We start from the raw sequence: 57,671 nt of genomic DNA on the forward strand, positions 1-57,671 counted from the left end.
GCCGCGCCACGCGGACCTTTATACCGCGCCACTCAGGATTTCTTCGTGGGTAGGAAGGTCGCCAGCATTTCCTTGGCGGAGCCACGGATCACGTCAAGCAGTTCGGGCTCGGTGGGCAGGGAAGTGAGGAAGGCCTTGGCTTGTTGCAGGGTGATATGCGGAGGGAGCGGGGGGACATCCGGATCGGTGCGGGCTTCGAGAATGACCGGGCGATCCGCGCTCAGCGCCTCGTCCCAAGCACCGGCGATCTGATCGGGGTGATCCACAAGAATGCCCTTGAGCTCCAGAAGCTCGGCATATTTGTGATAGGGGAAATCCGGAATGGACTGGGTGGCCGTCGTCTTGCCCTCACCGAGCTGGACGCGTTCCTCCCACGTGACCTGATTGAGGTCCCGGTTATTGAGCACCAGAACGATCAGGCGCGGGTTTTCCCACTGCTTCCAGTATTTGGAAATCGTGATCATCACGTTCAGGCCGTTCATCTGCATCGCCCCATCGCCCATACAGGCGATGACGGTGCGTTCCGGAAAGGCCATCTTGGCGGCAACGGCATAGGGCGTGCCTGCCCCAAGCGAGGCCAGACCGCCGGAAAGAGATGCTTTCATGCCGCGACGGATTTTCAGGTCACGGGCAAACCAGTTGGCAACCGAGCCGGAATCGGCGGTGATGATGGCGTTTTCGGGCAGACGCGGTGACATTTCCCAGAAGACACGCTGCGGATTGATCGGATTGGCATCGGTCATGGCGCGTGCTTCGAGCACCTTCCACCACGTGGCGACTTCCTTCTCGATCTTCTCGCGCCAGCTACGTTCGGTCTTGCGCTGGAGAAGCGGGATCAGCGCACGCAACGTGGCAACGCTATCGCCCTGCAGGCAGACTTCCATAGGGTAGCGCAGAGACAGATTCGATGGGTTGATATCGATCTGCACGCCACGTGCCTGGCCCGGATCGGGCAGGAATTCGCTATAGGGATAGGCCGATCCGACCATCAGGAAGGTGTCGCATTCCTTCATCAGATCCCAGGACGGTTTGGTGCCAAGAAGCCCGAGCGACCCCGTGACATAGGGGAGTTCGTCCGGGACGGCGGCCTTGCCGAGCAGCGCCTTGGCGATGCCCGCACCAAGCAGCTCCGCAATCTCGATCAGTTCGTCCGTGGCTTCGAGCGCACCGGCCCCAGCGAGAATGGCGACTTTCTTGCCTGAGTTGAGGAGAGCGGCAGCGTCCTGCAGCCCCCGCATGTCGGGCACCTTGGACGTAACGGTCTCGCCAATGCCGGTATGGGTATAGCCGTGGGCGACAGGGCCGTCCTTGTAGGGGAGTTCCTGCAGGTCATTGGGCACGATCACGATAGTGGGTGCCCGTTTGTCACGGGCGATGCGCACGGCGCGATCGATCGCATGGCGCATCTGCGACGGTTCGGTGACGGTCACGATATATTCCGAGCCGACATCCTTGCAGAGCGACTGGAGATCGACTTCCTGCTGGTAATTCGACCCCATGCAGGTGCGGGCCTGCTGGCCCATGATCGCGACTACGCCCACGTGATCGAGCTTGGCGTCATAGAGCCCGTTCAGCAGATGGATAGCGCCGGGGCCGGAGGTGGCGAAACACAACCCGACCTGACCCGTGAATTTCGCATGGGCTGAGGCCATGAAGGCGGCCATTTCCTCGTGGCGTACCTGAACATATTCCACACGCCCCGCGTCGATCTCGCGCTGCAGCGCTACATCGATGCCACCAGCGCCGTCACCAGGATATCCATAGGCGCGCTTGAGGCCCCATTCCTGGAGGCGTTTCCACATGAATTCACTGACATTCATGGACATGGCATCGATGCTCCGGCGTTTGGCTGTGTGGCGGAGCAACGTCGCGTCAAGTGCGAATGTTCATCTACACAGTTTGTAAAATTATTTTATATTCATGAACCGAAACGACCATTGCGAGGTTTTTCCGCGTGTTAGGCGGCGGGAAAGCGATATCCGGTGAGGATCGATCATCCTCACATTAACGTGACGTCAGATCCAGCTGCCGAACGGGCAACGCTTGCCGTTTTGACTGAACGAGAACGGGCCAGCCCCGGCACCCCATGCGACCAGAGCGGAGTTTGACCATGTCCATGACGGCGAAAAGACGCCTCCACGATATCTATCAGCTCACCGATTTCGAGAAGGCGGTGAAGCGTTATCTGCCCAAGGCCGTCTATGAATATGTCCGCAACGGGGCGGGCTCCGAACTCAGCCTGAGACGCAACAGGGCCATTTTCCAACGTTATCTGTGGCGGCCCTATCGCCTGCGCGATGTCTCCTCGCTCAGTACGAAAATTACGCTATTCGGTGAGGAATACGACCAGCCCTTCGGCTTCGCGCCCACGGGTGGCGCCGCCATGACACGCTATGATGCCGATCGCATCGAAGCGGCGGCGGCACGGCGACACAACCTGTTCTACGCGCTCTCGGCCAACTCGCTTACCCCGCTGGAAGAGATTATCCGCATCAACCCGCGCGCGTGGTTTGCGGCCTATCTGCCGAGCGATCTCGAGATCATCGATGGCATGATCGACCGTGTGCAGAACGCAGGTTATCCCGTCCTGCTCATTACCTGCGACGTGCCCGTCCCGGCGCAACGCATTGCCGAGACACGCGCCGGGTACTCCATGCCCATTCGGCCCAATCTGCGCGCCACTCTGGGGGGCATGACCCATCCGGGCTGGACCTTCGGCACGTTGGGACGAACCATCCTGCGCGACAAAAATCCGAAGATCGTCAATATCCGTCCCCAGGGCGGGCCGGGGCTCTTCTCGAACGAGATCGCCGCTGTGGGCGGGTCGCCCCATTTTACCTGGGATCATATCCGCCATATCCGCGCGCGCTGGAAAGGCAAGCTCATCCTCAAGGGCATCCTGCGTCCTGAAGATGCAGAAGAAGCGGCGCGTATCGGTGCGGATGGGATCGGTATTTCGGATCACGGTGCGCGTCTTCTGGACTCCACGGTTGCGCCTCTCGAGGTGCTTGAAGAAATCAAGAAGGCTGCGGGGTCGATGAGTGTTGTGATCGATAGCGGATTCCGCTGCGGGGGCGATGTGCTGAAGGCCATGGCGCTCGGCGCGGATGCGGTCATGCTGGGCCGTCCGTTCCTCCAGGCCTGTGCGCTGGCCGGCGGGGCAGGGCTGGACAAGGCCGTGTCCATTCTCAAGACAGAACTCTCTCGCGACCTCGCGCTTTTAGGGGTCACGGATCTCGGCGCGCTCGATATCGCGATGCTGAAGGATCTGGGCGACATGGCATTTGTCGAGCGCGCACCCGAACGGACCTGAGAAAACGCGCAGAAACTTCGTTCAGGGACCGGGGTTGAGAGGGCTGTCAAATCCCTCCCTCTCCGTCGGACGCGCCCTTATGAAGCCTCCTTTGCAATACTCTGAGTCGCTCGAGACACCGCGCCCGGAAGAACGAAATGTGCAAAGAGCACTGCTCAGGGTTTTCGCGCGGATCGTCAGGGCGACGCATCGCGATCTGGGACATGCGTCGCGTGGTGTTCACGCGAAGAGCCATGCGCTGCTCGCGGGCACGCTGACCATCCCCGCCAATCTGCCACCCGAGCTGGCGCAGGGGCTTTTTGCGCAGGGCGCACGCTACCGCGTGACGGCGCGACTCTCGGCCATTCCGGGCGATCCGTTGCGTGATGCAGTATCCGGCCCGCGCGGTTTCGCACTCAAGATCCACGATGTGCCGGGCACGCTCCTCCCTGATAATCAGGGGGTCGCGGTTCAGGACTTCCTGTTTGCCAATGGTACGGTTTTCGGTGCGCCCGACGCCGGAGGCTTCCTGAAAAACCTGCGCGTTCTGGCGCTGACCACGGACAGGGCAGAGGGGGCAAAGGCGGCCTTGTCACGTGTGCTGCGTGCCATACAGAAAATGCTTGTTCGCCTCGGCAGAAGGAGCGCCGCGCTCGATGCGCTTGGCGGGTTCATTCCGACCCATCCTTTGGGGGACAGGTTCCACTCCCAGGTGCCGCTCCGTTACGGCGACCATGTCGCGAAGCTCGATCTGGTGCCGGAATCAGAGAGTTTCAGACGGCTCACGGGCATCGTCATCGCGATCGATCATGAGCCGACGGCCATCAGGCGCGCCGTCGCGGTGGATATGGCTCGAGAAGGCGGGCGTATGAGCCTGCGCGCTCAGCTCTGCCGCGATCTGCACGACCATCCGATCGAGACTGCGGCAACGGAGTGGAGTGAGGCGACGAGCCCGTTTCACGTCGTGGCGAGCCTCGAATTTCCGCCCCAGGCGAGCTGGAGCGAGGAGAACTCGCGCCAGATCGACGACAGGCTCAGTTTTTCGCCCTGGCATGGTCTGGCGGCCCACAGGCCCCTGGGGAACATCATGCGCGCGCGCCGCGTGGCCTATCCGTTTTCGGCAGGGTTGCGGAGCAAGCTGAATGGCTGCCCGATGCGCTTCCTCCCTCTCTCGGAAGAAAAACCCGGAGCAGAGGGCGCAGCTTCTTCCTGAAGGCAGCGAGCCGACTGGCCTGTTCTCGCCAGAGGCTCCGTACTCTCGCCGGACGGAAGGTTCCGGGAAAACCGGTTTGAGACAGTCTGGATGCTTGCGGATCACAACTCTCGGGAGGGCGGGTCGCTCTTTGTCATAAAACAGGCGGCCCAATGGGGTAGAGGCTCGGTTATAGCAGCGCGCACCACAGCTTGTTTCAGAGTCCTGTCGATTTATGCGTGCGCGTTCTCTCGTTCTTTCGCTGCTGCTTGGCAGCACGGCTTTTCCTGTTTCTGCCATGGCGGCGGGCCAGTCAGATGATATTGCGGCACTGAGACGCGAAATGCTCGAGATGCGCGCGCAGATGCAGGGTCAGATCAGCGATCTGAGGCGCGAGCTCGTCAAGGAGCGCGCCATGAGGCGCAAGTTCGAGCTGGCTCAAGCCAAACCGGTCCAGTCCATATCAGCGCGGGCCAAATCCGCCCGATCCGGCATTGCCCAGGGCGAAAACGCCGCGCCGGGTGGGAAAGTCCTGCGAGCGCTGCCCGCGTCGGGGGCTTCTGCGGCCACGGCGCTGGCAAGCAACAGCGCAATGCAGCAATCCTCGGCTTCGCCTTCCGGCACGGTCCCGCCCGGCGCGCGCCCCGTTCCTGCCTCCGCAGAAACGTCCATGGTGCAGGGCAAGGCGGCTGTCGGGGATGCCCCGGTGCAGCTTGCGTCGTCTCCGATCATACGGCGCGCGGGGCGGCCTTCCAATCCTCAGGTCGCTTACGACACGCACCTCATTCCGCCGCCCGATCATGGTCTGAATATGTCATTTGCCGATTTCCGTCGCGCGACCCGCTCGGCGGAAACCGTCGATATCGGGGGCATACGGATCGGCTTTCCGGCAGGTCGACCGACCATCGCATCGAGTGACGGGCTTTATGCCTTCTCGGTCGGGCTCGTCATGCATTTCGATATCGGGGGTTTTCCCTCATCGGGCGGTGCGGCGCAGGGTCAGACGGGCCGCTTCCCGAAAATGAACGAGAATGCGCGACGCCTGCGTCTGCCCCTGACATGGCGCTATGGCAATCTGCTCGCCAATCTCACGCCCGAATGGGGGCGCACGGTCGACGGCACAGCAGGGCTCTATGAAGCCAATATCGTCTATAGCGGCGTTCACAACTCCCAATTCACCTTTGGGTATTATCAGCCGCGTGTGACCATGCAGGACTCTGAATCCTCGAACGGGTTCATTCTCATGGAGCGCGCCTCGATTTCTGAAGTGGTGCGCCAGATTGCGGCAGGTGATGCCCGCATGAGTCTGGGTGGACGCACCCATCAGAACCGCTGGTATCTGGGCGCCTATCTGACCGGCCAGACTTATGGTGACCGGACGACCGACCCGACGATTTCCGACAGCCATATCGGTGGTCTGTTGCGTGTGGCCGGGCGTCCGATTGCTACAAAGCTGGTGGATCTGCATCTCGGGGTGTCCAGCACCGCCTCATTCAAGCGTAATCAGACCTCCCAAGGGCGTGTTCTGGCCCTGACGGACCGACCGGAAACACGCCTGACCAATGAGCGTCTCGTCTCGACCGGGACGATTACGGACATCGGGAAGGTCTGGGCTGCGGGGCCGGAAATCGCGTTGCGCTACGACAAGGCACTCATCCAGGCGGAATATTACCATATCGGCGTCACACGCGACGACGATGCACGACGCAAGGGCCCCGCGCCCAATCTGGGGTTCGACGGCTATTACGTTGCGGGCAGCTATACGCTTTTCGGTCAGACGCGACGCTACAGCCCCAAGGATGCGGCGTTTTCCGCGCCTGCGCCCAAGGAGGATTTCGATCTCTGGAACAACCAGTGGGGTGCGCTTGAGCTGGTCGGCCGCTGGAGCGTGATGGACTTCAACAGCAATATTCTCAAGGATCAGCCCGCATCGGTTACCGGGGGTGTGCGCGGTGGGGTGCAGACTGTCTGGTCGGGCGGGCTCAACTGGTATCTCAACCGTCATTACCGCATTCAGCTTCAATACAGCCATATCGACGCCACGCGCGCGCAGACGGTCGGCACCGTCAACAACAAGGGCCGGTCGATCAATTCCATCGGGAGTCGCATTCAGGCGGCGTTCTGAGGAAGCTCTCTCCCGGAAAGAGAGAGAAGTCCAGGACCTGCCGAGTCGGCTCCTGGTCTCGGGGCGGAGGGGGCGTTCTCCAACCCGGGAGTTCCACCGGGATACAGAGCAGATCTTGTGCCCCGCCTGATCGCCCTCCCGTCATTCGGGAGAGGAGGCGGGGGGTATCTGCTCGCAGCGTTGCCCGATCCCAGGGCCATGCGCCAGCCCGTCGGCTTGTCCCGTCGGTTCAGCCCGCCGATTCAGCGGCGATACGATCTGCCAGCTTCTCGAAAAGCTGACGCAGCAGGGCGGCCTTCTCCTGATCGGTTGCAACGCTGCCCTGTACGCTTTCCATGCTGCGTCCCTGACGGACAGGACGCGTTTCGTCGCGGGGCAGGCGTGTCCAGCTTGCCAGAACCACAGCCTTGCCATCGCTCGTCATATCCAGACGCTCCATGGTAATGCTGAGCCGTGAGTCGGGCGTCTCAACCGGCGCATAGGCGGTCACCATTGCCTGCGGCCAGTCCTGGGACAGACGTGCGACAATCAGATTGGTCGCCGACTGGGAGAGGCGGCTGGCCCAGCGACCATTGCTGCTGCGCAGAAGACGACTATCGTCGCGTACGAGAATATCCTGGGTGTCGAGATAATCCGGCATGACCACGCGCGGAACATAGACCACAGCTGCATTGCGCGGTGGTGTCGCGACTGGCCCCGCGACGGGCGCGAGCGTGTAGAACTGGACCGGTGCGGAAGCACAGGCAGAAAGCAGCCCCAGAGCGACCGCAGGAAAAAGATGGTGCAGTCTCATTGGCGGCGTCCTGTCAGGAGAAGTTGCGGGTTGCGCTCGACGTCATTGGCGAAGCCGCGCAAGGCGGCAGCTGCCGAGGCGATGTCACGCAGGGCGGAATCCAGATTGGCGCGATCTATCGAGCGCGGCGAGGTCATGCTTTGCAGATTGGCCAGCGTCTTGTTGGCCGTCTCCATGGTGCTGCGGCTGTTCTGAAGCAGCAGATGCAGTTCCTGCCCGCGGGCGGAGAGCTGTTCGGTCCCGGTGCTGGCAAGGCGGTCGACGCTTTGCAGCGTATGGAGCAGTTGCGGCTGGAGCGTGGTGATCATCTGGTGCGCCGCATCCACTGTTTCACGGCTGTGGTCAGATGTGGCCTGAACGCTATCAGCCAGGGCCGGCAGGCGCTGATCAAGCGTCTCGGCCAGATGATGGACGATCGCGAGCGTGGCCGAGGCATCGTCGCTGAGTTTGCGCAGGGGGAGATGGGTCAGAGTATTCGTAATGGCCTGTATGGAGGATTGGCGCGTCGGAATCTCGGTCACATCCGTCAGTTCGGGATGGAGCACGGCCGGGGTGCCGGGGGAGATATCGAGATCGATCTGCGAGGTGCCGGTCACGAAGCTCTTGAGATTCATCTCGCCCCGAAGGCCATGATCGACCAGATCATGCAGGCTGGGCAGATGACCGTGTTTCTCACCAGCTACGAGGATATCGTCGCGTCTGAGTGTCACGTAGACCGGGATATAGGCTTCGCGTGTTTTGGGATCATACTCGATCGCGATTCGATCGACCGCGCCCACCTGAACACCCCGGAAATTGACCGGCGCCCCCACGGATAGCCCGTTGGTTGACCCCCGGAAAATCAGGACAGCCCGATCCATATGGGTGAAAGGGTGAAAATTACCGAAAAAGACGAAGGCGCTGATCATGAGCGCCAGGCCTCCGAGAACGAACGCACCGACGAGGGCCTGTCTGTTCATGATGCGCTTCCTTCTTCATTGCGTTGCCTGTTCATGAAGGCATGAACCTGCGGGTCTGTACTATTGTCGCGCAGATGACGCGGTGATCCGTGGGCGATAGGACGCTTCGTCAGCGCGTCGAGAAAGATTCCGTCATCGGCAATCGTGAACAGGCTCGGCAGTTCGTGGCTCACGATCACGATGGTGGCGCCAAGCCCGTCGCGCAAATTCAGGATCAGATCATCCAGCCGCGCAGAGGTGATGGGGTCGAGTCCGGCAGAGGGTTCATCGAAGAACAGGATATCGGGGTCGAGTGCGAGCGCGCGTGCCAGTCCGGCGCGTTTGCGCATGCCGCCGCTGATTTCGGCCGGGGTCAGGTCGATGGCCTCCTGAAGGCCGACGAGCGCCAGCTTGAGTTCGACCAGACGTCTGATGGCCCGTGCGTCGAGCCTTGTGAACATCTGTAGTGGGAGGGCAACGTTCTCGCCCACCGTCATGGAGCTCCACAGCGCGCCGCTCTGGAACAGGACGCCGAAGCGATGATTGATCTCTGTGCGCTGGGCATCGGAGCCTGCCCAGTAATCCTGCGTGCCGACGCGGAAGCTGCCGGATTTTGGGCGAAGCAGGCCGATCATGCTCTTGAGCAGCGTCGATTTTCCGCAGCCGGAGCCACCCATCACGGCATAGATGCTGCCCCGTCGTACTGAGAGATCGATATCGGACTGGATGATTTTCGGACCGAAGCCGAGCGTCACCCCCTGCATGGTCATGATTGGATCGTCACTCATGGATCAGATCCCCACGCTATTGGCGATAACGGCGAAGATGGCATCGAGCGCGATTACGCCGACAATGCCGATCACCACGGCATGGGTGGCCGCAATACCGACATCGGCTGCGGAGCGCCCGGCCTTGAGGCCGATACGGCAGCTCGTGAGCCCGATGAACGCGCCGAAAACGATGCTCTTGATGAAGCCGAAAAAGAACTGGCTGATGCCGAATGCGATCACGGTCTGATGGAAATAACCGAGGCTCGTTATGTCGAGCATCGAAATGGCAACGACATAACCGCCCAGCATGCCGATCAGACAGCCGTAAAGATACAGAAACGGCATGGTGACGACGAGCGAAAGCACGGCAGGGAGGATGAGGTAAGAAGACACAGATATGCCGAAAACCTTCAGCGCATCGATTTCCTCATTGCCCTGCATGGTCGAGATGCGCGCGGCATACGCGCCACCGGTGCGTCCGGCCATGATGATGGCGGTCATGACGGCCGCCATCTCACGCACCGTCGCAATCCCCACGAGGCTCGCCACATAGATGCCTGCGGCGAATTTCTGGAGCTGAACCGCGCCGACGAAGGCGAGAATGGCCCCGACAAGAAAATTGACCACGCCTACGATCAGAAGGGCGGAAGGGCCCGCATTGAACAGATCGCTCAGGAGGTCGCTGCTGCGTAGCCCCCCCTTGCGAAACAAGGAGCGATATCCGGCAAGGGTCGTCCGTCCTGCTAGACCGGCGACAATCCCGATCTCGGCCAGAACCGCTTCGGCCCGGATCCCGATCTTCTCCAGAAACGGCGTTCGGGTTTTGCGTGCAGGGACGACCGGTGCGGTCTGCTCAGGCAGCAGATCGAGCAATTGCTGCATGGGATGCGGAAGCGTCGCCATGTCGAAGCGTACTCCCGCCGCATCGCAGCCTCGACGGACATCCCAGAGAAAGGCGACGAGCCCGGTATCCCAATCGGTGATGCCCGATGTGTCGCAGCTTATCGTGGTCGCCCCCGCTGCCGTAAGCGCTTCGTCCGAGAAGGTCGGGAGAGCAGCATCGTGACTGCGCCATGAGCCGGTCAGCACGAGGCAGAGGGTCTTTTCCTGCAACACGGTCTGATACTGCGCTGCCCCGTTCAGGGCCTTGCCGCTCGACGATGTCCTGCCAGCGGGGGAAGGAGCCTCCGTCAGGACCATGGAAAACTCGCGGGATTCAGTGCCATCATGCTGCAGCATTCTGATGGCTCGAGCCGCTGCTTGCAAGAACGCGGCACCCTTCGGGATCGGGTGCGGGGCAAGTTGTGATCATATCATGCCAAGATGTGATCGACGCGATAATCGGTGCCTTCGTGATCTCCTGGTGGAAAGCTGCGGGCAGGAGGCGAGGGATTCCGGGAGACGCTCACGCCCTCAGTATGTCCGTTCCCGGCGCCGCCGTGCTCGGTGTCTTCATGTTCGAGGCCTGGATGCCTAGCGCCGCAGCGTCGTCTGGAGGCTGCGCTCCTAACGTTCCTCCATATAGAACTCGACCGGCACGGTCAGGGTGAGCGTAGCGCCGGTGATCGTATCGGGCGGGCTGGGCAGTGGCTCGGCGCGGCGCACAAGCGCCAGGGTTTCCTCATCCAGAAGCGCATAGCCGGTCGGGCGGACGAGCACCGCTGAGAGCACATGGCCTTTGCGATCCATGGTGAAGCGCAGCATCACGGTGCCTTCCTGATGCTCCGCCTGCGCCTTGGCCGGATAGCGTTTGAAACGCTCCAGCCGTGCCAGCAGGGTGCCTTGCCAGCTCGCTTTCGCTGCCGAAGCCTCGCGTGTCGACGGTTCGCCCTTCGCGTTTGTGGCCGAAACGGTCGAAGGTGGAGCATCCGAAGGGGGCGGTGCCGTATTCGCCGTGGACTGGGTCGGTACGGGCGGCGGAAGATGCTTGGGCACAGGTGGCGAGGGCGTGACCTTGCGGCGCACAGGCTCAACCTTGATCTTTTTCGGAACCGGCACGGGGGGCAGTGGCGCGGGCGAGGGCGGGGCCATCACCTCGGGCGGCTTTTCGGGCGCAGGAGGCTCCGGCGTGGCGATCTGGGGCGGTCCGGGCGGCTTTTGCTCCGGCGGGCTTGGTACACTGGCGGGTTCAGGGGCGAGATCGATCGCTATGGCCGCGGGAGGCGGCGCGTAGGGCGGGGGCGTGGCGGGGCGTAGTTGCGCCACCGCCCAGAGCGCGAGCCCGGTTGCCACGACGATCGCCGCTGCGGAGCATCCGCCAAGACGGCGCTGGCGCTGGGCCTCGATCTGCTGGTGACGCTGGTAGACCGCTCGGAAGGAGAGGGACCCTTCCGACAGGGAAGGGCCGGGTGGCGCGGCGGGCAGGGGCGTGCGGAAATCCCTTGCGGTCACGGCGCGTCGCCCTCCTCCTGCCCCTGCAGGTTGACGAGTGCCACCTTGAGGAACCCCGCCTTGCGCAGGAGATCCATCGATTTCATCAGCGTCTCGTAATCCACTGTCTTGTCAGCGCGCAGAAAGATACGCTCGTCCTTATGCCCGTTGGTGAGCGTCATCAGCTTCGCGGGCAGCGCATCATTGCTGATGTCTTCCTCGCCAAGAGCAAGGCTGTGATCAGCCTTGACGGTCACGAAGATCGGATTGGCCGGGCGTGGCGCTGGTTTCTCGGTCGATGAGGGCAAATCGACAGGAACGTTTACCGTGCTCAGCGGCGCCGTGACCATGAAGATCACGAGCAGCACCAGCATGACGTCGATGAGCGGCGTTACATTCAGCTCATGGGCATCGAGTGCCGTATCATCGGCATGGCGCATGCGCAGCGCCATGGTCAGCGTCCCGCCTGCTCGGCGCGTGGTGTGGCGAAGCGGAGTACCTGTCCGCCCCTACCCTGAACATGCAGTCGGCTGAGATCGCGGGAGACGAGGCGCAGGATGAGTGCCGTCAGGTCCCCGACCTGCGCCTTACAGCCAAGGCACTGACGCGACAGGAAATTATAGATCACTACGGCGGGAATAGCGGCCACGAGCCCGAGCGCCGTGGCAAGCAGGGCTTCGGCAATGCCGGGGGCCACGACGGCCAGGCTGGTCGCCTTGGTTGCGGCAATGCCGGTAAAGGAGGTCATGATCCCCCAGACCGTCCCGAACAGTCCGATAAAAGGTGCGGTTGCACCGATCGTGGCCAGAATGCCCGTCCCCCTCATGAGGCGGCGGCCTTCGGCAGCTTCGAGGCGCTCGAGATGGAGCATGATGCGCTCCTTGAGCCCCTCTCGGTCTTCCAGCACGTCGGCCGAGCGCGTCCATTCATTTGAGGCGGCCAGAAGCAATGCCCTCACGATGCCGATATCGGGGCAGAGATCATGCGAGGCGGATAGGGTCGGCGCCTCTTCCAGCGTCAGTTCGGCCCGCGCGAGAGCGCGCCGGACACGCATCACCTCGACCACCTTGGCGACGAAAACCGCCCAGCTGATGACGCAGGCGATGATGAGGAGCATCATGACGCAGCGCACGACAGGGCCTGCCCCCAGGAACATTTCCCACGGGGTGAAGGGAAGGGAGGCGAGATCGCCAGTGGGCGCAGCCATGGGGCTCTCCTGATTTCGTGAGGGCTTCCGCCCCTGGGGCGTGACCTGTTCTTGTTACGGGGTGTAACCGTGGGCTTGAGATGTGTTAATCAGATTCATTCTCAATTACAAGAACTCGATTGCACAGGAGAGCGCGCATGCTGGTTCACATTCCCAATGTCCTGACGCCGGAAGAGCTGCGTCACTGCCGTGAAACCTTGGAACGCGCGGCGTGGCTAGACGGCAAGGTGACCGCCGGGCAGCAATCGGCGAAGGCCAAGCATAATCTGCAGGTCCCACAGGATTCGGAAACCTCGCGCGCGCTTGGCGAGATCGTGCTGAGGGCACTGGGGCGCAATCCCGTTTTCAATAGTGCCGCTTTGCCGTTGCGTGTGTTTCCGCCGCTCTTCAACCGCTATGATGTCGGGATGAAATTCGGCGCGCATGTGGATAATGCCATACGGCCTATCCCCGATAGCGGCTTTCGTATCCGGACCGATGTATCTTCCACCCTCTTCATCACCGGGCCGGAGGAGTATGATGGGGGCGAGTTGGTCATCCAGGATACCTATGGCGAGCAGCGCGTGAAGCTGCCTGCCGGTGATATGGTGGTCTATCCTTCGACCAGTCTGCACAGCGTGAGCGAAGTGACGCGCGGTTCGCGCTGGGCGTCGTTTTTCTGGAGTCAGTCCATGGTGCGCGATGATACCAGACGCGCCCTGCTTTACGATTTCGACAAATCGATCATCGAAACCCGCAAATCCCTGCCCGATGATCATCCTGGCGTGCTCGGGTTGACCTCCACCTATCACAATCTGCTGCGGCAATGGGCCGAACTCTGAGCCGTATGCTGACCGAGGCGCCGAAGCCGGTTCTGTGCACCCTGCCGCCAGGCGCGTAAGGAACGCCGGGCCGGTTCTGCCAGCAGGTATGGAGGATGCCACCTGGAATGGTCGCTGGCCTATCCTCCCGAGCCGCGGTTAGAACCTTCTGATGGTCACTGGATCACGGAAGGACTGGTCAGATCGCCCGTATTGCGTATTGTAACTCTGTTTTCTTCTGTCTTATCATTACGAAAACGAATCGTATTGGTCGGAGGGAAGCGGTATGAGGCGTATCGGGCCCATCACGGCATATGGACCTCTGATCATCGCAGCCCTCGTCATGAAAGGGGGTAGTGCGCTTGCTACTGTGCCCCCCGGTGTTTCTGGAGGGAGGTCTGACACTCAGGGCCCATCGCATTCCGCGCGAGCGTCGTCCTCCACGGCGCATCCTGTGCGGGTGACTCCCCCCGGGCCGCGCCCCGCAAGCGATCGGAAAGCGGCCTCGGCAGTTCGTCAGCCGGGTCTGGAACAGATCACCGTCACCTCCGAGCATCGACGGGAAAACCCGCAGAAGATTGCCACGTCGCTGAGTGTGATCAGCGGTAGGGAGCTGGCTGCGCGCAACGTGAATTCGGTGTTCGATCTGCAATATCTGACGCCCTCCTTGCAGGTGACGCCGCAATTCGGCTCCGGCCAGCCCGATTTCGAGATACGCGGCGTGGGTCACCAGGATTACGGTTCATCGAATGTGTCGCCGGTGGGCGTGACGATGGATGGGGTCGCGATACCCGTGCCCTGGGCCAGTAACGGCCTGATGTTCGATGTTGCCCGTGTCGAGGTGCTGCGCGGCCCTCAGGGTACGCTCTATGGACGCAACACTACGGGCGGTGCGATCAATTACGTGTTCAATCAGCCGACCGATCATCTCGCCGCCGGGGCCGACGTGCAGATCGGCTCCTTCAGTGCTCAGAAATACGATTTCTTCCTTTCGGGGCCGGTCGCCGCTCATGTGCGTATGCGCCTCGCGGGTGAGAGCCAGCAGGGCGGCGCCTGGCAATATGACGGGGCAGGCGCCCATCTGGGCGCCACTGATCGCACGGCTCTGCGCTGGCTGACCGACATGCAGGTGACCGACAGGCTCAAGGCGACGCTCGATATGCATGGCAGCATCGACCGGTCCGATGGGGCGGGGCTGCATCTCTTTGCGCCGCAGACAACCCAGGCGGTCTATCGTCCGGGGGCACCGGTTTTCCCGCAGGATCATGAGCGCGATATCACGCGTTGGGGAACATCGACGAGCTTCGCGCGCCTGATAGGTGTTTCACCCGGCGACAAGCCCTATCATCATATCGATACGGGCGGGGCAAGCTTCAAACTCGATCAGAGCCTGTCCTTCGCGACGCTCAGTAACCTCGCGAGTTATGACGTGTCCTCGCGCCGGGAATATGACAATTTCGACGCCTCTGCTCTTGCTCTGGCCGATGTCGCGTTCAACAGCCGCGCCAATGTGTTTCAGGACGAGCTGCGTCTGGTCTCTACCCCCGGCAAACGCCTCGACTGGGTCGCTGGTCTTTATTACGGCAATGAGTATCTGGCCGATCAGTATTACTCCGGTTTTACCGATGCCACGGGCCTTGATCGTGGCGTCTTTTACAGCACCAAGGTCAACACGATCAGCGGGTTCGGTCAGGGCACCCTCAAGCTATTGCCCCGATTGCGTCTGGTGGGCGGCGTGCGTGTCGAGCATGAATCACGCGATCTGCATGATTATCGGGCGTTCACCTATGATCTTGCTGGCAATGTGCTCAATCCCGGTAATCGGGTGGCGCGGCGCACGCTGGATTACACCCTTCCGTCATGGAAAGTGGCGCTTCATTATGATCTGGCGCCTCATGACCTGCTGTATGTTTCCGTCTCGCGTGGGATCAACTCGGGTGGCTACACGACCTATAATACGACCAATGCCCAAGCTTCCTCGAATCCTTATCAGCCCGAGAAGCTTCTGGCCTATGAGATCGGCAACAAGCTCGATATTCCTGCCGCCCATCTGCGCCTGAATGTCTCGGCCTTCTATTACGACTATCACGACCAGCAGGTGCTCTCTGCGGCGGTCAATAGTCAGACCGGTCTGATCGGGGCTATCGCCAATGCGCCGCGCTCCCATCTGGCGGGTGGTGAACTCGAGGCTGATTGGTCCCCGCTCAAGGGGCTCATGCTCACCCAGTCTGGTGGGTGGGCCGTCGGCCAGTTCGACAGGTTTGACGCCGTCTATGCCGCAACGCGTGTCAATGGCGTGTTCGTGCCGGTCACGCAGAACAAGAAAGGCGTCTCGCTCCCCGCCCCGAAGCTCACCTTCAATGGCTCGGCGGTCTATCGCTGGCGCATGGGAGGCTATGAGGCGAGTCTGGGGCTCAATTACAGTCTGCGTTCGACCTATCGCTCTCTTTTCGGGTCCCTCTACGATGTGGCAGGCTACACGCTCTGGGGGGCAACGGCGTCTTTTTCACCGCATGAAGGATGGTGGAGCCTGAGCGCGTTCGGCAATAATATCCTCGACAAGAAATATGACGTGACGCGCAATTTCTTCCTGACAGGAGATAACATCGCCCTGTCTGGCATGCCCGGTGTCTATGGTTTGCGTTTCGGAGCGCATTACTGATGCATGATCTCTCCATAGGCGCGCTGCGCGCAGGGTTCTCCGCGGGTAGTTTCACGCCGCGCGATGCGATCGAGGCCGTTCTGACCCGTATCGCGGCGTGGCAGGCGGCGACTCCCCCTTTGGGCGGGCTTTGGCATCTTGAGCCCGAGATGGCGAGGCAGGAGGCCGATCTCGCCACTAAGCGCTGGCGTGACAACAGGCCTATTGGCGCGCTCGAAGGGATTCCCGCGACGGTCAAGGAACTGATCGCGACCCAGGGCGTGGCTGTGCCTCAGGGCTCAGCGGCCACGACGCTCGTCCCGGCGAGAGCCGACTCACCGGTCGCGGCACGCCTGCGCGAGGCAGGCGCGCTGATTTTCGCGCGTACCACAGTGCCGGATATCGGGATGTTGTCGTCGGGCGTATCCAGTTTTCATGAGCTGACACGCAATCCGTGGAATCTGGCAGCCAATCCCGGCGGATCGAGCGCGGGCGCTGCTGCGGCAGCCGCTGCCGGATATGGGCCCGTCCATATCGGCACGGATATTGGTGGGTCGGTGCGTTTGCCCGCCGCCTGGACCGGGCTCGTCGGGTTCAAGCCAAGCCAGGGGCGTATTCCCATCGATCCCTATTATCTCGGGCGGTGCGCAGGGCCGATGGCGCGTTGTGTAGAGGATGCGGCCGAGATCATGGCGGTGATCACCCGGCCCGACCGGCGCGATGCGACAAGCCTGCCCTATCAGGCGATCGACTGGGCGCAGCCGATCACGAGCGTGGCCGGATTACGGATCGGCGTGATGATGGAGGCTGGATGCGGCATGGCGTTGGAAGCTCCGGTGGCGGAGGCCGTGGAACGGGCTGCAAGGCTTTTTGAAGCGCATGGGGCGCGTCTTGTGCCGGTGGGGCCCATTCTCGACCGTTCGCTGCTCCACGGATGCGATGTGTTCTGGCGTGCGCGCGCCTGGGGGGAGTTGAGCCGTCTTTCGCCCGAAGCGCGGGCGCGGGTTCTTCCCGCCATCCTCGCCTGGGCACGAACCGGGGCGGACGTCAGTGGTGTGGAAGCCGTGCGGGGCATGAGCGGCAGTTTCACCTTGCGACAGAGAGGGGCAGCCCTGTTCGACGGGCTCGACGCAGTGATTTCGCCCGTGACGCCCAATGTCTCCTTTCCGGCGGAATGGTCTTCGCCGCTTGATGATCCGGCAAACAGGCCTTTCGAGCATATTGCCTATACCCTGCCCTGGAATTTCACCGAACAACCCGCCATCTGCCTGAATGCCGGGTTCGGCCCGGGCTTCGACGGCCGGACCATGCCGATAGGGGTTCAGATCGTGACTGATCGCTTCGAGGATCTGAAGGCGATGCAGCTTGCACGCTGGTTCGAGCGTCATGGGGATGCTGCGGTCACCTCCTGGCCGGAACCGGGCATGTGAGAGGGAGGATCAAGCGCCGCAATATGCCCCTGATCATAGGACTGCTCCTGCCTTTCCTGCTCGTGCTCGGGCCTGTTCCCTTTCTCTATGGGGCTTCCTGGCGGCTGGAGGGCATCCCAATGGCGGTGATCTGGCTCTTCGCCTGCATCCCCCTTATTGCGTTCTGCCTCCTGATCGCGTCGCGTCTGACGGATGAGGACGCATGATTGCACTCGGTTTCGGACTCGTCCTGCTCGCGGCACTCTGTCTCGCCCTGTTTTCGCGTCGGGGGCATCATGAGGCCGATCCGCGCGCCTTCTTTGCTGCCCATGGGCAGTTTGGCGTTGTGCTGTTCTTTCTGCTCTCGGTGGGGGAGACCTATTCGATCGGCTCGCTGCTCGGTTTCCCCGGGGGCATTGCTGCAGCGGGGTCGATCGATATCGTGCTGTGGTTCGTGGGGTATATCCTGCTTGCCTTCCCGGTCGGGTTTTTTCTCTATCCGGCGCTTTGGCGGGCAGGACGACGCAGCGGTGCCATCACCCTCCCCGATCTGGTCGGGGCCCATTACCGGAGCCGCATCGCGGAGTGGCTGACCGGCCTTGTTCTGGTCATGCTGATGCTGCCCATGGGTACAATGCAGTTCGTTGGGCTCGCTGGCGTGCTGTCGCGTCTGGGGCTCGGCTTTTCGCCACTGGTCCTTGCGGGCTCTGCGGCGTTCATGGCGTTCCTGTTTGTCGCTATTGCGGGATTACGGGCAGCGGCGCTGATTTCCGTACTCAAGGACACGCTTGTGCTTCTGGCCATTCTTCTGGTGGCAGGGCTCACGCTCTGGCATTTTTCCGCCGAGCAGAGTCGAGGACTCGCCGAGAGTCTGTCGTCCGGTGGGGAATCAGCCAGTTCGGCCTGCGCCATGATCATGAGCACGATCATCGTGCAGGCCGTAGGGTTCTGCGTCGCCCCACAGGCTGTGGCCGCCATTTTCTCGGCGCGTAGCCCTGCCGTGATCCGTCGGGCGCAGGTCTGGATGCCGCTTTACATGGCGCTGTTTCCATTGCTTTTCGTGGTGGCGGCCTACGGGATGACCCATGCCGGGTTGGGCGGTACGCCGGATCAGATCTTCCTGGCCGTGACCAGCCGCAGCCTGCCTGGTTGGGTGGCGGGCATTGTCTATGGTGCGGTGGCGCTCACGGCTCTGGTCTGGCTTGGGTCCGTCTGTCTCAGCCTTGCGGCCATCGTCACACGCAATATCGTGCCCCATGTACCGCCGGCACAGCAGAAACGGGTGGGATTGCTGGTTATTGCCAGCTATCTGGTCTTCGCTGTTGCGACGGCCGCCATGCATCCGGTGCTGCTCGTCTCCCTCAACAAGCTCTTTTATGTCGGGCTGGTCCAGATGCTGCCCGGCGTGCTGGCCTGCGTGGCAGGCTGGCGCGTTGCGCCGCTTTTCTATCTTGGGGGGCTGGGGGCGGGGCTGGCCACGGGCTTCGGCCTCGCAGCCAGTCAGGCGAGTCTCGGCGGCCTCAATCCGAGTGTGCCGGCCCTGGCTGTCAATGCTGTTGTCATGGCCCTGGGCTGGGGTTTCAGTCGCAGGATGCTGCGCTGAAATCGGATCTTGCCCCCTGATGAGGTCTTCCAGAGGGCGCTCGCAGCTGTGTTAAATCATGTCTGTGCTTCATGTGACGTGCACCATAACATTGTGACATGAAACTGAGCAGTCTCCTAAGCGTCCCGGCAAGATAGCGCAGAGAGGGATGGCTATCGGCAACACATTGCAAATGCGAGATATTTTACGCGATGGAAGGAAGCCGGGAAGCCGATTGACCATTTGGGAGCATTTCGATCCTACATATTAGGTAACGAATATCACTCTCGTTAGTGTGATTTCGTTCAGAATGGCTGTTACGGTTATGGTTCTTGGGCACACAGGGTGTTTTCCCGGCACGCAGTATGGGGCCCATTATGGATCATTCAATCGTTCACGCAGCGCATACCGGTCATGGTGATGGCGCTTCGTCCCAGTCTCCCGCAGCACGGCCCAAGCTGGACCGCATCTTCAACGATCCCGATGGCGTGGTCGAAGACGGTGTGCGCGGCGCGCTTCTCGCTCATCCGGATATCATCGTCGAGACGGCCAACCCGCGTGTCGTCAAGCGCGCCAAGACCACGGGCCGCCGCAAGGTCGGCGTGATCACGGGTGGCGGTTCGGGTCACGAGCCTGCCTTCCTCGGCTATGTCGGCACGGGCCTTCTGGACTCGGTCGCGATTGGCGAGATCTTCTCCTCCCCGACGGCTGTGAGCTTCCTCGACGCCATGAAGGAAGCCGATACCGGCGCCGGCGTGGCCTGCCTGTTCGGCAATTATGCCGGTGACACGATGAATGTCCGCATGGCAGCGCGCGATGCGCAGCAGGCTGGCATCAAGGTCGAGACGGTTGTGGCTACCGATGATGTCGCTTCGGCTCCGGCCAGCGAAGCAGAGCGTCGTCGTGGCGTGGCCGGTGAAATCCTGATGTGGAAGGCCGCAGGCGCCCGTGCCGAAGAAGGCGCTTCGCTGGATGAGGTGATCGCCGTGGCCCGCAAGGCCATTGCCAATACCCGCTCCATCGGTGTCGGCCTCACGCCCTGCACCATCGTGGCCAACGGCCACCCGAATTTCTCGATCGAACTCGGCACCATGGAAGTCGGTATCGGCCATCATGGCGAGCCCGGCGTGTCCGTTCAGGAACTCGGCCGCTCGCGCGATATCGCCAAGCTGATGCTCGAGCACATCCTGCCCGATCTGCCCTTCACGAAGGGTGACCGCGTGACAGTGCTGCTTTCGGGCCTGGGTGCCACGCCGATTATCGAACTTTATGTGCTCTATGCCGATGTGGCCGATCTCCTGAAGGAGAAGGGCATCGAGGTGGCGCATCGCTTCGTCGGCAATCTCTTCACCTCGCTTGAGATGAAGGGCGCCACCCTGACGATCATGAAGACCGATGAAGAGCTGGACCGCCTGATGGCTGCGCCCGCCGAGTCCATCGGTCTGGTGCGTGTCGGTGCCGGTGCGGCACAGGTTCAGGCCGCTGAAGCTACCACGGCCACAGCCGAACCGGTCGAGGCGCTGGTCAAGACCGCGACGGGGGAGAAATACGTGCCCAAGAGCGGTATTCCCGTTGCCGAAACCACGAAGGTCATCCCGGCCCTGGTCGATGCCATTGTCAAGGCACGCGACTGGCTGAGCGAGATCGACGGCAAGATCGGCGATGGCGATCACGGCATCAACATGGCCAAGGGCTTTGCCCGCTGCGGTGACGCCCTGGGTGCCAACCCGCCGGTCATGGAAAAGGGCCTCGATGCCCTGTCCGACTCCCTGATGGCCGGTATCGGCGGCTCGATGGGCCCGCTCTACGGTCGTTTCTTCGAAGGCATGGCGATCCCGCTGCGCAATGTCGAGTTCCTCGACGGCAAGCTTTTCGCCCAGATGCTCGACGGGGCGCTGGCCGGGATCAACAGCCTTGGCAATGCCCGCGTGGGTGACAAGACCCTTGTCGATACGCTGCAGCCTTCGGTTGAAGCCTTCCACAAGGCGCTGGATGACGGCAAGTCGTTCGAGCAGGCCCTGATCGCGATGTCGGAAGCGGCAGAACGCGGTCGTGACTCCACGGTCGATCTGGTGGCCCGTATCGGCCGCGCCAGCCGACTGGGCGAGCGGTCACGCGGCGTGCTCGATGCCGGTGCGACCTCCTGCTGCCTGATCCTGCAGACCATTGCAAAAGAACTTGAGGCCCCGGCGCGCAACCACAACGCCTGATCTGCCTCAATCCAGAAAGACAAGACCATGAACAAGATCGTCACACCTGATCTGGGCGCCCTGCAGAAAGAAGCAGCCAGCGTCGCTCTGCCGGAAAAAATGATGGCCGTCGTCGCCTACGAGCCCGGCGATTATCGCTGGGAAGAGGTGGATGTGCCCCGCGCCGGTCCCGATGACATCATCATCGAAGTCGAGACCGTCGGTATCTGCGCCGGTGACATCAAGTGCTTCCTCGGCGCGCCTTCCTTCTGGGGCGACAAGGAACAGCCCCGCTACGTCAAGCCGCCGATGATCCCGGGTCACGAGTTCATCGGGCGCGCTGTCGAGATCGGCGAGAACCTGCGCGGCCAGTACAAGATCGGTGACCGCCTGATCAGCGAGCAGATCGTCCCCTGCGACGATTGCCGTTACTGCAAGGGCGGGCAGTACTGGATGTGCGAACGTCACGACCTGTACGGCTTCCAGAACAACACGAACGGCGCCATGGCGAAGTATATGCGCTTCCCCAAGACGTCGCGCACCCATCGCGTTCCGGAAGACATGCCCGCCGAGGCGGCTGCCCTGATCGAGCCCTATGCCTGCTCCGTTCACGCCGTGAACCGTGCGAACATCCAGCTCGATGACGTGGTGGTTCTGGCCGGTGCCGGTACGCTGGGTCTGGGCATGGTAGGCGCTGCCCGCCTGAAGAACCCGAGCAAGCTGATCGTGCTCGACACGAAGCAGGACCGTCTGGATCTGGCCAAGAAGTTCGGCGCGGATATCGTGATGAACCCGCTGGAAGAAGACGTGGTGGCCAAGGTCAAGGAACTGACCGGTGGCTATGGCTGCGATGTGTATATCGAAGCAACCGGCCATCCCTCCAGCGTTCGTCAGGGTCTGCACATGATCCGCAAGCTCGGCCGCTTCGTCGAGTTCAGCGTGTTCGGCGATGAAGTGACCTGCGACTGGTCGATCATCTCCGATCGTAAGGAGCTGGACGTGCTCGGTGCCCATCTGGGTCCGTATTGCTACCCCTTCACCATCGCCGCCATTGCCGATGGGCGTCTGCCGGTCGAAGGCGTGGTGACCCATTCCCTGCCGCTGGATCAGTGGAAGGAAGGCTTCGACCTGATGAAGAAGGGCGACAAGTCCATCAAGACGGTCCTTGTTCCGTAAGGTCGGTTATCTCCGAGACGACCCTGTCTCTGCTTCGGAAGGTGGCTCCCCATGGGGCCGCCTTTCGTCCTTTCAGAGGGTGAGCGTTCCCGCGATACGGGGCGTGACGGTGCCACCCACCCAGATCGTATCGTCTTCTTTCCGGATAGAGACGCGCCCGCTGCGCCCCAACGCCGTGCCCTGGCTCGCCAGATAGGTTTCGGGGGCCATAGCCTTGCCAATCATCCATTGCGCCATGGCGGCATTGAGACTGCCGGTCACAGGGTCCTCGAAACCCTGGTTCTGACCCACGAAGGCCCTGATTTCGAAAGCGGCGCCTGTTTCATCGCGTTCATTCTGCCACGGCGCGACGATGCCGTAGAGATTATCGCCCATTTTCGACCAGTTCGGCGTGACGGCCAGGACATCGCGTCGCTCACGCAGGGCGAGGAGCTGCCAGGGTGGCCCGTTATCCCCCCAGGCGGCGTCGAGGATATCGTCCGGGGTCAGGCCAAGTGCGTCACAGGCGGTCTGGCGCTCCTCGGGCGTAAGAGCGCCGCTGCGCCGCTGCGGTGGCGCCGCGAAAGCGTAGCGTCCGGCCTCGACCTTGACGCGTACCAGTCCGACCCCGCATTCCTGCACGATCATGCCGTCATGAGTGTTGCCCGGAAGGGATGCCCAGACGAAAGCCGTGCCGAGTGTAGGATGCCCCGCAAAGGGGAGTTCACCGCCGGGTGTGAAGATGCGCACGCGGTATGAGGCCTCGGGGGTGGTAGGGCGCAACAGAAAGGTCGTTTCGCTCAGATTGGTCCAGTTCGCGATACGGGCCATCAGCGCGTCATCAAGCCCGTCGGCATCGAGAATCACCGCCAGAGGATTGCCGGCGAAGGGGGCAGCGGCAAAGACATCGACCTGCCGGAAGGGATGGTCGCTCATGATCGACCCTTTCAGGAAACGGGGGAGACGGATCACAAGCGTAACAGACAAAACATTGCTCGGGCCAGACAGGCCGAAAATCGCCACAAACCGTCGATTGAAGCGACGGGCTGGAAAAGCGGCGATAAAGTCGGGGAGAGGAAGAATGGGGCGCTGGGCAAGACACGGAGCGATGTTCGGGCTGGGCCTTGTCGCGGGGTATACCGGGCTGGTGCAGATCAAAGCGGCTCATGCCGATTCCGGCACAGTTCTGACAAGCCTCGCTTCCCTGCGTGATCACGGCGTGATGCTTCACGTGCAGCATACCAATGAGATGCAGGCCATGATCAATGCCCCCACCCCGGATCAGGGATTGAAAAAAGGCGTCGGGAACGTCGGTATTGCGACCTATGGGGCTGATATCGACTGGGAGCGTCTGGCGGGCGCACGCGGCATTTCAACCCATATCGTGCTGGCCAGTGGGTATGGCAGCCCGACGAGTCATAAATTCGGCGATTACCTCACCCCCAGTCAGGCCACTTATGGTGGGGTGGGCAATGTGGTCATTCATCTTGTCTCTGCCTATGTCGAGAAATCCATGCTGTATGACCGCGTTAATGCAGCGGCGGGACGCATGACCTTTCTGTCCGATTTCTCGGCCAACCCGCTCTATTGCAATTTCATGAATGCCTCGTTCTGCGGCAATCCGAGAACGGCTGCCGATAACAAGGCGCATGCGGCTTTTCCCATGTCGAACTGGGCAACCCGTGCGCGCGTGCAGATCAGCGATGTTCTGATTGCGCAGGCGGGGGTGTATCTCACTGAAACCGAGGCCATTTATACGCATCACCAGACGCGTACCGGCTTCAAGTTCAACGGGGCCACAATCGATGGTGTGGCGCTACCAGTCGAACTGGCCTGGTCGCCCCATGGCGGCGGCAAACGCGCGTTGCCCGGTCGGTACAAGATCGGGTTTGTCTATGATACGGCGCGGCATGACTCGCCTTTTCAGACGGGGAGCGGGCAAAGCCTCTATCTGACTGATGGGACGCCGCGACGCCTCAAGGGATCATGGTCCGCATGGGTCATGGCCGATCAGATGGTCTGGCGCTTTCAGGGCAGGGGACCGGATGCCGGCCTAACCGTACTGGGCGTGGCGTACTGGAATTCGTCCCGCACCCAACTGCGCAAGGCGCAATATTCCTTGGGTTTCCTGATGCGCGGCATGGTCAAGTCGCGCCCCGCGGACGCGATCGGGGTCAATGCTTCCTGGGTACAGGTTTCGCGCTCTGTCGTGCATGCTCAGCGTGAGGCGGTGCGTCGTAACGGCAAACTACCCCGACATGTGCGCTTCCCCCAGGATGGGGGGGGCGTCATCGAGGCCTTCTATCAGATGCATGTGTGGCGGGGGGTCTCCATCGCACCTGACCTCCAATATTACATTAATCCGGGTCTTCAGCCCGGATTGCGTAACCAGCTTTTGCTGGGGGTCAAAACGCATGTCGAGTTCATCTGAATCCTGACTGCGGCATCGAGAACTGTGGCGGTGAAAGCACAGTTTTACCGCGAGTTAAGAAAGATTTTAAGAATCGTTTGCATCTCGGCGTTACATGGCAGAAACACGTCGCCGAAGACGGTGCGCCGTGATTCTGAGTATTCCTTCCGGGTGGAGAGGGATGCGACAGAATGATCCCAACGATGATCCTGTTGTGTCAAAACATTTCAGAGGTCATGCCGGATTGTCTTCGTGATCGAAAACGAATTTGTGGTGGATCATATGCCCGAAGACTGCGCGTTTCCCGGAGAGATGCAGAAGAATAGCGAGCTTCACTCGAAGCTTTCCCCTGGATACTCAGGAAAACAGAAACGACTTCTTCTCCTGGCGTTGACCGCCGGCATGGGGCTGGGTGCTGCTGAGGAAGCTGAGGCCCAGGAAACGACGGCTACGGGCACCAAGACTGCCGAAGGGCAATCCATCGCTCTTCCTGCCGTGCGCGTGCATGGCAAGGAGCAGATCAACACGCTCAACACCAACACGACGACCCTCGATATCGGCCGTATGCCGGATAATGTGCGTGAAACGCCCCAGACGGTCAGTGTCGTGCCCAAGCAGTTGATCGAAGAGCAGCGACTCTTCACCCTCGATCAGGCGCTGTCCAACGTTCCGGGCATCACCATGTCTGCGGGTGAGGGCAATGGCGGTATGAACGGCAACCAGTTCCGCATCCGTGGCCAGCAGGCACGCGGCGATATCTACGAGGACGGTCTGCGCGATTTCGGCAATTATGTGCGCGACGTTTACAACACAGAAAGCGTCGAGGTGGTGAAGGGACCGTCCGGCCAGTATTTCGGTGCAGGCAATGTGGGCGGCGTGATCAACCAGACGCTCAAGAAGGCGCATAGCGGCAATGCGTTCGGGGCCGATCAGTCCTTTGGCAGCGGCATGCAGTATCGCGGTTCGGCCGATGCCAATTACGAGATCAACGCCCATACCGCCCTTCGCGTGAACGGCATGTACAACAAGCAGATGGTGGCGGATCGGAACAATGTCCGCAGTGATCGCTATGGCGCTGCGGCTGATCTGGGTGTCGGGCTGGGAACCAAGAACACCTGGCATTTGAATTATCAGTGGCTCGGCAGCCGTGGTCGCCCTGATTACGGCGTATCGATGATCCAGATCGGCAAGACCTATCGTCCGATCACGGAATATGGCCTGCCGCGCAATACGAATTATTCGCGCAATTTCGACCGGGACATGGGCAATGTGCACATGGTTACCTCGAAATTTGCTTCCGAACTGGCCAAATGGCTGACGCTCTCGAACGATACGCGTTACTCGCATTACACGCGCAATTTTGCAGCAACGACCCCCGCGGCCTGCTCCGGGGCCTGCGCGACATCGTTCCTCGCGGGTGGCAATCCGACACTGGCCTACGGTGCCGGAGGCGGCATGGGCTATGATCAGGCCGGTTGGGGCGTGCAGAATGTCACCATGGGTCACTCCAAGTTCCGGACCGGCTTCATGCACCACGATATCCGTGCCGGTGTCGACATCAACTACACCAAGGATGATCGCCTTTACGGCACCTGGATCAATCGGGTGAACAACCAGAAGATCCGTACGCCGCAATTCGAATATCCGGGCACGATGCTGACCTTCCCGGCAACGGGCAGCCGCACGGCGGATTTTCGCGATCTGGGCCTGTTCCTTGCTGACAAGATCCATCTGACCAAGCAGATCTCGGTCTATGGCACGGTGCGCTGGGACGACTATCGCTCGACCTATTGGAGCGCAGCCCAGTCGGCGATCGGTGTGCAGAAGCAGAAATCGAACAAGTTCAGCCCGTCGGCCAGCCTGATGTATGAGCCGCTCGAGAACACGACCTTCTACTTCACCTTCTCGCAGTCCTATAAGCCTGTCGGTACGGATGTGTCCTCACTCACCATGAGCTCGACCAGCATCGGCGACGTGGCGGCCAATGGGCGCGATCTCAAGCCGCAGCGCAGCGATCTTTACGAACTGGGCGGTAAGGCCGACTTCTTCAACAAGCGCCTCGGCGTGACTGGCGCGATCTTCCAGATCGAGCAGAACAACTCCTTCACCTATGACGATGACGGCAACATCATCACCGGTTTCCAGGATGCGGGCTCCGGCCGTCGCATTCGTGGTCTCGAAGTCAGCGCCACCGGCAAGCTGACCCGCGACTGGGAGATCTATGGCTCCTATGCCTATATGGGCGGCAAGGTCACGAACAGCGCGCTCTATGGCGGTAACCGTGCCCCGCAGCTTCCGGCGAACAGCCTCTCTGTCTGGAGCACCTATGACGTGTCTCGTCTGGTCCTGAAGCCCAATAACGGCAAGTTGCAGGCTGGTGGTGGCGTTCAGTATTCCTCGGGTTACTGGTCCAATGAAGGCCGCACAGGGCGCATGCCGGATAACGTGTCGCTCAACGGCATGATTTCCTACGACATCTCGCATTACCATGTGCAGTTCAACGCCAATAACCTGACCAATCATCGCAACTACGCCTCGGCATTCTCGACCTCGCGTGCCGTGCCGCTTTCGGGCCGTACCTTTCTCGGCTCGGTCGGCCTGCGCTTCTGATCAGATGATATGGGCTCGACCGGCCTTCGGGCAGGGAAGAGCGCGCAGAAGGGGAGTGGTCGCAAGACCATTCCCCTTCTGCACATGACAAGGCCCGATGCATGACAGTCGCGAAACCGGCCCCGCCTTCCGTAACGGAAGAGATTGGAGGCGAAGAGAGCGGTCTGACGATGTCGCTTCCACATCCTGCGCCAGTTCTCGATGAGCGTCTGAAAGCTGCGCTCTATCTGGCCCAATGGCATCTGGACCGAGGAGAGAGGCATGAAGCATTCCGGCTTTTTGCTCAGGCCGCGCAGTCGGCGCATCCGGCTGCACTCAATATGCTGGGACGCGCTTATGAGCGCGGTTGGGGAACGCCGCGCGATCTGGAACGCGCCATAGCCTGCTTCGAGGCTGCTTCAGCAGGAGGAGAAGGATGGGCTTTCTACAATCTTGCCGATCTCCACCTCACCGGGCAAGGCGTTCCATGCGATCCTGCGCGCGCGCATGATGCCTATGTTGAAGCGGCGCGCCGGGGCATAGGCAAGGCCTTCAACATGCTGGGGTTGCTCCATGAGGAGGGGTTTGGCAGTGTTCCCGCCAACATCGACCATGCCCGTGCCTATTACGAGGCCGGCATGACCTGCGGCGATAGGGCGGCAGGCCTCAATCTGCAAAGGCTGGAATCCGCGCAGGCTGGACTGAGTCCGAAGGGCGATTGACCAGGGCGGGAGCGCTGCGGCTAGCCGGCAAGAGTGCCGTGTCCAGCGCCCGGCAAACGTATCTGGCTTGCAGGGCCTGTTCCGGTTCCGCCCTGACTCAGTTGACCGACGCTTCCTTGCGTTCACCCATGGCGAAGGCCTTCAGAATGGACTCTGCCAGAAGCTTGGCTGCTTTGGGGGTCAGACGCAGGTGGGCGGTCGGGGCGATGACGATCTCATTGCCGTGGGGGCGCTCCGCTGCAAGAGTGACGGTGATGATTCCGCCGACATGACCATAGACGGGAACGTTATCGGCAAAGATGATCGGCGCGGATTCGGCGTTGAGTGATGCAATTCCCTGCGCGATCTGGTGCAAGATCTTGTCTGAGGTATTATCTGCCATTTTGCAGAGTGCCTTTGATTATTGATAAAACGCAGCCTGATCGAGCTGGCGCCAAGAATGTCATATCGTGAGCACACCCACAAGCGCGGTACGCGGACATGGCGCAGAGGCAGATATCCAAAGTACTGTGCCCTGTGCATAATGGACCCTGCCCCTGGAGGACAAGGCAAATATCCTCGAATATCCGTAATGTGAGCGTATCCTCGCCCATAGGTGCGGGCGGTGAGAGAGGGCAGGGACGCAGTCTCCTTTCGTCAGCCTCGTCCCGCGCGGCTCTCTTTTTGTGCCCGAACCGGGAAAATCTTGTGATCAGATCATCTGGGTCATGCCAGTTGCGATCGGTGTGTGTGTGTCACCCGAGGCGAGGATGGAGGATGGCTCTGCCAAGATATTTCCGAGGGTCAGGTCGGCTCTGATCTTGCCGCTTGGTGTGCGGATGACGAAGCCCTTGCGCATGAAATAAAAGGCGAAACGATCGATACGGTAGCTTTTCATCGTATCGGCCATGGCCTGACGCAGGGCTGGGATGCGGGCATCATCCGCGGTTTCGATCATTAGACAGGGGAGGTCCCGCTTTGGCAGTTCGGGCGGAGCGACGACACAGAGTGCTCCATCCATTGCCTGGCTCAGAGAGACTGCGATGTCATTCGTGTAATAGACATTCCCATCATAGGCGAATTTCTCGCTCAGCCGACCGACATGGAACAATGCGCCCTCGTGAAGAAACCCGAAATCCTGTGTTCGGAGATAGCGGGTGCCGTCCTTGATGACAAAACACTGGGCATTGCGCAGAGGATTGTTGAGATAGCCGACGCTCACACTGGGACTATCAATCCAGATCTCTCCTACCCTGCCTTCAGGAAGAAAAACCTGCAATTCCGGATCCACGATATGGACATGCTGGTCTTCATGCGCGGTCCCGCAACTGGCGAGTACCGTAACAGCATCGGCGTCATCAGTGCCGGTCACGACTGCCTCGCCGTTGCTGAGCGCGAGACGATCGAACGATACCAGGGAGACGCCATGCCCCTTGCGTCCTGATGTCACCAGAAGCGCATTTTCCGCCAGTCCGTAGCAGGGGTAGAACGCCGCGCTCTTGAAACCCATCGGGCCAAAAGCGGCACTGAATTTTTCCAGGGTATCGGGGCTGATATTCTCAGAACCGTTAAAGGCGATGTTCCAGCGCGAAAAATCCCAGCGGGGCGAAATCTCTTCGCCCGACAGGCGTGCGCAATAGCGATAGGCGAAATCAGGGCCGCCAGAAATGGTGACGTCATAGCGGCTGATTGCCTCGAGCCAACGCGAGGGCTTCTCGATAAATTTGTCGGGTGCCATGAAGTAGAAGGGATTTCCCGCAGCCAGAGCCGGTAATACGGCGCCCACCAGCCCCATGTCATGGGTGAATGGCAGCCAGCTCAGACCGGTATCATCATCCTGATATTGAAACGAAATAAGCTGCGCATGAATGTTATGGCAGATATTGCGGTGGCTCAGGCATACCCCTTTCGGGTTTTCGGTGGAGCCAGACGTATATTGCACGAGAGCGAGTGAGTCCGATGTCAGTGCTGCGGGGGCGATAGGCCGGGGAGCATTCAGGGCGCTCTCGAGAGGGATCCACTTGACCGCGTTGGCGTCGGGTAGATGGAACAGGGTGAGCGTGTCGCGCTTGCCCAGAACGGCCTGCGCGCCGCTGTCCTGCAGGATGAAGCTAAAGCGTTCGCTTGCACCGATAGCGCTGGGATAGATTCCCGAGACCGGAATGTGCCCGGCATACAGGCAGGCAAAGAAAGCGACGATATAATCCAGACCGTTTTCGAAAAGCAGGATGACGCGCGCGCCTGACGGGAGCAGGCGCGCCAGGTGGGCTCCGGCCAGTGACGCCCGGTTGTGGAGTTCTTCGGCGCTGAGCCTGTCGGTGATGTTTTCCCCATCGCCGAGAAAAAGGAAGATTGGATTGTCCTTCCTGGTGAGTCTTCTGAATTCCAGCAGATCGACCAGGGTGCGCTGCTTCCATGACTCCGCGCCGACAATCGCCTGATCTTCTTCATACATTCTATAGGGCCTGTTTGCTGAGATCTGAGACCGGAGGGGCGAGAGGCCTGCTCACGCAGGCGCGCCATCGGTCAGTTGATGGTGGAGCGCTTCGCAATGGGAGATCACGTGTTCGGGCATGATGAGTCGGGTGCACTCGAAATGCCGCGAGGTATCGGCGTGGCGTGGGCAGAACAGCAGATTACCGTGCTCGAAAGGCGTCCTCACGTCATGCCAGCAGCTATTGCAGACATGCGGGTTGAACACGCGATAGGGCGTGTGAAACTCGTTCGACGGGTGTGTGAAGCCGCTTATCATCACCACCGGTGTTCCCGCCGCCCAGGCAAGCCAGGAGAGCCCGCTGGACAACCCGATAAAAAAGGCGGCATGGCGCAACCAGTATGCCCGTTCGGTCAGGGGGCGCGCTCCGGTTTCGTCCCGAACCCCATGAGGCATGTAATTCCAATGGTTTCTGTGGCCGCTGATCGCCTCACGGTCGATACAGACCACTTCATAACCCATTTCCTTGAGGCGCTGGATGACCGTGGCCCATCCGAACGGATTATTCCAGTATTTGCACTGGCTCGACGCCTGCGTGGCGATTACCACGTAAGGCTGTTCGATTGGCCGCTCCGTTACCGGCCATTGATTGATGCGCGGAGGGGTCTCGCTGTCATCGACGCCGAGGATATGCGCGGCCGTGCGATGAAGCCCTACAAGACGGAAATCCGATGGCTGCCAGTCATGCGCCTCGTCCTGAAAATACAGACCGATATAATAGGTGGCGTAGAAATTTTCCCGGTTCGCCTCATATTCGGCAAAGCTGCAACAGCGTATGCCCGGATACTGCCCTGCGAAGAGTTTGCACGCCGCGTCACTCATGGCGACAGTGAGGCGGCAAGCGTGTTTTTGCTGGAACTTCACAGCGTAGGAAAACCAGCCAACTGCATCGCCCAACGTGCTGCCGGGCAAGAGTATCGCGACCTCGCGATCACGGCAGTCATATTCGTGAACGACGACGATGCTGTCATCATCAAGCGATCGGACTTCGATACGTGCGGGGATGAAGTATTTCTTCGACCCCAGGATCATGCAGTTGCTGGCGGCGTCGCTGTAAAGACAGACCGATCTTTCCATATCGGTCAGGGTGACATGCCAGCGTCCGGCCGGGACGCTGATGCGAGCCCCTGCGTTGAAGTCAAAGGCGATGCCATGGGCTTCCCGCTGTGTCGGATGGGGGGCTGGATCAGGAAAAGCCGTGTTCGAGGGTGATGCGACCGAGACGGGCTGCCCCCCAGACGAGGGCGCGCTGATCGGTGCGGCGCTGTCAGACCCTGATGCGGCAGCTTCAGCGATCTGGACAGGGGGCGCGTTCTCGTTCGGCGCGGCTGCGTCGGTGCCTCCCTGAGGGTCGAAATTCAGGATGGAGTCGATGATTGAATCAATCTTGCTCATGACCGTACCTGCCCAGGGACATCCAGCCTGTCTTCAGGTGCGTACGGCGGCTGGGTATCCAGGCTATCGCATGGCTGTGCCATTCCCGGAGAGGGGCGTGGGGTCGACACTCCTGCTGATTCTCTTTCGGCGATCAGGCGGTCCACCGTCTGGGCGACCTGCTCATAAGAGATCATCTTCGTGCATTCGAAATCGCGCTCCGTATTCGCATGGCGCGGACACCACATGTAATTGACCCGCTCGAATTCTATTGTCACGTCATTGGAGCAGCTATTGCACACATGCCGGTTGATGATGCGATAGGGGGTTTCGAACTCGTTGAACGGCTCGGTAAAACCGCTGATCATCACCACGGGGCAGCCCGATGCCCAGGCGAGCCAGGAAAGCCCGCTCGAAAGGCCTACGAAAAAATCGGCGTGAGCCAGCCACCGCGCGCGCTCACTGAGTGGAAGGGCACCGGTCATGTCCTCGGCTCCATACGGAATATGGTGCCAGATCGTACCATTACCGGCTACGCGGTCGCGATCGATACAGATCACGCGATAACCTTTCTCCTTCAGATGTTTGACGAGGTTGGACCAGCCATACGGGTTATTCCAGTATTTGTTATGTCCCGTCGCCTGGGTGGCAATACAGACATAGGGCTCCGCAATCGGACGCCCCCCTTCGGCCAAGCGGATGGAGGGCAGGCGTTCCTTCGCAGGAAGGCCAAGAATATAGGCCCCTGATACGGCCAGTCCGACCTGCCGGTAATCCGTCGGCTGATGGTCGCGATTGATGTCGTTGAAAAAGATCAGGACCTTGTAGCGCGCGTAAAAGGGGCGATCGAGGATGGACTGATCTTCGGTGATGCTCAGGCGTGGATTGGCGCCGACAAACAGTTCGGACAATCCGGGCCGCACAAGGCAATGCACATGACAGCGATGAGCCTGGGCGAAAGCCTCGACATGGCCCATCCAGGCAAGATGGTCACCGATGCCGCCCAGATGCATGTCGATCAGAATGTCGCGGTCGGTCAGATCGAGTTCATGGTCGAGAACCGTGACGCCATTGCGTGAAACGCGCAGAGAAAACGGAACGAAGTATTTCTTGCTGCTGCTGACAAGGCCGCCGGTATTCGCCTGCGCAAACAGGAGCGTCTGCGTGGCCACATCCCGTATCTCCGCATGCCACTCGCCATGGGGAAGGCTGATGCGGCATCCATCCTGAAAATCGAACCTGATTCCTTCAGGGCCAGCCTGACTTGGCGTGCTATCCATGATTTCCGCTCTTGACTGTCCGCCTTACATCCGGGGACCGAAATGGGCGCATATCTCGCCATAAACCTGCAAGACGGCCTGATATGTCGCGCTTACCGAATACTGACTCGCGGTCTTTTCAGCTTCATGAAGCATTCTGTCAATGCGCGGTGAGTGATGTTTCATGTCGTAGATCAGTGTTGCGAGGCAATCGACAATTTCCTCACATTCTTCGGGCGAGAACCAGTAACCATTTCTATGCGTGGCGTAGTCCTTGCCCCCGGTGCCGTGAAACCCCACCAGCGCGCAGCGCGACGCCATCGCCTCGAGTGGCGTGAGGGGCAAGGCCTCCTGTCGGGACAGGGCCAGGAAAATGGCGGCGCCTCCCATAGCCTCGGCCACCTGACGTTGTGTCATGTTTTCGAGCATCAGCCAGGGAACATCGGCAGTTTCCGGATATTTGAGTCGCAACATCGACATGAGAAGCGGAGCGAGAGGGGAATTCCCGCCTTCGCCCGGCCACTTGCGGGGATTGGTTGCGATGCACAGATGCTTCTGGCGCGGATAGAACAGATTGGTATCGACCGAGTTCGGGATAACGTGAACCTTCGGCACGCCGAGCACGGAAGAAAGGGATTGCGCTGTCTCTCGTCCCGGCACGATGAAATGGGAGAAACCCATATCGCTCAGATCCCGTCCGCTGAAGTTGTAGCTGTAGAGGTAGAACGGATTCTGGCAAAACAGGACTTTCTTGCCGGGGAAGGGGGCCTGCGCGATTTCCAGCATGAATTCATGCAGGACCTCCGGGAATACCAGAACATCATCCGGTTCGGCCTCGAAATCGGCGCATACATTGAGTCGGTCAGAGATATCGATCCAGCTCGGCCGTCCTGCCGGCTGATAGACCGCAACCTCGTACCCGGATTTCGCCAGAATCTCGGCGTGCTGATAGGTCACCTTCACGCCACCATAGGTGGCATCCGGGCTGAAAGGGTTCAGAAAGACGATCTTGCCCATTATTTTCAAAGCCCTTTCGAAGGCATTAACGCTATCTCTCCCGGTCAGGGGTGACCCTGTCCGCTCCGATCCGGAAGTGCGCCTCCATGCCATGAGAAGAGTGCGAAATCGAGGGGCCGAATGACCGAGTGGCGCAGGTGACCAAGCATCAGTGTGAACTCTATCAAGTCCGGGGGAAGGAATCCTCAAAAGATTCGCGTACCGACAAGTCACCAGAGAAAGAGCTGTTTGCCTATGGGAAATATGACGGAGGCTCTTCGATTTGAGGCCTTCTTGATGATTCCGCTTCACCAGGGGCGAATTAGGAAATTCTCACCGTAGTTGAAAAAAATCGGTGTAGCGTTTCCCGATATTTAACGGTGCCCTGTTTCAGATTAACAAAATCGGTCGTCGGTTTTACGTGGTATTCACAACGAAATGACGACATAGATGATGTCAAAACATGAATGGGAGAAACAAAGAAATGTATTCGTCACTCTCTGTCGAAAAGTTGATTGTATTTACCAAACAATTACCCATTGTGCTTTGCGCCGCCGCATGAGATGCGTGTTTGTTAATAAGCAACACGATTCTGGGGCAACTCCCCGGAGTCCGTCCCGGTTTATCGACGCTCAGGCGAAAGATCTCATCGCGCCTCCTGGCCGATGGCAGAGCACATCGAACCGGATATCTTGAGAGGTTCATATGGCTATCACTTCCATCGGTTCGGCGACCGGCGCAAAGATCATCAGCAGCGGCGGGATCTATCAGGTCCTGAGCGGTGCAACGCTTGTTGTGCAAGACGCGGGATTTGTCACCAACGGCGCGATTGTCTCGGGATTTGGAAACGGTCCCGACAACTCGGGTTCGATACCAGGGCAATCTGGTGGCACAAATTATCCGGCCCTCCTTCTTGCTTCTGCTGGCGGCATCACTTCAGGCTCCACGGTCGGCTTTGGTGGCGTCAACATGGCGGTCAACAAAGGTGTCACCATGGGAGGGACCGCGTTCGATAGTGGTTCTTTCGCGGCGGCCAACGGAGGCACCGTGAATGGCGCAACGATCGGCTCGAATGGCGGCGTCCTTGCGTCAATGGTCGCGGGGTACGGTGATGGTGGTGCTGGTATTGTTCTGAACACCCATGTGCAAGCGGGAGGTTATGCGCTTGCGGGTGGTGGTTTCACCATCAAGGGACAGGCCTTCGCGGGGGCGGGCATCATCTCCGGCGGGAAATTCGATGTTGGCTCGACCGAAATTCTCGTTTCGGCTGGAACGGATGCAGGGAGCGTGATTGGCGGTACCCAGATCGTGTCCTCTGGTGGTGTGGCGCTCAAATCCATCTTCAGCGCGGGGACACAGCTTGTCTCGAATGGGGGAATCGCGAGTGGTGCGATTGCTTCGGCCGGCGGGCGCATCGAGGTCTATTCCGGAGGAACTGGTGTAGGCCTGGTCATCGGCTCGGCAGGATCGCTTCATGTCAATATGGCTGGCCGGGTTAACGGGTTGCAGGTCCAGGCTGCCGCCGCAGCGACTGCTGACCGTCTGGCGATCGTTTCTGGAGCGACCATTGCAGGAGGCGGCACCCTGACCCTGAACTCGGGCGCCACGCTCGTGAACGGCGTGATACAGGGTATCACCTCCGGCGCTTCAGGCGTGGGCGCTGGAGGCTTGCTCGTCCTGCATTCCGGGGCTGTGCTGAGCGGTGTGACCTCGATGGGCTGGAAGAGCCGCCTCGATATCGACAGCGTCCAATATGTCTCCGGGGCTCAAATTTACTATTCGACCAATGATGTGATGATCACGGATGCCGCCGGTAATCTGCTTTGGGACGGCTATGTGACGGGTGGTTCAAGCACGGTCGACAAGGATTTTCATCTCGAGAGAGACCCGAACGACGGGAGCATGATCCTTGTCTATGACAAATGCTTCCTGAAGGGCACGATGATCCGCACCGATCACGGAGAGGTCCCGGTTGAGGATCTCGTCGTCGGCGATCGCGTGGTCGCCTTCGTCGATGGGGCGGAAGTCATGCGCGAGATCATCTGGACCGGCCGCCGCTCGACGAGCGTACGACCCAATCTGCCGGAGGATGAAGCGGGTTATCCCGTGCGCATCCTGGCCAACGCGCTCGGTGAAAATGTTCCTCACAAGGACCTTCTGGTGACGCCGGAACACGCCATGTATCTGGACGGTGCCTTTGTGCCGGCCCGTATGCTGGTCAATGGACGCAGCATTTTCTACGATCACAGCATCCCTCAGTTCGATTTCTATCATATTGAGACCGACGCGCATTCGATCCTCTGGTCGGATGGCGCGTTGAGCGAGAGCTACCTGGATACGGGTGATCGCGATCTCTTCTATCAGGGGAGCCCGGTCGTGCACCTGCTCAACGCGCCTGCGCGGGACTGGGCGGAACATGGCGCAGCCCCTCTGCGCACCGAGCGCGAGTTCGTGGAGCCTATCCACGCTTCGCTGGTAGCGCGCGCTGATGCCCTCGGTTGCGATACAGCGAGCTCTGAGGTGTTGACCACGGACGAACCGGATCTGCATCTCGTAGATCAGGATGGGCATGTCATCCGTGCAATCCGCAAGGTAAATCGCGCCTACGTATTCATGGTCCCGGCCACTGCAAGCGCGCTGCGCCTCGTGTCGCGTGTCGCGCGTCCGGTGGACATGATCGGTGCCTTCGTTGACGATCGTCGCCATCTGGGCGTTCTGGTCGGGGAAATCCAGGTCTGGGAGGCGGGAGAAACCCGTCAGATCACCGCGCATCTGGGTGAGGAGGCCGTGTCGGGTTGGGCGTGCCTCGCGGAGGGCGCAAAGCGCTGGACGACCGGAAATGCACTCTTGCCTCTTGCGACGGTGCAGACCGGCGACGCCGCAATGCTCTCCATCGAAGTGCTGGCCGGTGGCCCCTATCCGATAAAAGACACTCTGGTGGCCCCCAAGGCTATCGCTGGCTGATTTTTTCATCGATTGACTGTGTTGGGAAAAGGGGAAGCACGCCCCTTCTTCCCGGCATGTGGGACTCCGCTGCAAGAGCGCAATCTTGACTGTTTCTGTCTTTGCGAGCGGGGCGTTTACTCGCGCGCTCCCGGTATAGTTTGGCTTTTTACAATATCTTCACGATTTTTTTTGCGTGCTTTCGGCCGGTTTGCCGTCCGAAGACGCCCAGGCTTTGTTCGGAAATATCCTTGCTAAAATAGAGGGTTAGTCGAGCATGACAGAGCATGTTTGTCATATACAAATCATTGAGGTAATCTGAGTATAGTAAAACCTTATATATCGTATCGTTGCTTGTCCCTTTTCTTGTGTCAGGTGCTTGGTTGTTAAGTATTAATGAACGAATGCATAGCGCGTTGGGCATCCTGTACAGAGTTGAGGCGATTTATGCCGTCTCACTGGCAGAGATCGCGTGAACCAGCTGCATATGTGGCGTTCCTGGCGGGGAAACTGGCACATGGGTATTACCTCTACCGGCATGAGTGGCAATGCATCGGTTAACAAGACCGGGCCCACGACCTATCGGGTGTTGAGCGGCGCGACACTGATTACTACCGAGAAAAAATACACCACGACCAATACTTATGTTGCGGGTTTCGGCGCCGGGGGCACAAATAATCCCGCCATGCTGATCGCCTCAGCCGCATCCGTTGCCTATGGTGCCACGGCCGTTTCAGGCGGTGTGGTGCTTGCAGGTGGCAAGGGTCTGGTCGCTGGCGGAACGGCCTATAATAGTGGCGGGTTTGCGGCCATCAATGACGGCGTGGTCAGCGGTGTAACAGTGGGCGCTCAGGGCGGCGTGCTGGCCAGCAAGATGTCCAATTACGGCGGTTCTCCCGGTCTTGTGGTCGACGCGCATGTGCAGGCGGGCGGCGTCGGTCTCGCCGGGGGCGGTTTCACCCTCAAGGGGCAATCCTTCATCGGACCAGGCGTGATCTCGGCGAGCCGGTTCGATATCGGATCGACAGAAGCGCTTGCAAGTGGTGGGACAGATATTGGCAGTATCGTAGGCGGCAAGCAGTTCGTCTCCTCCGGTGGGACATCCCTTGGGACAATCTTCAGCGCAGGCACGCAGCTTCTGGGGGCCGGCGCCTATGCCAGTGGCAGCATCGCCTCTGCCGGTGGTCTGATCCATGTCGGCTCCGGCGCGCTTACACTCAACGCAACCCTCGGATCGGGAGGCAGCCTGCTGGCCAATGCGGGTGCCAATCTGAATGGGCTCGCCGTCGCAGCAGCGGCTGCCGCGACACTTGAAACCCAGGCTTATCTCGTCAGCGCACAGATAGCGGCCGGTGGAACCCTGACCGTCAATTCGGGGGCGACACTCGTCAATGCGGTGATCTCGGGCATCTGCGAGGGAGAAAACGAAGTCGGTGGATTGCTGGTCGTGCAATCGGGAGCCGTGCTCAAGGGCATTACGATCGGATGGAAGGGACGTATCGACGTCGATACGCTGGGCTGGAATGACGGTCAGCGCATCGTTTACGGCAATAACACCATCAGTATCATTGATGCCGGAGGAAATATTCTCTGGAGCAGTGAGGTTCACGGCACGAAGGGCAATGCAGCGACTGATTACCATCTCGAGCGTGACCCGGCCGACGGCAGCACCATCATCGTCTATGACAAGTGCTATCTGAGCGGTACGTTGATCCGCACGGATCGCGGGGAGATTGCGGTTGAGGATCTCGTTGTGGGAGATCGGGTTGCTGCATATGTCGATGGCGAGGCGGTGTACCGCGAAATCGTGTGGCTTGGGCATCGTTCAACCATCGTCCGTACATGGCTCGATGATGACGAGGCTGGTTATCCAGTGCGTATCCTGCGCAACGCGCTGGGAGATAACGTGCCTCACAAGGATCTGCTCGTCACGCCCGAGCATGCGATGTATCTGAACGGCGCCTTTGTTCCGGCGCGTATGCTCGTCAACGGACGCAGCATTTACTATGATCGCAGTGTGACGCATTTCGATTATTATCATGTCGAAACGGACAAGCATTCGATCATCTGGGCGGATGGAGCGCTGAGCGAGAGCTATCTCGATACGGGTGACCGCAAGAGATTTTCGCAGACCGGTGCCGTCGTGCATCTGATGAATGCGCCGGAATCCAGCTGGGAGGGGGACGGCGCAGCGCCGCTTCGTGTTGATCGCAGCTTCGTTGAGCCAGTTCATGCTTCGCTTGCCCATCGTGCCGCTGCGCTCAATCTGGGCAGCTTCGTCCAGGCACCCGAAGTCACGGAAGACCCCGATCTGCATCTGATGGACGAGAAGGGACGCATCATGCGCTGTATGCGCGTGGTCAATCGCTCCAGCGTCTTCATGCTGCCGCCCGATGCAAAGCGCGTACGTATCGTATCGCGGGTGTCGCGTCCCGCTGATGTGATCGGACCTTTCCATGACGATCGCCGTCATCTCGGCGTTCTCGTGGGGGATATCCAGATCTGGGAAGCCGACCGGACGCGCTACCTTGCCGATCATCTGACGGATGAATGTCTTGAAGGATGGTCAAATATTGAGGATGGTCATCAGCGCTGGACCACAGGTTCCGCCCTTCTTGACTTGAGCGACCGTCAGTCCGAAGCGGTCTGTATTGTCGCCATCGAAATCCTGGCCGGGGGGCCCTATCTGGTTCAATCCCCCGCCCAGCTATGCGGAGCTCAGGTCGGCTGAGTTCCTTGGTTCAATCGGGGTCTTCGCGTCTGGGGAACCCAGGGCGGTCTTCATGGCCGCCCCGTTTGCGTTCAGGGATTGTCTTTTCATGTTTCACGTCATGGCCTTGCAATATGCCAGGCAGAATCCGCAATCCCTCGCGTTTGACAGCCTCGCTCAGGACTGGACCTTCGGACAGCTCGATCGCGATGTCACCGTCGTCACGCAGGCCTTGTCCAAGCTTCGTGAGGCTGAACCGAAGCTCGTTGGTATCCATTGCGGCAATCTGTATTGGCATTGGGTGCTGATCCTGTCCCTTGCCTCCCTTGGTCTGGCCAGCGCCTCATTACCAGAGAGTTCCAACCCTTCGTTCCTGCGCGATGTCCAGCTTCTCGAGCCTGATATCATCATCTCGATGGGCGGGCTGTCGCTACAGGATATCCAGGTTCTCGAAATCAGCGAGGCATGGCTTGCCAAGGTGCGTCAGACCAAGGCGGAGTGGGTAAATCACGCCATCGATCCCGACGCGGTCTGCCGTTATGCAATCGCGGCGGGGACGGATGCGGAGCGCCGTGTGCTCGCCATGAGCTTCCGTCAGGCTGAGATGGCCATCCTGCATATGATGCTGCAGGACCGCGCGCTCGGTGCGAGCGCCGCAGCCCAGCCGCATGTCCTCTCCACCATCGGCGTGATCTCGCTTTCGGGGTTTGTCGTGGGGTGCAGCGGCTTGTGTTCCGGCTCGCCGCTGAATTTTGTGAGTCATACCGATATCGGTATTCTCATCGCCCGCAAGATACCGACAGTTGCTGTGGTCACGCCCGGCCATCTGGCGCATATCCTCGAGGTTCTCCCACCGGGCATGCGCGCCCTCGACACGCTCAGACTGATCGTGACGGGCGGGCGTCTCAATCGCGTCCTGCGTGACAAGGCACTCGCGACGCTTACCCCTCATGTCGTCTCGGCTTATGGCACGGATGAATGCGGCGCTCTCGCCCAGGGAGTGGCGTCGGGTTTTGACACGGACGAGGCGGTCGGGACTGTGCTACCATGGGTCACGCTTCAGATTGTCGATGCCGAAGGGAACACGCTTGCCACTGGGCAGGAGGGAATCATCCGGATCAGGAGCTCGGGTCTGCTCGGGGGGTATGCGGATGCTGATACCGGCCAGTCACGGCGTTTTGCCGGGGGGTGGTTCTATCCCGGTGATCGTGGTCGCCTCGCTGCCGACGGAATGGTCAGCGTCATTGGCCGTATCGATGATCTGGTGTCGATCGGTGGCGAGAAATTCGATCTCGGCGTGATCGACGATATTGCGCGCGATATTCTGGGGCAGCGGGAGTTGGGCAGTTTCCTGTCTCTCGATGAGTCGGGGCGCAACAGGATCAACATCGCACTGGCTTCGTCTGCCGGGTTCAATGCAGAGCGTCTCGCCCAGGGCTTGCGGGCTTTCTATCCGACGCTTCCGCCGGTGCGGGTCATGGCGGTCGATCATATTCCCTGGTCGCTCGACGGCCGGGTCGATCGGGAAACACTCGTTGGGGCCTTCGAACGCTCCGAGGCCGCGTCGAGCTAGAAAAAGGAGCGCTGCGGGCAGTGTCGATGGCCGACCCGCAGCATGAGGCACGGAGCATTGCTCCTGACTATTTTGTTTTTTGTGTAGGGTTTCAGTCTCATCATGTCGCGCAATAAAACGTCTGATATCGCCATCATCGGGATCGGGTGCCGTCTGGCCCCCAATATCACCAATGTTGACGAGCTCTGGTCTTTCCTGTGCGCGGAGGGTGAGGCTGTTACCGACATCCCCGAAGAGCGCTGGAGCCTCAAGCGCTTCTATGCCGAGGAAATCGAGGCACCCTCGAAAACCTATATGCGCCGGGGCAGTTTTCTTAAGCGCAACATCCATGAGTTCGAGCCGCTTTTTTTCGGTATTTCACCGCGAGAAGCCCAGATCCTCGATCCTCAGCAGAAATTGCTGCTCGAGGTGACCTGGGAGGCGATGGAGTCAGCGCGTATCCTGCCCGCCCGTCTGGCCGGGCAGAAGACCGGGGTATTCATCGGCATCTTCGCTGTCGATGCCCATGCTCATACCTCGAGCCCTTACAACCTGCCGACGGTGCGCGATCATTTTGCCGCAACGGCGACGCTTTCGACGATGCTCTCTGCGCGACTGGCCCATGTTTTCGATTTCCAGGGGCCGTGCATGTCCATCGACACGGCCTGTTCGTCCTCGCTTGTTGCGCTGCATCAGGCCTGTCGCAGCCTGAATGACGGGGATACCGATATTGCCGTGACCGGCGGTGTGAGCCTCATGATCTCACCGCAAACCTCCATATTCATGTCCAAGGGACATTTCATCGCGCGCGATGGTCGCTCGAAAAGCTTCGACGCCGCAGCCGATGGCTATGGGCGCGGCGAGGGAAGTGTCGTGTTCGTGCTCAAACGCCTGGAAGATGCCGAACGCGATGGCGATACGATTCATGCCATTGTCAGCGCGACCGGTGTCAATTCTGATGGGCGCACGCAGTTCCTGACCTCGCCGGATGCAGGCGCACAATCGCGGCTGATGACAGAGGTGCTTGAGAAGGCACAGGTGGACCCTCGCGAGGTCGCCTATGTTGAAACCCATGGCACGGGTACGCCAGCGGGTGATCCCATCGAGACCTACGCGCTTTCCCAATCCATCGCCCAGTTCAAAAAAGACAAGCTGGTGATCGGCGCGATCAAGGCCAATCTCGGCCATACAGAGGCGGCAGCCGGTGTGCTCGGCACCCTCAAGGCTGCGCTTTGCTTGCGTCATCAGGAAGTACCGCCCCAACCCGGCCTCAAAAACATCAATCCCTCCATTCACCTCGACGAATGGAATCTCGATATTGTCCGTGGCGAAACGCGTTCCCTGTCTGGAAAGAAGCCGGCGCGTTATGCCGGGGTCAATTCCTTCGGTTACGGTGGCACGAATGCCATCGCGCTTCTGCGACGCCCCGATGACAAAGCCCCCTCGCGCCGAAAGAAGACGACAGCCCGTCGGCTGAACGGAAAAATTCCGTTCCTCCTGACAGCTTTTTCCAAGACATCCCTTCCGCTCATGGCAGCCGCCTATCGAGACCGTCTGGACGCCGAGGCGCCTCCTGCGCTGGCGGACCTCGCTTACAGCCTGGCGACGTCGCGCACATTGTTCCGTCACCGCCTTCTGGTCATGGCGCAGGATGAACAGGATCTGGCAGCCAAGCTCGATGCGTATCTGCAGGATCAGCGTGCCCCCGACATGGTGCAGGCCAGTGTCGAGGCACAATCGGGCAAGGGCATCGTCTTCGTCTATTCGGGTGTCGGGCCGCAATGGTGGGGCATGGGGCGTTATCTGCTCACGGAGGCACCAAAGGAGGTTCTGGCCAAGGCCAAAGCCTGCGACTCCCTGTTCCGCAAGCTCTCCGGCTATTCCATCTGCGAGGAAATCCTGCGCGAGGAATCCGACAGCCGGATCGACAGGACGGCCATCCTCCAGCCTGCCATTTTCGTCATCCAGATTCTGGTGACGGAATATCTTGCTCAGCAGGGAATTTTCCCTGATGCGGTGCTCGGTCACAGCATGGGTGAGGTGGCGGCAGCCTATGTGTCGGGCAGCCTCAGCCTAGAAGACGCCGTGACGGTCATTTATTACCGCAGTCGCCTGCAGGGCACGCTGGACGGCACGGGGCGCATGCTGGCTGTTGGGCTCTCGGCTGAGGCGGCGCAGGAACTCATCACGCAGGAAGCCCCCGAACTTTGTGTGGCGGCGGTGAATGCCCCTGCAACCTGCACACTGGCTGGCCCGGAAACCGCCATACGCGCCCTTGCCGCCGTGCTCACCCAGAAGGGCCTGTTCAACAGGGTGCTGAACGTTGATGTCCCGTTCCACAGCCCTGTGATGGATCGTATCGAAATCGATCTCAAGGAGGCTCTGGCGGGGCTCAGCCCCGACCCGGCTGTGACGCCGTTCTATTCGACGGTTTACGGCAGTCTTGCCGGTGAAAGCCATCGCGCAGATTCCCATTACTGGTTCAGTAATGCCCGTCAGCCGGTGCTTTTCGCCTCGGCAGTCGAGGCCTGCCTCGCCGACGGATTCACCCAGTTCGTCGAAATCGGGCCGCATCCTGTTATCGGTCGCGCCCTGAAATCGGTTGCCGACAAGCAGCAGGCGAAGCTGAGTGTCATCAGCACGCTCAACAGACAGGAAAGCGAGGCGAAATGCCTCGAAAATGCGGTCGCCAACATCATCCTGCATACGGCGCGCCTGGACTGGCAGAGCATCAGCGGTGGCGTATTGATCGATCTGCCGAGCTATCGCTGGTCCCGTGAGGAATTCCGTGTGGAAAACGAGCGCGAGCATCGGTTCCGACACGGTGGCTCGGGCCACCCTCTGATCGGCTTCGGGGCCATGACGCCGGGCAAGTCCTTCGTGGTCGATCTGACCGAGCTGGGCGTGCCCTGGCTCAAGGATCACTGCATCGATAATGTCGTGTTGCTCCCCGCGGCCGGATTTATCGAATCCGCACTCGCTGTCGGTCATGAGATCGAGGGGCAGAGCGGCGTCGTACTCGAGAATTTCGAAATTCTGGCGCCTCTCGTCGTGCAGACCGGCGACAATCCGATCCTGCATCTCGATTACGATGAGAGCCGCAAGGCGCTGCGTTTCCACAGCGCAAAGGAAGAGTTCTCGGAGATGTGGATCGACCACGGCAAGGTCGATATTCTCTCGTCAACGCCCTGGCCCATGCCGGTAATGGACCGGGATGAGGCACAGGCCTGGCTCGACAAGGGCGCGGAGGGTGGCGTTCTCTATGACCGCATCCGTACCTCCGGCTTCCATTACGGGCCACGTTTCCAGACGCTGCAGCGTCTCGCTGTACAGGGTAATGTCGCCTATGCGCATGTGGCCCTGACCAAGGCAGAACGCGACGACGGCGCAAACTACTACCTGCATCCCACGCTGCTCGACGGCGCCATGCACGCCATGATCGGTCTGGTGCCTGAAAGCTATGCCGATCATATGTATGTGCCGGTCGGCTTCGAGAGGCTGAGCTGTTACGGCAAGGGAACGATGGAGTGTCTCGTCCGTGCCGAAATCACGTCCATCAGCAAAAGTCAGATCGAAGCGTCGCTACGCCTCTACACGACGGCGGGTATGCCCGTTGCCGAGGTCAAGGGCCTGCGTTTCGCTGAGGTGCCGCGTGCCCACAAGGAGGCCACCGGCAGTGTCGAGACTCAGGAATATGTCACCAAATGGATCGAGTCCGAGGCATCGATCCTTTTCGCCGAGCCCAAGACGCTTCTTCTGGCAGGTCACAAGAGTGCTGGTCAGAAGAAACTCGCAGCCCTGCTCGAAGAAAACGGCGTCACGATCCTGACGCCACCGCGCTCGGGCGACATCACGGCCGCTGCGATCGGTCTGGAGCCGGGCCTTGCGCTTGATGCCATTGTTTACATGGCCGGACCGGACCCGGATTCCGATTTCGACGCCCTGATCGGGCAGATGACGACACTGGTCAAATTTGGCGGAAGGCTCGGATTCGAGAGTTCCGACAAGCAGCCGCGCTTCATCTATGTCTCCGAAAACGCGACGTTCTTTGACCCGGAAGATCTCCTGCCGCAGAAATCGAAGGTGCGAACCGATGGCGCTGCCCTTGTCGGTTTCTTCAAGGGGCTCGTTGACGAAAAGCCGGAATTCCGGGGCAAGGTGATCGATGTCGCCACGCTCTCGGGCACGGAGGCGGTGACGGCGCTCGCAGCCGAGATTCTGAATGAGGATAGCGAGGCCGAAGTCGCGCTGCGCGACGGGCGACGCTTTGCGCCGCGCTTCGTTCCTGTCGATGGTCAGCCGGACAGAAGGCTGTCTGATCTGCCGGGCTCACCGGGCATCAAGCTTCAGAAGAGCCGCACCGGTACGCTGGACGGTCTGCATTACAAGGCCTTCGATGTTCGCGAACCCGGTCGGGGCGAGATCACCGTACGGGTGCTGGCGACGTCGCTGAACTTCAAGGACATGCTCAAAGGCATCTCGGTCCTGCCGGAAAAATTCCTGCTCGATACCTATCACACCACGGAAATGGGCATGGAGTGCTGTTTCGAGGTTGTGGCCGTTGGCAAGGGTGTGAAGAATTTCCAGGTCGGCAAGCGGTATCTGACCTGTCATCCAGGGTGCTTCACTTCGCATATGACGATCCCGGTCAAGGGCTTCCGCGTGATGGCCCTGGATCTGTTCGAGACGGCGGGGCGCCCGCTGACCGTGGCAGAAGCCACGGGCCTACCTATTGCCATCGCCACGGCCTTGTATTGCCTGCATGACCTGGCACGGCTGAAAAAGGGCGAGATCCTGCTCGTTCACTCCGCCGCAGGCGGTGTGGGTCTGGCCGCGATCGAAATCGCCAAGATCATCGGTGCGCGCATCTTTGCCACGGCCAGTAATGACGAGAAACGCCAGATCCTGCTTGATCGCGGCTGCGAGGCCGTGTGGGATTCACGCAGCCTGGCTTTCTATGACGGCATTCTGGAAGTCACGGGTGGCAAGGGCGTGGACGTCGTGCTCAACAGTTCCCCCGGTGAAATCCAGGCGCATAGCCTGGCGCTGCTGTGCAACACGGGGCGCTTCGTCGAGATTGGCAAGAAGGATATCTGGGAAAAGCGCGATCTCTCGCAGTTCAGCTTCAACGGGAACGTGTCTTTCCACAGCTTCGATCTCGACCTGATGATGGCGCAGGACCATCGTAAGGCCGTGGCGATTTTCGACCGCATTCCGTATCTGTCGCGCAAGTTCGATACGGTCGTGCTGCCGCACAAGGTCTATCCGGCCTCCGAGGTGCGCGACGCCTTCAAGCACATGTCATCGTCCAAACATATCGGCAAGATCCTGGTCTCTTACGAGGACCTGTCGAATGTGCGGGCTCAGCGACAGCCGGTGCGTCCAGTCGATCCGGCCGGGGCTTACCTGATCACGGGGGGACAGGGCGGCCTCGGACTGGCGACCGCGGCATGGCTGGTGGCCAGCGGGGCAAGGCATGTGCACCTGATGGGCCGCAGTGTTCGTCGCGATCAGGCGACACGCGACGCGATCAAGGCCCTCAAGAAAACCGGTGCGCGCGTTACTCTCCACTATGGTGACGTCGCAGTCTATGACGATGTGGCACGTATCAAGGCAGCCATTCTCGAGGCCGGGCAGCCCCTCAAGGGCGTGTTCCACGCGGCGGGTATCCTCGATGACCGGCTGATCTCGAAATTCTCGGAAGAGAGCCTGCGCAATGTGCTCAAGCCGAAGCTGCTCGGCGGGCGTCATCTGGATCTGCTGACGCGAGACTGCCCGCTTGACTACTTCGTGCTCTATTCCTCGATTGTCACCGTGACGGGAAATATCGGCCAAAGCAGCTATCTCGCGGCCAATGCTTCCCTTGACGCCCTGGCCAGCGCCCGCCGCAAGGAAGGCTATCCCGCCGTTTCCGTGCAATGGGGGCCGATTGCAGAGGTCGGCATGCTCGCCCAGGAGGGCAGCGTGGTGCAGTTCTTCGAGAATGCGGGCTTCCGCCTGCTCCCCGCAGAGGAGGCGCTCTCTTTCCTGCCCGACCTCATCAATCGTGACCGCGACAACGTGGCGGCCATGGCGATCGATTGGGAGACCTGCTTCGCGCATCACGGCGCTATCGAGCGTAATCCGAAATTCGGGCTGATCCGCCGAGAGAAGAGCATCAAGAACACATCCGCCCAGAAGCTCGCCCATCTCCAGAGCCTGAGCCCAGAGGAGCGTTACGAGTTCGTACTGGATAATGTGAAATCGATCCTTGGAACGGTGCTCAAGCTTGAACCGGACAGCATCGATCCGGGTGCCCGACCGAACGAACTGGGGGTGGACTCGCTTGCCGGGGTCGAGATCCAGACCGCGATCAAGACCGAGTTCAATGTCGAGATCTCGCTGCTCGTCCTGTCGCGCAACGAGCCGATCCGGGAAATCGCCCGCAACGTCCTGCGCCAGATCAGCCTGAACGCCATGGCGGCAAGCTGAGACGCTTCAGGGCATTCCGGTGCCCTGAGCGACTGGATGGAAATCGAAAAAGAGAGACGGGGGCGACTAGCTTCCGGCTCTCTTTGTATTGGTCGCGTGATGGGAGACGGTCATTCCGTCTCCATTGTTTCTCCGGGGAGTTCGTCGGGTTCGGCCCAGGCAATCAACCCGACCACCACGCTCGAGGCGACAACGAAGATCTGTGCCGAGAGCGGCAGCCCCAGATTACGCCCGCATACAGGCACGAGCTTGCCTGCCAGACCCTGGCCGAGCGAGCCGATGGCGTAGCTCAGCCCCATGCCGAAGCTGCGCGTGTCCGACGGAAAACGCTTGGCCAGGTAATGGGGTACCAGCGCGAATACCCCCGAGGCGGCGAGTCCCATGATGACGGCAGAAAGCAGCAGGATCGGGTAGGAATTGCTGCTGAGGAACGGGTAGATCGTGAGAACGACTACGATGAGCGTGCCGATGATGACACGCAGATCGCCAAACCGGCTCGCGAGAGCGCCGCAGGAAAGCTTGCCGATCAGTGACCCGATGCAGAAGCACCCGATGGGCCAGAACACGAGGGCCGGGGTCAGGTGATGCACGTTGCGCAGGATCGTCGGGTAAAGGCTGTAGATGGCAGCCTTCTGGAACTCGAGGAAGGACATCAGCGCGATGGCCTGTATAGCGGCGAGCGTGAGCACGAATTTTGCCTTGGTGGCCGGGGGGGCGCCATTCGTCCCGCGCAGCTGTTCCTGCTTGAGCAACCAGACCGGGCTTTCCTTCACGCCCCAGCGGATGAACAAGGCCAGCAGGGCAGGCGCAAGCCCGATGAAGAAGAGCAGCCGCCAGGAGTAATGGGGCAGGATGATCGCCTGCGCCGCGGTCGCAGCGAGAAAGCCGAGTTCATATCCAGACATCATGATGGCCGAGGCCATGGCGCGGCTCTTGCCGGGCACGCTTTCCATGAGCAAGGCAGCCGAGGCCGTCCATTCCCCACCAAACCCGATTCCGAAAAGAAACTGGATGACGATCAGGCTGATGAGCCCGTTCGACATGCCGGTGGCGGCAGAAAAGATGCCAAACCACAAAACCCCCATGAGGAAGGCCAGGCGCCTGCCATAGCGGTCAGCCAGCCAGCCCCAGCCCGTATTTCCCACAGCGCGTCCGAGACTCTGGGCCAGGAGGACGGTGCCCATGGCGCTGATCGTGACCCCGAAATCATGGGAGATGTCTGGCAGGGTCAGCAGCAGGGCCGTTTGGTCGAACGCATCGAGGAACCACCCCAGAAATGCTGCGACCGTGACCCGCCAGTAGGGTTTGAGCGCGACGAGCGGGGGATAGGTCAGAATCTGTGACACATAGGAAGGGCGGGCGGAGGCCGACATGGTCTCGTCCTTGAACTGGAAAGAAAAAGGGGGAGGAACACTATAGCGCGGTGATTCAGGACTGGTTCACTCCCTATTCTGCCGTGAGATGGCAGTGAAGGCGAGTCCCGTTTTCCTGCGACCTCCCTGCCACAGGGGGACAGGCGGACGCGCCGCTTCAGGAACCGTCTCGCCCATAAGCGCCGAGGCGTTCAGAAGCGAGCGCGAGAGTGTGGCTTTGCATGGGCATCGTTTGCTTTGCTCATCCACGCAGGCATCTCTTGCGCGCTCCGGGATTTCGGCTGGGAATTTCTTGGGAGAGGGGGAAATCAGGCCTTCATGCTGCCCGATCTCAGCGTCCTCAGGAGGAGATTGCCCGGCTATGCACGGTTCATCTTTATACTGGGAGCATGACCTGGCATCCGCATTTATGAAATTTCGGGGTACCAAGATCGCGTCATGCTTTCGAGCAGCGCGGAAGCAATCGCAAGGGCCTGGTATGAACGCCATCGGATCTGTCCCTCAGGCAACGCCGTATTGTGTTCAACGCAGGGCTGCAGGGCAAAAAGGCCGTTGCGTGAGAAAATCAGGGAAGGCGACAGATTGTCACCCGGCCCATGAAGTGAGTTTAACTTGCCCTGAAACGCTGTTAGCTGCTCTGCGCTATGGTCCGAGAAGAGGAAAGAAACGAGATGGCGCAAGTGGATACGTTCTATGACCGGTATTTCCAGACGGCTCTGGACGGGCTCAAGGCCGATGGCAGCTATCGGCATTTTGCCGAACTCGAGCGCCATGCCGGTCAGTTTCCGCATGCCTATCATCACGGTCTGGGCCGTGACATCACGGTCTGGTGCTCCAATGACTACCTCGCCATGGGACAGCACCCCGACGTTCTGAAGGCGATGCATGAGAGCCTCGCCCGCAGCGGCGCTGGTGCTGGTGGCACGCGCAACATCTCGGGGACGAACCACGAGCATGTGGCGCTGGAGCGCGAGCTTGCCGATCTGCATGGCAAGGAAGCGGCGCTGCTTTTCAATTCGGGCTATCTGTCCAACTGGGCCACGCTCGGCACCATTGCTGCGCGGCTCAAGGGCTGCGTCGTGCTTTCAGACGCCGCTAATCATGCATCGATGATCGAGGGCATACGTCATTCTCGCGCTGAGAAAATGATCTTCCGTCATAATGACGTGGCCGACCTCGAAGAAAAGCTGAAGGCGCTACCGCTCGAGACGCCCAAGATCGTCGCTTTCGAATCCGTCTACTCGATGGATGGCGATATTGCGCCGATCGAAGAGATCTGCGATCTGGCCGATCGCTACAATGCGCTCACCTATCTGGATGAGGTACACGCTGTCGGGCTCTATGGGCACCAGGGCGGGGGTGTCGCTGAGGAGCGCGGCATCGCCCATCGTCTCTCGGTGATCGAGGGTACGCTGGGCAAGGGGTTTGGCGTCGTTGGTGGGTATATCACCGGGAGTGCGGCCCTGTGCGACTTCGTGCGCTCCTTCGCCTCTGGTTTCATTTTTTCGACCGCTCTTCCGCCCATGGTGGCAGCTGGCGCATTGGCGAGCATTCGCCATCTGCGCCAGAGTCAGGAGGAGCGGAATGCGCATCGTCAGGCCGTTGCCTGGCTGCGCGAGAGCCTCGATGATGCTGGCATTCCGCATCTGGCCAATCCCTCGCATATCGTGCCCGTTATGGTGGGGGATGCGACGCGCTGCCGAGCCCTTTCAGACGCGCTGCTTCAGCGTTTCGGTCATTATATTCAGCCCATCAACTACCCGACTGTTCCCCGTGGAACAGAGCGTCTGCGCATCACGCCGGGTCCGCTCCACAGCAAGGCGGATATCGATTCTCTGGTCGGGGCTCTGGCTATTCTGTGGCGTGAGCACAGGCTTGCCAACGCCGCCTGACCGGGCCCTCAAGGGCCGCGTCATGATCGGGTGAGCACGGGCGTTACCCTCTGATCTGCCCGTCAGCTCCGGGGGCATCAAGTCTGTGCCCCATACCCGGTGCCATGAGTATGGGTAGGTGTTCAGCCCGCCCGATGTCGACTGCCCCTTAGATGCAGGTTGCGGCCATGTCGGGATGGGTGGTCCGCCTGCGATCCGCGCTGGCCACCTCGCACTTGTCACGCGGGCCTGTTTCCAGCGAATGGTCCGCCCACCCGTCGCGCCTCTTGTGAACCGCGGCATGTGGGTCCTGCCCACCCTTAAACTATTTCCCGTGTGAGGGTTGAAAGCTGGGCCTCATCTTCCATTTATTCCGTCTTCAAGGATGTGCCTGATGCTGTCCCCTTCTCGAGCGCCCGGACTGTGCGCCCGGTTTCCGACACTCATGACAAGCCTGTTTGCAGGGCTGCTTTGCGCCATGTTGGTGCTCGGTGCGCAGGGCGCATGGGCGCAGAGTGCGGGGCCGGAATCATCCACACCGAAGATTACGGCGGATCAGGCGCGCCAGTTGGCCTCGGTTCTCAATGACGAAGGCAAGCGCCGCGAATTCCTGACCACGCTTCAGAATCTTACCCAGGCACAGCAATCCGCCGGGGATAAACCGGCCCCCGAAAAGACAGGTCCGCAGCTCAAGCCTGACGGTCTGGGCGCGGAACTGCTCGGAAGCGCCTCGGACTGGACACGAGCCGCCAGCGTACAGGCGCATAGTCTGTTGCGCACGGTGGTGGATGTGCGCGCCATCGGCCCATGGTGGCGACATATGCGCAACAATCCTGCGGACCGGCAGGAATCGCTCAAGCTCTTCACGCGCGCGCTCATTCTCGCTTTCGTCAGTAGCTGCCTGTTCTACGTGCTGCGTTTCCTGCTGCGTGGGGTTCGTGGGCGCGTCGAAGCACTGGCACGCGTCAAGGGGCGCACGGCGCTTGCCAAGGAGCTCGATGATCGGCAAGCCGCCCAGGAGGCAGCAGATGAGGCGACGGAGGGCGCGGTAGCAAAGGATGCGACGGATCGGCCTCTCCCGGACGATGCTGCGCCGCTGACCGCCTCTGAGACGCATGAGCCAGAAGAGGCACAGGACAAGGAGCGCCTGTCACGACTGCGCCATCAGGGCGCTTTGGCGCGACTCACGCTGGTGCTCAAGCGGCTACCGTATAGTTTCCTGTGCCTGTTGCTGGACTGCGTACCCGTGCTGGTTGTGCCGTTCATCGCCTTGCTGATCGTCGTGGTGGATCCCGCAGCCGACGAGTACACGACGGCGCTACTGCGTGCGCTCAGCCTGACCGCGCTGATCTCGGCCGGGTTGATCATTGCGATACGCACCATTCTGGCCCCAAAGCGTCCGTGGCTGCGTCTCGCCATGTTTTCCGATTCCGCCGCTATCTTTCTGTTCGACTGGCTGCGTCTTCTGGTCATGACGACGGGCATCTCGGCGGCAGCGTTCGAAACGCTGGATGATTGCGGTCTGCCCGATCGGGTCAATGAGGCGCTTCTCAAGATCCTGACCCTCGTGTTGCATCTGATGGTCGCGGTCATGATCCTGCGCAGTCGGCCGCGCGTCATGCGCTTTTGCGATCGTGGCGACCGGCGCGGGGCAGGGGCCACTCTGCTGCATTTCTTCGGACGGACCTGGTGGGTCGTTGCCCTGTTCTTCGATATGGGGCTCTGGCTGGTCTGGGCAGCCGAGATCCATCATGGCTATGCCGCTATCTGGAAGCTCTTCCTGCGCAGCGCGCTTGCGCTTGTGGTCATGCGTTGCGTCAGCATCGTCCTGTACGGTGTGCTGGAGCGTGTATTCCGCAAGGCGCCCGGCTGGGTCACGCTGAGCGAGGACGCCCAGACACGCTTCACACGCTACTATGCCCCGGCCCAGCGTGTGACATCGATCATCATCATCGCGCTCACCGTGCTGGCTCTAGCCAGCGCCTGGGGCGCGCCCATCAAGGCGCTCTTCGGGGTAGGCGGTCTCGGCTACAGGCTGATCTCGTCCTCCATGACCGTGCTGATCGCGTGCCTGCTCGGCATCGTGGTCTGGGAGGCCAGCAATATCATGCTGGAGCGTTATGCCCGCAAGGTTGGTGGGCTCGATGACGGGGCGGCCCGTGTCGCGCGCGTGCGTACTCTCCAGCCCATGATCCGTATCGTGCTGATGGTGGTGCTCGTAGCGGTCATTGGCCTGACCATCCTGAGCGAGATCGGGGTCAATGTGGCGCCGCTTCTGGCTGGAGCGTCCATCTTCGGCGTAGCACTCGGCTTCGGCTCCCAGAAGCTCGTTCAGGACTTCATCAACGGTATCTTCCTGCTCATGGAAAATGCCCTGACCGTAGGCGATGCCGTCACGCTGAACGGGACTTATGGCGTGGTCGAGCATCTCTCGCTCCGAACCGTCCATGTGCGTGCCAATGACGGCTCGATGAACATATTTCCGTTCAGCTCGCTTGGTCAGATCATCAATTACAATCGTGACTTCGCCCGGGCCATTATCGTGGCGGAAGTCGGCTATGAAACCGATACCGATGAGGTGGTGTCGGTCATCAATGACATCACCGCAGAAATGCGCGTCGACGAAAAATTCAGGAATCTTATCATCGACGATTTCCAGATGTGGGGCGTCGATGCCCTTAATCAGACCTCCGTCACGGTGCGGGGTACATTGCCCACCATCACCTCGGGCCGCTGGCCCGTTCAGCGCGAATTCTATCGTCGTCTGAAGAAGACGTTCGAAGCGCGCGGTATCCATCTGCCCTATCCGACACGCTTTGTGGAGGTGACGGGGCTGTCCGGTGTGCAGTTCGGGCAGGCCGGGGAAGACATGGAGGCACCACGTACGACTGCCCTGCCCCCTGAGGCACCGCGCGAGACAATCGGGAGGGAAACCGGAAAACAGGAGAAACACCAGGCGGGCCGGGCCTCGGAGTAGGTTCTGCGTATTTGGGCGCAGCAGCATCAGTCTCGCAGCGCCCGTTATCGAGGACCTTCAGCTCTCAGGCCTGGCAGCGGGGATTGCGCGTTGAGGCGAGCAGGGCTTTGCCGCTTGGGACGACATCGTGTTCTTTCGGAAGAGCTGCCGTTTTCAGCTGCCCTGAAGCACGAGGCCCTTCCGACGCCCATCCCCCCCGTTTGTTCAGGGATGACAGAGCGCGGTACGCAGCTTTTCGTCCAGAAGGGCCGTTGTGAAAGGCTTGGGCAGGATATGGATTTTCTCGTTGCGCCCGCTGCGGTCGAAGATTGCCTGTTCGGCATAGCCGGTGATGAACAGTACCGACAAACCGGGGCGCAGGCTGAGTGCGGCATCGGCCAATTGCCGCCCATTGAGACCGCCGGGCAGACCGACATCCGTGATCAACACATCGAAGAGCCGCTCGCGATCATTGAGGAGCGCGAGAGCCGCCGTCCCATCACTCGCCTCCTGCACGATGGCCCCCCAGTCTTCCAGGGTTTCGCGCATGGTGAAGCGCAATGTGTCCTCATCATCGACCAGTAATACGCGCAGATGGCGCATTACATCGCCATCGCGCGATGTAGGCAGGGAGACGGGGGCTGCGGGAAGGGAGGCGGCATGGCTGGGCAGCCAGATATGGACCGCAGTCCCGCTCCCGGGGGTGGAACTGATGCTCACGCGTCCACCGGATTGCTGGGCAAAGCCATAGATCATGCTCAGTCCGAGCCCTGTGCCCTTTCCGAGAGGCTTGGTGGTGAAGAACGGGTCGAAGGCACGCGCCATCACGTCGGCGCTCATGCCCACACCGGTATCGGTGACAGAGAGCACCTGATACACGCCCGGGCGTAATCCCCATTCTTCCGCCTGAAGCAGGCCGAGTGTGCAGCGCGAAGTCGCAATCTGCAGATGACCGCCTTCTGGCATGGCGTCGCGCGCATTGATGGAGAGATTGAGCAGCGCATTCTCGAGCTGGTTCGTATCGACCAGAGCCGGGCCGATGGTCTCGTCCAGGCTGAGTTCAAGAATGACGGCAGGGCCAACCGTGCCGCTGATGAGGTCTTCGAGACCGATGATGAGTGCGTTGATATCGGCGGGTTGAGGATCGAGTGTCTGGCGGCGGGAGAAGGCAAGGAGGCGATGGGTCAGTGCGGCGGCCCGATCGGTGGCTCCCTGCGCGGCCACGATGTAGCGATCCAGCCCCTCGGTGCGTCCCTGTTCGATACGACGGGAGAGCAGGGACAAGGCCCCGCCGATTCCGGCCAGGATATTATTGAAGTCATGGGCGAGCCCGCCCGTAAGCTGGCCGACAGCCTCCATCTTCTGCGATTGGCGCAGCTGATCTTCGAGCGCGATCCGGTCGGTCACGTCGCGCCCGATCAGATAGATGTCGTCTCCTTCGATGGAGCCGGACCAGTTGAAGGTGTGCCACTCTCCGTCCTGATGGAGGAAACGCAGATCCACACCATGATCGAGCCTGCCTTCGCGCAGAAGGGAGAGAGCCTCGGTCGCGCGTGCCGTATCGGCGGGATGAACGAGGTTCTCGGCCTTGTTGCCGATCCAGTCGCGCGCCTTCTCTCCGAAACAGACCAGCCAGCTGGGATTCAGATAGCGCAGCCTGCCATCGCGGTCGGTGAGCGCCAGCAGATCGGCGCTGATCGCCCAGAGCCGGTCGCGCTCGCGTGTCCGGCGCAGCACCTGCTCTTCGAGCGTCTCATTCATGCGGCGCAGGGCTTCCTGCGCACGCACCTGCCGTATGGCGGCCCAGCTCCGGTCCGAAATCGTCCTGACGAAAGACAGGGTGATCTCGTCCCAGCAATGAGGGTGGGCAAAATGCACCAGAGCCACTGCCTGCAGGATACCGTTTTCCATGATCGGCACATTGAGCAGGGCACAGATTTGCAGCGGGGCAAAAAGCTCTGCCTGTTCGGCTGTCAGGGGATCGATGCGCACATCGTCAATGGCAACCACCTCACCTTGTTTAAGCAGGTCGATATAGGAGCCAAAAGCACGAAATGCATAGAGCCCGGATACATCGGGAAAAGACATGTCGCGCCGCCAGCTATCGCTGACCTGTGCCAACTCGCGCTCATGATCCACATCCGCAAATCCGGAGCGATCCGCCTCGATTGTCACCCCGAGTGTGCGGGCTGTGAGTGAGAGGATCTCCGCTTCGCTTGAAAGCGAGCGCAACTCGTCGCCAAAGGTGACGAGTGCCTCGCGCTTGAGATTCTGACGCTTGGCGGCGTCGATATCGAAGAGAATGCCCGGGAAATGACTGATCTGCCCGTGCTGGTCCCAACTGCACGAGCCGCTCGCCTCGATCCAGCGGCTGGCACGGGTGCCATCGTCCCTGAGGCGGAACTCGCATCGGAAAGGCCCGCGTTCGCGCAGCGCCTTGTCGAGAGCCTCGCGCACGATTGGGCGGTCTTCTTCGGTGATGCAGTCGAGCAGGGCTTCGAGGCTTACCCCGTCGGCGAGAACAGCAGAGGGAAGATGGAGCGTCTGGGCCATGCGCAGATCACCCGTGACCCGCTCTCTGCGTGCATCCCACAGCCACATGCCCACGATCGTGCCTGCCGCCAAAGCCAGCTCGAGGCGCTCATGCTCCTGATTCGCCACGGTCATATCACGGGAAATGCCCAATATGCGCTCGGGCCTGCCATCCGGAGCGAGGATGGGCGTGACCACCACGTCCCAGAGGCGTTTTCTCCCATCGCTGGTCTCGACATATTCCTGAAAATGGCTCGTCAGCCCCGCACGGGCAGAAGCGATTGCATCGAGAGAGAGCCTGCGCCCGCGCTCCTGCCAGACATCGGGCCAGTAGACCCCCAGCATGTCGGCTGGCGAGCAGAGATCGAGAACCAGAACCGCGCCATGATTGACGAAGGTGATGACCCCGTCGAGATCGAGGATTTTTACGCAGTCATTGGCGCTGACCAGCATCGAGTTGATGAAGGCTTGGCTGGTGCGCAGCGCCCCGAGATCGCTCTCGTCCCGGCTGATCACGGTGCCCGTGCATCCATGGGCATGCGGCTGAACGCTGAGATGGACCGCTCGCGGCGTGCCCGTGGCACTCCGGAACACGACGCCGGTACGGCCTGCCTCCAGCAACCACTGAACCGGGTGCGCACTGACATGGCCCCGATGAATGTCATGCAGCCGGGAGAGAAACAGCGGCCATTCTATGCCGATGCGCAGGGTCTCGGCGTCCAGTCCGCATAACTCGGCCATGAGTGGGTCGCCCGTCAGACGGGCTGTCTGGTCATTCCAGAGCAGAAAGCCAAGCTGCGTGCTCCCATTCAGGTAGAGATCAGTAGGTGGGGGAGAGAGGATGGCGGGAAGGGCGGCGTCGCGTTGGGACGGAGGCAGTGCCTGGACGAGTGTGTCAAGGACCCGTGCATGGGCGGCGATGATGCGATGGTCACGAGTCGAGAGGGGGGCGGATCGCGTCTCGATGGCGATCATCC

Annotated in this window: 36 protein-coding genes (2 of these 36 cut by a window edge); 19 read left to right on the forward strand and 17 right to left on the reverse strand. The window is 60.5% G+C overall.

Annotation, left to right across the window (positions count from 1 at the left end):
* On the reverse strand, nucleotides 1-32 hold the start of the coding sequence (locus WFJ47_RS09480) for a hypothetical protein (protein ID WP_336762572.1). The gene continues 946 nt to the left of window position 1, outside the view; only the first 32 of its 978 coding nucleotides appear in the window; it begins with the start codon at nucleotides 30-32; its stop codon lies off the left edge, out of view.
* Nucleotides 33-1,820 (reverse strand): thiamine pyrophosphate-requiring protein, encoded by a 1,788-nt coding sequence (locus WFJ47_RS09485; protein ID WP_336762676.1) that lies wholly within the window; start codon nucleotides 1,818-1,820, stop codon nucleotides 33-35.
* 290 nt (nucleotides 1,821-2,110) lie between these two features.
* On the opposite strand from WFJ47_RS09485, the gene WFJ47_RS09490 reads away from it, so the two are divergent.
* The 3 genes from WFJ47_RS09490 to WFJ47_RS09500 all read left to right on the forward strand — a co-directional run bounded on the left by WFJ47_RS09490 (nucleotide 2,111) and on the right by WFJ47_RS09500 (nucleotide 6,609).
* A complete protein-coding gene (locus tag WFJ47_RS09490) occupies nucleotides 2,111-3,313 on the forward strand; it encodes an alpha-hydroxy acid oxidase (protein WP_158625433.1) in 1,203 nt (400 codons plus the stop codon).
* Nucleotides 3,314-3,452: 139 nt separating this feature from the next.
* Nucleotides 3,453-4,505: a catalase family protein gene (locus WFJ47_RS09495; protein ID WP_336762574.1), complete on the forward strand. Its 1,053-nt coding sequence runs from the start codon at nucleotides 3,453-3,455 to the stop codon at nucleotides 4,503-4,505.
* Between the two features lie 214 nt (nucleotides 4,506-4,719).
* Nucleotides 4,720-6,609: a porin gene (locus tag WFJ47_RS09500; protein ID WP_336762575.1), complete on the forward strand. Its 1,890-nt coding sequence runs from the start codon at nucleotides 4,720-4,722 to the stop codon at nucleotides 6,607-6,609.
* Nucleotides 6,610-6,838: 229 nt separating this feature from the next.
* Here the strand turns inward: WFJ47_RS09500 and WFJ47_RS09505 are convergent, their stop codons facing one another.
* From WFJ47_RS09505 to exbB, 7 genes are all read right to left on the reverse strand, one after another.
* Entirely contained in the window at nucleotides 6,839-7,402 is a 564-nt protein-coding gene (locus WFJ47_RS09505) for a PqiC family protein (RefSeq protein ID WP_336762577.1), read from the reverse strand.
* Nucleotides 7,399-8,361: an MlaD family protein gene (locus tag WFJ47_RS09510; RefSeq protein ID WP_127103239.1), complete on the reverse strand. Its 963-nt coding sequence runs from the start codon at nucleotides 8,359-8,361 to the stop codon at nucleotides 7,399-7,401. The genes WFJ47_RS09505 and WFJ47_RS09510 overlap by 4 nt, the downstream gene beginning before the upstream one ends.
* Nucleotides 8,358-9,128 carry an ATP-binding cassette domain-containing protein gene (locus tag WFJ47_RS09515; RefSeq protein WP_336762578.1) on the reverse strand — a complete coding sequence of 257 codons (771 nt, stop codon included), beginning with the start codon at nucleotides 9,126-9,128 and terminating at the stop codon, nucleotides 8,358-8,360. Before WFJ47_RS09515 ends, WFJ47_RS09510 begins: the two co-directional genes overlap by 4 nt.
* Nucleotides 9,129-9,131: 3 nt before the next feature.
* The gene (locus WFJ47_RS09520; RefSeq protein WP_408868645.1) at nucleotides 9,132-10,310 is read right to left on the reverse strand and encodes an MlaE family ABC transporter permease; all 1,179 of its coding nucleotides are present in this window, start codon (nucleotides 10,308-10,310) and stop codon (nucleotides 9,132-9,134) included.
* Nucleotides 10,311-10,616: 306 nt separating this feature from the next.
* Nucleotides 10,617-11,501, reverse strand: a complete 885-nt coding sequence (locus WFJ47_RS09525; RefSeq protein WP_336762582.1) for an energy transducer TonB — start codon at nucleotides 11,499-11,501, stop codon at nucleotides 10,617-10,619.
* Complete coding sequence (gene exbD, locus WFJ47_RS09530; protein WP_127103241.1) at nucleotides 11,498-11,932, reverse strand: TonB system transport protein ExbD; 435 nt, start codon at nucleotides 11,930-11,932, stop codon at nucleotides 11,498-11,500. The genes WFJ47_RS09525 and exbD overlap by 4 nt, the downstream gene beginning before the upstream one ends.
* 2 nt (nucleotides 11,933-11,934) lie before the next feature.
* Nucleotides 11,935-12,687, reverse strand: coding sequence for a tonB-system energizer ExbB (exbB, locus tag WFJ47_RS09535; protein ID WP_336762584.1), 753 nt, complete (start codon nucleotides 12,685-12,687; stop codon nucleotides 11,935-11,937).
* 137 nt (nucleotides 12,688-12,824) lie between these two features.
* Here exbB and WFJ47_RS09540 point away from each other — a divergent pair, with 137 nt between their 5' ends.
* From WFJ47_RS09540 to WFJ47_RS09570, 7 genes are all read left to right on the forward strand, one after another.
* Nucleotides 12,825-13,508, forward strand: coding sequence for a Fe2+-dependent dioxygenase (locus tag WFJ47_RS09540; protein ID WP_336762586.1), 684 nt, complete (start codon nucleotides 12,825-12,827; stop codon nucleotides 13,506-13,508).
* 433 nt (nucleotides 13,509-13,941) lie between these two features.
* Nucleotides 13,942-16,149: a TonB-dependent receptor domain-containing protein gene (locus WFJ47_RS09545; RefSeq protein WP_336762587.1), complete on the forward strand. Its 2,208-nt coding sequence runs from the start codon at nucleotides 13,942-13,944 to the stop codon at nucleotides 16,147-16,149.
* Nucleotides 16,149-17,558 carry an amidase gene (locus WFJ47_RS09550; RefSeq protein ID WP_336762588.1) on the forward strand — a complete coding sequence of 470 codons (1,410 nt, stop codon included), beginning with the start codon at nucleotides 16,149-16,151 and terminating at the stop codon, nucleotides 17,556-17,558. Before WFJ47_RS09545 ends, WFJ47_RS09550 begins: the two co-directional genes overlap by 1 nt.
* A gap of 23 nt (nucleotides 17,559-17,581) precedes the next feature.
* Nucleotides 17,582-17,764, forward strand: coding sequence for a hypothetical protein (locus tag WFJ47_RS09555; protein ID WP_336762590.1), 183 nt, complete (start codon nucleotides 17,582-17,584; stop codon nucleotides 17,762-17,764).
* A complete protein-coding gene (locus tag WFJ47_RS09560; RefSeq protein WP_336762591.1) occupies nucleotides 17,761-19,140 on the forward strand; it encodes a sodium:solute symporter family transporter in 1,380 nt (459 codons plus the stop codon). The genes WFJ47_RS09555 and WFJ47_RS09560 overlap by 4 nt, the downstream gene beginning before the upstream one ends.
* Nucleotides 19,141-19,496: 356 nt before the next feature.
* The gene (gene dhaL / locus WFJ47_RS09565; protein WP_336762593.1) at nucleotides 19,497-21,329 is read left to right on the forward strand and encodes a dihydroxyacetone kinase subunit DhaL; all 1,833 of its coding nucleotides are present in this window, start codon (nucleotides 19,497-19,499) and stop codon (nucleotides 21,327-21,329) included.
* Between the two features lie 27 nt (nucleotides 21,330-21,356).
* Nucleotides 21,357-22,484: a zinc-binding dehydrogenase gene (locus WFJ47_RS09570; RefSeq protein ID WP_127103249.1), complete on the forward strand. Its 1,128-nt coding sequence runs from the start codon at nucleotides 21,357-21,359 to the stop codon at nucleotides 22,482-22,484.
* Between the two features lie 72 nt (nucleotides 22,485-22,556).
* Here the strand turns inward: WFJ47_RS09570 and WFJ47_RS09575 are convergent, their stop codons facing one another.
* The gene (locus WFJ47_RS09575) at nucleotides 22,557-23,399 is read right to left on the reverse strand and encodes a PhzF family phenazine biosynthesis protein (RefSeq protein WP_336762596.1); all 843 of its coding nucleotides are present in this window, start codon (nucleotides 23,397-23,399) and stop codon (nucleotides 22,557-22,559) included.
* A 172-nt stretch (nucleotides 23,400-23,571) separates the two neighbouring features.
* On the opposite strand from WFJ47_RS09575, the gene WFJ47_RS09580 reads away from it, so the two are divergent.
* From WFJ47_RS09580 to WFJ47_RS09590, 3 genes are all read left to right on the forward strand, one after another.
* The gene (locus WFJ47_RS09580; RefSeq protein ID WP_336762598.1) at nucleotides 23,572-24,894 is read left to right on the forward strand and encodes a carbohydrate porin; all 1,323 of its coding nucleotides are present in this window, start codon (nucleotides 23,572-23,574) and stop codon (nucleotides 24,892-24,894) included.
* Nucleotides 24,895-25,185: 291 nt separating this feature from the next.
* Nucleotides 25,186-27,483: a TonB-dependent receptor gene (locus WFJ47_RS09585; RefSeq protein WP_408868646.1), complete on the forward strand. Its 2,298-nt coding sequence runs from the start codon at nucleotides 25,186-25,188 to the stop codon at nucleotides 27,481-27,483.
* Between the two features lie 101 nt (nucleotides 27,484-27,584).
* The gene (locus WFJ47_RS09590) at nucleotides 27,585-28,184 is read left to right on the forward strand and encodes a tetratricopeptide repeat protein (RefSeq protein ID WP_336762600.1); all 600 of its coding nucleotides are present in this window, start codon (nucleotides 27,585-27,587) and stop codon (nucleotides 28,182-28,184) included.
* Between the two features lie 97 nt (nucleotides 28,185-28,281).
* On the opposite strand, the gene WFJ47_RS09595 is transcribed toward WFJ47_RS09590, so the two are convergent.
* The 5 genes from WFJ47_RS09595 to WFJ47_RS09615 form a co-directional block, all read right to left on the reverse strand.
* Nucleotides 28,282-28,566, reverse strand: coding sequence for a hypothetical protein (locus WFJ47_RS09595; protein ID WP_336762602.1), 285 nt, complete (start codon nucleotides 28,564-28,566; stop codon nucleotides 28,282-28,284).
* Nucleotides 28,567-28,875: 309 nt separating this feature from the next.
* On the reverse strand, nucleotides 28,876-30,618 hold the full coding sequence (locus tag WFJ47_RS09600) for an AMP-binding protein (protein WP_336762604.1): 1,743 nt from the start codon (nucleotides 30,616-30,618) through the stop codon (nucleotides 28,876-28,878).
* Between the two features lie 51 nt (nucleotides 30,619-30,669).
* A complete protein-coding gene (locus WFJ47_RS09605) occupies nucleotides 30,670-32,052 on the reverse strand; it encodes an autotransporter strand-loop-strand O-heptosyltransferase (protein WP_336762606.1) in 1,383 nt (460 codons plus the stop codon).
* Nucleotides 32,049-33,311 carry an autotransporter strand-loop-strand O-heptosyltransferase gene (locus WFJ47_RS09610; RefSeq protein ID WP_336762607.1) on the reverse strand — a complete coding sequence of 421 codons (1,263 nt, stop codon included), beginning with the start codon at nucleotides 33,309-33,311 and terminating at the stop codon, nucleotides 32,049-32,051. The genes WFJ47_RS09605 and WFJ47_RS09610 overlap by 4 nt, the downstream gene beginning before the upstream one ends.
* A gap of 24 nt (nucleotides 33,312-33,335) precedes the next feature.
* Nucleotides 33,336-34,307: a glycosyltransferase family 4 protein gene (locus WFJ47_RS09615; RefSeq protein WP_336762608.1), complete on the reverse strand. Its 972-nt coding sequence runs from the start codon at nucleotides 34,305-34,307 to the stop codon at nucleotides 33,336-33,338.
* Between the two features lie 684 nt (nucleotides 34,308-34,991).
* Here WFJ47_RS09615 and WFJ47_RS09620 point away from each other — a divergent pair.
* The 4 genes from WFJ47_RS09620 to WFJ47_RS09635 all read left to right on the forward strand — a co-directional run bounded on the left by WFJ47_RS09620 (nucleotide 34,992) and on the right by WFJ47_RS09635 (nucleotide 47,962).
* Entirely contained in the window at nucleotides 34,992-37,250 is a 2,259-nt protein-coding gene (locus WFJ47_RS09620) for a Hint domain-containing protein (RefSeq protein ID WP_336762610.1), read from the forward strand.
* A 496-nt stretch (nucleotides 37,251-37,746) separates the two neighbouring features.
* Nucleotides 37,747-39,960, forward strand: coding sequence for a Hint domain-containing protein (locus WFJ47_RS09625; protein ID WP_336762612.1), 2,214 nt, complete (start codon nucleotides 37,747-37,749; stop codon nucleotides 39,958-39,960).
* Between the two features lie 52 nt (nucleotides 39,961-40,012).
* Nucleotides 40,013-41,512 (forward strand): AMP-binding protein, encoded by a 1,500-nt coding sequence (locus tag WFJ47_RS09630; protein WP_336762614.1) that lies wholly within the window; start codon nucleotides 40,013-40,015, stop codon nucleotides 41,510-41,512.
* 102 nt (nucleotides 41,513-41,614) lie between these two features.
* Nucleotides 41,615-47,962 (forward strand): type I polyketide synthase, encoded by a 6,348-nt coding sequence (locus tag WFJ47_RS09635; RefSeq protein WP_336762615.1) that lies wholly within the window; start codon nucleotides 41,615-41,617, stop codon nucleotides 47,960-47,962.
* Between the two features lie 110 nt (nucleotides 47,963-48,072).
* On the opposite strand, the gene WFJ47_RS09640 is transcribed toward WFJ47_RS09635, so the two are convergent.
* Complete coding sequence (locus tag WFJ47_RS09640; RefSeq protein WP_336762617.1) at nucleotides 48,073-49,335, reverse strand: MFS transporter; 1,263 nt, start codon at nucleotides 49,333-49,335, stop codon at nucleotides 48,073-48,075.
* A gap of 671 nt (nucleotides 49,336-50,006) precedes the next feature.
* Between WFJ47_RS09640 and hemA the strand changes: the two genes are divergently transcribed.
* Together hemA and WFJ47_RS09650 are read left to right on the forward strand one after the other, a co-directional pair.
* Nucleotides 50,007-51,227, forward strand: a complete 1,221-nt coding sequence (gene hemA / locus WFJ47_RS09645; RefSeq protein ID WP_336762618.1) for a 5-aminolevulinate synthase — start codon at nucleotides 50,007-50,009, stop codon at nucleotides 51,225-51,227.
* A gap of 373 nt (nucleotides 51,228-51,600) precedes the next feature.
* Nucleotides 51,601-54,183 carry a mechanosensitive ion channel domain-containing protein gene (locus WFJ47_RS09650; protein WP_336762619.1) on the forward strand — a complete coding sequence of 861 codons (2,583 nt, stop codon included), beginning with the start codon at nucleotides 51,601-51,603 and terminating at the stop codon, nucleotides 54,181-54,183.
* 204 nt (nucleotides 54,184-54,387) lie between these two features.
* Here WFJ47_RS09650 and WFJ47_RS09655 read toward each other — a convergent pair whose 3' ends face one another.
* Nucleotides 54,388-57,671, reverse strand: the 3' portion of a protein-coding gene (locus WFJ47_RS09655) for a PAS domain-containing protein (RefSeq protein WP_336762620.1). It continues 286 nt past the right edge of the window; the window shows 3,284 of its 3,570 coding nt (coding positions 287-3,570); its start codon lies off the right edge, out of view; its stop codon occupies nucleotides 54,388-54,390.

This window comes from Asaia sp. VD9 (assembly GCF_037150015.1).
GTDB lineage: Bacteria > Pseudomonadota > Alphaproteobacteria > Acetobacterales > Acetobacteraceae > Asaia.

What these genes read in the sequence shown, in the direction of transcription:
- WFJ47_RS09560 (WP_336762591.1), top strand. Translation starts at nt 17,761, where the DNA reads ATGATTGCACTCGGTTTCGGACTCGTCCTGCTCGCGGCACTCTGTCTC.
- WFJ47_RS09500 (WP_336762575.1), top strand. Translation starts at nt 4,720, where the DNA reads ATGCGTGCGCGTTCTCTCGTTCTTTCGCTGCTGCTTGGCAGCACGGCT.
- WFJ47_RS09510 (WP_127103239.1), bottom strand. Translation starts at nt 8,361, where the DNA reads ATGAACAGACAGGCCCTCGTCGGTGCGTTCGTTCTCGGAGGCCTGGCG.
- WFJ47_RS09605 (WP_336762606.1), bottom strand. Translation starts at nt 32,052, where the DNA reads ATGAGCAAGATTGATTCAATCATCGACTCCATCCTGAATTTCGACCCT.
- WFJ47_RS09555 (WP_336762590.1), top strand. Translation starts at nt 17,582, where the DNA reads ATGCCCCTGATCATAGGACTGCTCCTGCCTTTCCTGCTCGTGCTCGGG.
- WFJ47_RS09630 (WP_336762614.1), top strand. Translation starts at nt 40,013, where the DNA reads ATGGCCGCCCCGTTTGCGTTCAGGGATTGTCTTTTCATGTTTCACGTC.
- WFJ47_RS09615 (WP_336762608.1), bottom strand. Translation starts at nt 34,307, where the DNA reads ATGGGCAAGATCGTCTTTCTGAACCCTTTCAGCCCGGATGCCACCTAT.
- exbD (WP_127103241.1), bottom strand. Translation starts at nt 11,932, where the DNA reads ATGGCGCTGCGCATGCGCCATGCCGATGATACGGCACTCGATGCCCAT.
- exbB (WP_336762584.1), bottom strand. Translation starts at nt 12,687, where the DNA reads ATGGCTGCGCCCACTGGCGATCTCGCCTCCCTTCCCTTCACCCCGTGG.
- WFJ47_RS09550 (WP_336762588.1), top strand. Translation starts at nt 16,149, where the DNA reads ATGCATGATCTCTCCATAGGCGCGCTGCGCGCAGGGTTCTCCGCGGGT.
- dhaL (WP_336762593.1), top strand. Translation starts at nt 19,497, where the DNA reads ATGGATCATTCAATCGTTCACGCAGCGCATACCGGTCATGGTGATGGC.
- WFJ47_RS09520 (WP_408868645.1), bottom strand. Translation starts at nt 10,310, where the DNA reads ATGGTCCTGACGGAGGCTCCTTCCCCCGCTGGCAGGACATCGTCGAGC.
- WFJ47_RS09490 (WP_158625433.1), top strand. Translation starts at nt 2,111, where the DNA reads ATGTCCATGACGGCGAAAAGACGCCTCCACGATATCTATCAGCTCACC.
- WFJ47_RS09650 (WP_336762619.1), top strand. Translation starts at nt 51,601, where the DNA reads ATGCTGTCCCCTTCTCGAGCGCCCGGACTGTGCGCCCGGTTTCCGACA.
- WFJ47_RS09595 (WP_336762602.1), bottom strand. Translation starts at nt 28,566, where the DNA reads ATGGCAGATAATACCTCAGACAAGATCTTGCACCAGATCGCGCAGGGA.
- WFJ47_RS09635 (WP_336762615.1), top strand. Translation starts at nt 41,615, where the DNA reads ATGTCGCGCAATAAAACGTCTGATATCGCCATCATCGGGATCGGGTGC.
- WFJ47_RS09590 (WP_336762600.1), top strand. Translation starts at nt 27,585, where the DNA reads ATGACAGTCGCGAAACCGGCCCCGCCTTCCGTAACGGAAGAGATTGGA.
- WFJ47_RS09570 (WP_127103249.1), top strand. Translation starts at nt 21,357, where the DNA reads ATGAACAAGATCGTCACACCTGATCTGGGCGCCCTGCAGAAAGAAGCA.
- WFJ47_RS09640 (WP_336762617.1), bottom strand. Translation starts at nt 49,335, where the DNA reads ATGTCGGCCTCCGCCCGCCCTTCCTATGTGTCACAGATTCTGACCTAT.
- WFJ47_RS09610 (WP_336762607.1), bottom strand. Translation starts at nt 33,311, where the DNA reads ATGGATAGCACGCCAAGTCAGGCTGGCCCTGAAGGAATCAGGTTCGAT.
- WFJ47_RS09505 (WP_336762577.1), bottom strand. Translation starts at nt 7,402, where the DNA reads ATGAGACTGCACCATCTTTTTCCTGCGGTCGCTCTGGGGCTGCTTTCT.
- WFJ47_RS09585 (WP_408868646.1), top strand. Translation starts at nt 25,186, where the DNA reads ATGCAGAAGAATAGCGAGCTTCACTCGAAGCTTTCCCCTGGATACTCA.
- WFJ47_RS09540 (WP_336762586.1), top strand. Translation starts at nt 12,825, where the DNA reads ATGCTGGTTCACATTCCCAATGTCCTGACGCCGGAAGAGCTGCGTCAC.
- WFJ47_RS09580 (WP_336762598.1), top strand. Translation starts at nt 23,572, where the DNA reads ATGTTCGGGCTGGGCCTTGTCGCGGGGTATACCGGGCTGGTGCAGATC.
- hemA (WP_336762618.1), top strand. Translation starts at nt 50,007, where the DNA reads ATGGCGCAAGTGGATACGTTCTATGACCGGTATTTCCAGACGGCTCTG.
- WFJ47_RS09485 (WP_336762676.1), bottom strand. Translation starts at nt 1,820, where the DNA reads ATGAATGTCAGTGAATTCATGTGGAAACGCCTCCAGGAATGGGGCCTC.
- WFJ47_RS09625 (WP_336762612.1), top strand. Translation starts at nt 37,747, where the DNA reads ATGGGTATTACCTCTACCGGCATGAGTGGCAATGCATCGGTTAACAAG.
- WFJ47_RS09600 (WP_336762604.1), bottom strand. Translation starts at nt 30,618, where the DNA reads ATGTATGAAGAAGATCAGGCGATTGTCGGCGCGGAGTCATGGAAGCAG.
- WFJ47_RS09620 (WP_336762610.1), top strand. Translation starts at nt 34,992, where the DNA reads ATGGCTATCACTTCCATCGGTTCGGCGACCGGCGCAAAGATCATCAGC.
- WFJ47_RS09515 (WP_336762578.1), bottom strand. Translation starts at nt 9,128, where the DNA reads ATGAGTGACGATCCAATCATGACCATGCAGGGGGTGACGCTCGGCTTC.
- WFJ47_RS09575 (WP_336762596.1), bottom strand. Translation starts at nt 23,399, where the DNA reads ATGAGCGACCATCCCTTCCGGCAGGTCGATGTCTTTGCCGCTGCCCCC.